Genomic DNA, 55,337 nt, shown 5'->3' on the forward strand with positions numbered 1-55,337 from the left:
GGCACCCCGAGATCCGTAGGGGCGAAGCCGGCGCACGAAAGAGACGCGCACCTGGTCGGGTGTGTGACGTGTGCGAGCCGCCCCGAGGAGGTGTCCGCTGATGAGTCAGGTGAGCGAGCTGGTCCACCCGATCCTGGGTGCGGTGTGGTCGGCGAACGGGGCTGTGGCAGGGGTGGCCGAGGTCGACCCGATGTTCATGCGTGATGAGGACCAGGTCACTGCCTTGCACGAGGTGTTGGCGTTGGAGGCCCGCACCGCGGAGTTGAAGGCCCGTCTCCTGACGGCCCTGGACCGTGCGGGCAGGGTCGATGAGGGTGCTGGGGAACGGGATCTGGGGTTCTGGCTGGCTCACCAGGCACGGGCCGGGATCCGTGATGCCCGCCGCGAGATCGGGTTCGCTCACGCCTTGGAGGCCCATCCGGTGACCGGTAGCGCGTTGCGGGCCGGGACGATCTCGGCAGCACAGGCCACGGTGGTGATGGAGGCCGTGGAGGCTTTGCCTGCTGATCTCCCGGCCGGGTTGGTGGCCGATCTGCAGGCACTGGATCGTGGTGGTGCTGATGTTGCTGCTCGTGCTGAGGCGCGGCTGGTGGCTGATGCAGCCCAGTTCGGTCCAGCACAGTTGAGGGTGCTGGGGCGCCGGATCCTGGAGGTCGTGGCGCCGGAGATCGCAGACGAGGCCGAGGCCCGCAAGCTGGAAGCCGCTGAGCGTCGTGGCCGGGCCCGGATCCGCTTGACGGTGCGGCGGGTCGGAGACGGCACGTCGATGATCAGCGGCCGCCTGCCTGACCTGGCGGCGAACCACCTGCTGCCGATGCTGGACTCGTTGGTCAACCCACGACGGACGCCGGCGTGGGCCGCCCCGGGCGAGCCCGGGGACGGGAGCGCGGGCGAGGGGGCCGAAGCCGGGGACCGGAGCATCGCCCCGAAGCCGTGGTGGGCGATGCCGGCGCCGTACAAGCTGGGGCATGCGTTCGTGGAGCTGCTCTCGCGGATCCCGACCGACCTGCTGCCCGTACACGGCTCGACGCCGGCGACTCTCTTCATCACGGCGACCCTGGAGCAGTTGCGGACCGGACTCGGTGCCGCGATCGTCCAGGGGCCGCGGGGCGAGGATCTGATCAGCGTCGCTGAGGCCCGACGCCTGGCCTGCACCAGCAACCTGATCCCCGCGGTGCTCGGCACCGGGGGCGAAGTCCTCGATCTGGGGCGCACGACGCGCTTGTTCACCGCGGCGCAGGTCAAGGCGCTGCGACTGCGTTACCGACACTGCCAGGGCCAGGGCTGCACCAGACCGGCCTCACACTGCGAGGCGCACCATCACCGCAGCTGGCTCGATGGCGGACCGACCGACCTGGCCAACGCCGTGTTGCTCTGCAACCGGTGTCACCACCGTGCCCACGACCCGCGCCTGACCTACGAGGTCATGCCCGAGGGTGCGGTCGTCTTCACCGCCCGTGGCAGTCCACCATGACCCGGAGACGGCCGACGCCCGGCCGGGAGACCCGGCCGGGCGTCGGAGGTGGAGCGGGGGAGCGGTGCGGCTCAGAGCTGCTCAATCCCGGTCGTGTCGAGCTTGGCGACCGAGTAGGCCGAGTAGGTCTGGTACGGCGAGCGGTCGGCGAAGTGCGGCACCAGCTGCTCGTCGAACTGCTCCAGGGTGAACTCGCCGGTCGGCGAGGTGAACTTCTGCTCCACCACCGGGGCGGCCATCAGCGCGACCATGTCGCCGTACACCACGAAGACCTGGCCCGAGACCTTCTGGGCGGCCGGCGAGGCCAGCCAGGAGACGAACGTGCCGACCCGCTCGGGGGCGAGGATGTCGAGACCGCCGGTCTCCTCGGCGTTGTGGTCGGCGTCGAAGACCTTCTCGGTCATCGCGGTGCGCGCCCGCGGGCAGATCACGTTGGCGGTGACACCGTACCGGGTCAGGCCCTGGTGCGCCGAGAGGGTCAGCGCGGTGATGCCCGCCTTGGCCGCGGAGTAGTTCGGCTGCCCGGCCGAGCCGAACAGGAACGCCTCGGAGGCGGTGTTGATCAGGCGCCCGTAGATCGGGCCGCCCTCGGCCTTCGACTTGGCCTTCCAGTACGTCGCTGCAGCGCGGGAGAGGACGGCGTGGCCCTTGAGGTGCACCGCGATGACCGCGTCCCACTGCTCCTCGGTCATGTTGAACAGCAGGGTGTCGCGGATGACGCCGGCGTTGTTGACCACGATGTCGAGGCTGCCGAAGGAGTCCACCGCGGCCTCGACCAGCTGGTCGCCGAGCGCCCACTGGGAGACGTCGCCCTTGACCGCCACGGCACCCACGCCCAGGGCCTTGATCTCCTCGACCACCGTGTCAGCGGCGGGCCCCATGTCGTTGACGACCACGTTGGCGCCCGCGGCGGCCAGGGAGAGAGCCTCGGCCCGTCCCAGCCCGGCGCCGGCGCCTGTCACGATCGCGGTGCGGCCTGCCAACTGCGTGCTGCTCATCTGTGCTCCCTAACGTCGGGGGTGTGGTCTGAAGCGGGCCGTTCCGACGTGGATCGGCCACACTCGGCACGGTAGATCGCGTTCTCGTTCCGTCGCTCCGCGCGGTCCGACTGGATGGGACGTGTTCCACATTCGGTCCTCGGCGCTCCTACGCTGCCCAGACCATTCCACTCCCACCTTCCAGGAGCCACCCGATGCCTGAGGCCGTGATCGTCGATGCGGTGCGTACCCCCGTCGGCCGCCGAAACGGGGCGCTGTCCAGCCTCCACCCGGCGGAACTGTTGGGCCTGACCCAGCGTGGCCTGATCGAGCGCGTCGGGGTGGACCCGGCCAGCATCGCCCAGGTCGTCGGTGGCTGTGTCACCCAGGCGGGGGAGCAGTCCAACAACGTCACCCGCAACGCCTGGCTGCGTGCCGGCCTGCCCTACACCACCGCCTGCACCTCGATCGACTGCGCCTGCGGCTCCTCGCAGCAGGCAGTCCACCTGGTCGCCGGTCTGATCGCCTCGGGCGCGATCGACGCCGGCATCGGCTGTGGCGTGGAGTCGATGAGCCGCGTCTTCCTCGGCGCAGCACTGGCTCCGGGTACGGGCTACCCGTACCTGGAGGAGTGGAACCTCGACCTGCCCGACCAGTTCACCGCCGCCGAGCGGATCGCGCAGCGCCGTGGCATCACCCGCGCCGACGCCGACGCGCTCGGCCTGGCCTCCCAGCACAAGGCCGCCGCCGCGTGGGCCGAGAACCGCTTCGAGGGCCAGATCCTGCCCGTCACCGTCGAGGGCACCGTGGTCGACCGCGACCAGGGTCTGCGTGAGACCACCGCCGAGGCGCTGGCCGGCCTCAAGCCCGTGATCGAGGGCGGCATCCACACCGCCGGCAACTCGTCCCAGATCTCCGACGGCGCCGCCGCCGTGCTGCTGATGAGCCGCGAGCGCGCCGAGGCCGAGGGTCTGCGCCCCCGCGCCCGGATCGTCGTGTCCGGGATGGTCGGCTCCGAGCCGCACTACCACCTCGACGGCCCGGTCGACGCGACCCGGCACGTGCTGGCCAAGGCCGGCATGACGATGGCCGACATCGACCTGGTCGAGATCAACGAGGCGTTCGCCTCCGTCGTGCTGTCGTGGGCCCAGGTGCACAACGCCGACATGGACAAGGTCAACGTCAACGGTGGTGCGATCGCGCTGGGCCACGCCGTCGGCTCCACCGGTGCCCGCCTGATCACCCAGGCCGTCAACGAGCTCGAGCGTCGCGACGCCTCCACCGCCCTGGTCACCATGTGCGCCGGCGGTGCCCACGCCACGGCCACCATCATCGAACGGATCTGAGCATGCCCCGACCGACCAGCACCGGAACCCTCGGCCTCGGCCAGGACCACGTCGACCTGCGTGACGCCGTCCGCACCCTGGTGGCGCGCCACATCGGCGACACCGTCGTCCGTGCCGCCGTCGACGCCACCACCGAGGCGCGCCCGCCGTTCTGGGGTGAGCTCGCCGAGCAGGGCCTGCTCGGCCTGCACCTGCCCGAGGAGCTCGGCGGCGCCGGCTTCACCCTGCTCGAGACCGCGGTGGTCACCGAGGAGCTCGGCCGCTCGATGGCCCCGGGCCCGTTCCTGCCCACCGTGATCACCTCGGCCGCGCTCGCCGCGGCCGGCCACGACGCACTCGTCGAGGGCCTCGCCGACGGCTCCCTGATCGCCGCCGTCGCCCTCGAGCCCGGCACCCTGACCGGCACCCGCTCGGCCGACGGCGCGTTGTCCGTCACCGGTACGTCGGTCCCGGCCCTGGGTGCCTGCCTCGCCGACGTCGCCCTCGTCCCGGTCCGGGTCCAGGGCGAGGCCGAGGTGGCCTGGGTGATCCTCGGTGCCGACCAGTTCGACGTGCCCGCCGAGCCCGCCCCCAGCCACGACCTGACTCGCCGGCTCGCCCCGATCACCGTCGACACCACCGTGGCCGCCGCCGACGTGCTCACCCTCGACCCGCTGCTGCCGCGCGAGATCGCCGCCACCCTGATCGCCGCCGAGGCCTCGGGCCTGGCCGACTGGGCCACCTGGACCGCCGCCGAGTATGCCCGCGTCCGCGAGCAGTTCGGTCGCCCGATCGGACAGTTCCAGGGCGTCAAGCACCGCGTCGCCTGGATGCTCGGCGTCGCCGAGCAGGCCCGGGTCTGCGCCTGGGACGCCGCCCGCGCCTGGGAGGACGGCCCCAGCGCCGAGGCCTCCTTCGCTGCCGCCGTCGCCGCCGTGCTCAGCGTCGACGCCGCGTTCCGCACCGCCAAGGACTGCATCAACACCCTCGGCGGGATCGGCTACACCTGGGAGCACGACGCCAACCTCTACCTGCGCCGGGCCCACACCCTGCGGCTCCTCCTCGGCGCCGCCTCGGTGTGGCAGCGCCGGGTCGCCGAGCTCGCGCTCGACGGCACCCGTCGCGAGCTCAGTGTCGACCTGCCCGAGTCCGCGGAGCGGATCCGTGCCGACGTACGCGCTGAGCTGGCGCCGGCCCTGGAGCTGCCCGCTGCCGAGCAGGTCACCTACCTGGCCGAGCACGGCTACACCTCGCCCCACCTGCCCGCACCGTGGGGCAAGGGGGCCGATGCGGTCACCCAGTTGGTGATCGCCGAAGAGCTCGCTGCTGCTGGGCTGACGCCGCACGACATGGTCATCGGCAACTGGGTGGTGCCGACGCTGATCGAGCATGGCGACGACGCCCAGCAGCAGCGTTTCGTCCCGCCGAGCCTGGCCGGAGGACTGGTCTGGTGCCAGCTCTTCTCCGAGCCCGGCGCCGGCTCCGACCTGGCCGGGCTCAGCACCCGCGCCGAGAAGGTCGACGGCGGCTGGAAGATCAACGGCCAGAAGGTCTGGACCTCGCTGGCCCGCGACGCCGACTACGGCATCCTGCTGGCACGCACCGACGCCGGCGTGGCCAAGCACAAGGGCCTGTCCTACTTCGTGCTCGACATGACCACGCCCGGGATCGACATCCGTCCGCTGCGCGAGCTGACCGGTGAGGCGCTGTTCAACGAGGTCTTCCTGGACAACGTGATCATCCCCGACGAGTGCCTGGTCGGGCAGCCCGGCGACGGTTGGAAGCTCGCCCGCACCACCCTGGCCAACGAGCGGGTCTCGATGACGAAGGGCTCCTCGCTCGGCCCCGGCGGCGAGACGCTGCTCGAGCTCGCTGCCGAGGACGCCGGCGGTGACGGCGGTCGGACCACCCGACTCGGTCGGGCGCTGGCCGAGGCGCACGCCGTCGGCCTCTTCGACCTGCGCAGCGCGCTGCGCAAGGTCAGCGGCGCCCAGCCCGGTGCCGAGTCCAGCGTGGCCAAGCTGCTCTCCGTGGCGCACCTGCAGGAGCTGTGGGAGACCGCCGTGGAGTGGAGCGGTACGTCGGCGGCGTACGGCGTCCCGCAGCGGCGCACGCCGATGTGGAACTTCCTCTCCACCCGTAACCTGTCCATCGCCGGCGGCACCACCGACGTCCAGCTCAACATCATCGCCGAGCGGATCCTGGGCCTGCCCCGCGACGCCGAGCCGGCCCCGTCCACCAAGGCCTGAGGAGACCCGATGCCGATCAACCTCGAGGCGGCCCTGAGTGCCCCGCCTGCGACCCGCGAGATCGCCTGGACGCAGCGCGACGCGCTGCTCTACCACCTCTCCCTGGGGGCGGGCCGACCCGTCGCGGGGAAGGAGTTCGACCCCGAGCTGCGCTGGACCTACGAGCGCGACCTGCAGGTGCTGCCGACCTTCGCCGCCGTCGCCGGTGGTGGGATCTCCGCAGGGGACCGGCCCGCCGCCGGGCTGCACCTGCCCGGGATCGAGGTCGACCTCTACAAACTGCTCCACTCCGGTCAGGAGGTCACCGTCCACCGGCCCCTGCCCGCCGCCGGCACCGCCACGGTGACGACCCGGGTCGCTCACCTGTGGGACAAGGGTAAGGCCGCGGTGATCGTGCTCGAGCACAGCGCCGTCTCGCCCGAGGGCGAGCCGCTGTGGACCAACGTGATGCAGATCTGGGCCCGCGGCGAGGGCGGCTTCGGCGGCGAGGCCGGCCCCGAGGAGACCTGGGTGCGCCCTGAGCGTGAGCCCGACCTCGTGATCGATGCCCCCACCGGGGCCGACCAGGCCCTGCTCTACCGCCTCAACGGCGACCTCAACCCGCTGCACGTGGACCCCGAGTTCGCGGCCAAGGTCGGGATGGATGCCCCGATCCTGCACGGTCTGGCCAGCTACGGCATCGTCGCCAAGGCGCTCGTCGACGGAGCCCTCGACGGCGACGCCGCGCGCCTGGAGTCGTTCGCGGTGCGCTTCGCCGGCACCCTGCTGCCGGGGGAGACGCTGCGCACCTCGGTGTGGCGCGAGGACGGCGAGCTGCGGTTCGTGGCGACCTGCCCGGAGCGGTCCGGGGCCGTCGTACTGTCGCACGGGACCGCGCAGGTGTCGGCGTGAGCGGGCGCGAGGAGCGCTCCGGCCACGCCACCCCCGCCCGGCCCTCGGCACTGTCGGCGACGCCGCGCAACGTCGGGGTCGACGCCGCCGTGGCCGCCGCCCGGCGGGTGGTCTCGGCGCTGCTGCACGCCGGTGACGGCTCGGCCGCGGAGATGTCGGAGGTCGCCGCCCAGCTCAACGAGGTCGCCGCGGCCCTGGAGAACGCGGCGCCCACCCGCGAGGAGCGCCTGGTCGACATGTGGTCGGGCGAGGGCTACACCAGGCACGACCCGGTGACGGGGCCGGAGAACGCGGTCGCGCCGCCGCTGCTGCTCGACGGGCTGGCCGACGGCTCCATCGAGGGCCGGGTCACGCTCGGGCTGCCCTATCAGGGGCCGCCCGGATGCGTGCACGGTGGCATCTCGGCGCTGCTGCTGGACCACACCCTCGGCGTGGCCAACGCCTGGGCGGGGGACTCCGGCATGACCGGCACGCTGACGCTGCGCTACCACCGGCCCACGCCGCTCTTCGTCGAGCTGACCGTCCGCGCCCGGCAGGAGAAGGTCGACGGCCGCAAGATCACCACCACCGGCGAGATCGTCGCCGACGGGGAGGTCTGCGTCTCGGCCGAGGGGCTGTTCATCAACAAGTTCGTCGAGCGGCCGCGCTGAGGTCGATCCTGCGCGAGCGCTCTGTGCGCGTACGACGAGGCGTCCCGGGTCACCCCGGGGCGCCTCGTCGGCGTTCGGGGTGGTGAAGGCGGATCTGGGTGGTGGTGAACCCGGAAGTGGGTGGTGGTGAACCCGGATCTCGGCGGGACCACTACGGTGTGACCTGTCTCACTCAGCGGGGTGGGATCGAGCGGTACGGGCCCACTCAGCGGAGGATGTTCCGGTGGACGACGTACGTCCACCCCCGAGTCGCGCAGCAGGAAGCAGGGACCACGTGCCACGCCTAGCCGAGGATCGGCCGCCCGCCACCCCCGTGTCGGCGGAGCAGAAGGACCGCTACCAGCGGATCCTGCGCGCGGCCGCGCGTCATGGTGCCGACAAGGGCCTGGAGCGGGTCCAGATGCACGACGTCGCCCGTGACGCCGGGGTGGCGATCGCGACGCTGTACCGCTACTTCCCATCCAAGACGCACCTGTTCACGGCCCTGATGCAGTCCCAGGTCAGCCGGCTCGGTGACGGCCCGCCCGTGCACCGCCCCGGCGAGGCCCCCGAGGAGGGCGTGAGCCGGCTGTTGGTCCGTGCGGGCCGTGAGCTGCTCAAGACCCCGTTGCTGGCCCACGCGATGGTCCAGTCCAACAACTCCACCCTCGCCACCGCCCCCCACAGCGGCGTCGACAGCCTCTTCCGCGAGCAGCTCATCGCCGCCAGCGGGCTCGAGGAGCCGACCGACTACGAGATCCGCCTCTTGCTGCTGCTGGAGCAGGCCTGGTACGGCCTCGTGATGGCAGCCCTCAACCAGGGGGAGTGGACCAGCCCGACGCAGTTCGCCGCCGACACCGACCTGATGTGTCGGCTGCTGCTGCGAGGCCTGGCCGAGGCTCCCTAGCCGCCGACTTCCGGGTTCGCCACGCCCGAGATCCGGGTTCGCCACGCGCGAGTTCCGGGTTGCCCACCGGCGCCCTTCTCCGCTGCCCCGACGCCGTACCGTCGAGCTCGGAAACGACGACGCACCGCCCGGCCGAGGCCAGGCGGTGCGTCAGTGCGTTGCTCTGTGGTGAACCCGGAAGTCGACGGTGGTGAACCCGGAAGTCGACGGTGGTGAACCCGGAATTCGGCTAGAGGGCGACCTCGCGACGGATCACCTTGCCGGTGGCGTTGCGTGGCAGCGGGTCGGTCGCGACCCGCCAGTGGCTGGGCACCTTGAAGTAGGCCAGCGAGCCGGCCATGTACTCGCGCAGCCGCTCCTCCAGACCCTCGCGGACCGCGTCGGAGGCGGGCACGACGACCGCGGCGACCTCCTGGCCCAGGTCGGTGTGGTCCAGGCCGATGACGACGCACTCGGCGACCTCGGGGTGCTCGGCGAGCACGCCCTCGACCTCGGCCGGGTAGACGTTCTCGCCTCCGCGGATGATCAGGTCCGAACGGCGGCTGCTCAGGCTGATCCGGCCCTGCTCGTCGCGGGTGCCGAGGTCGCCGGTGTGCAGCCAGCGGCCCTCGCGGATCGTGCTCGCGGTCGCCGTCGGGTTGCCCCAGTAGCCCAGCATGTTGAATGCGCTGCTCACGCAGATCTCGCCCTCGACGCCGTCGGGCACCGGGTTGCCGAGCGAGTCGCGGATCTCCATCTCGACGCCGATGATCGGCGCCCCGAGGGTGCCGGGCGCCTCGGCCAGGTCCATCGGGCTGGCGACCGCGACGGCGGTACAGGTCTCGGTCAGGCCGTAGCTGTCCACCATCGAGGAGGTGAACGGCAGGCCCTCGCGCAGGCGCTTCTTCAGCTGCGGCGAGGACGGCGCGGAGGCGAGCGCGAACGCGGTCAGCGACGAGGTGTCGTACGCCGACAGGTCCTCGTCCAGCAGACGGCTCGCCATCGTCGGCACCGCACCCCAGTTCGTCACCCGCTCGGTCTCGATCAGCCGCATGATCGGGTCCACGGCGAAGCCGCCGAGGTGCAGGGCGACCTTCGACCCGGTGGCCAGGCGCGGCACGACCAGGTTGTGCAGGCTCGCGATGTGGAACAGCGGCGTGGCCAGCAGGTAGGCCCGGTCACGCGGGTCGGTCGGGTCGCCGAACGCGCCCAGCAGCGCGTCGTTGAACCGGTGGTACTCGACCACCGCGAGCAGGTTGCGGTGGGAGTGGGTGGCGCCCTTGGGGCGACCCGAGGTGCCCGAGGTGTAGAGGATGACGGCGGGGTCGTCCTCGGCGACGTCGGCCGTGGGAAGCGGCGCACCGGGGTGGGCCGTCGCCAGCCGGCGTACGTCGGCCAGGGTGATGACCGGGACACCGGCCTCGCTCAACAGCGCCAGCCGGCGCTCGTCGGCGATGACGAGCCTCGGCTCGGCCAACTCCAGGCCGTGCTTGATCTCGGCCGGAGACCACCAGGCGTTGAACCCGACCGCGATCGCCCCGATGGAGGTGATCGCCCAGAAGGCGACGATCCACTCGGGCAGGTTCGCAGCGGCGATGGCGACCCGGTCGCCCTTGACGATGCCGAACTCCTCGCGCAGCGCCGTGGCGAACGAGGCGACCATGTCGGCGTGCTCGGCGAAGCTGATCTGCTCCTCGAGGGTGGCGATGTAGGTGCGGTCGCCGTGCTGCACCGAGTCGGCGAGCAGCTCGTGCAGCGCCCGGCGGCGGTTCGCGAAGAGGGTGACGGGGGCGCCGAGGACGTCCTCGCGGACGAGCTCGAACGGAGCGCCGGGGGCGGTCAGACCCTCGACGATCTGGCGTGCGGCGAGGCGAGGATCGACGGACGTGCTCATGGGGTGCTCCTGCAGGCGACGGCGGGAAATCGGACCGGTTGGCGAGCGAGTTTCGCAGGGTGTGACGGGTGCCACAGTAGACGTACCAATGAGCGGGACTGAGAGCGAATCGGACGACCGGGTGGTCTGTCCGAGCACGGGTCCCGGTGACTGGGATCAGGCTCACGAGTGACCGGGGTCACACCCATGCTCCTGCTTGCAGGTCACAGACGCCTCTCGGGCCGTCCCATCGGGAGGGGCAGGCGTCGATCCGGCCCATGCCCCACCCACTCCGCGAGAGCGGACAGTGAGAAGGAGTACCACCAGATGAGCAACCTCAGGAGCATGCGCGGTGTCGGTCTCGGCACCGTCGCCGTCGTGCTGGCGCTGACCGCCAGCGCGTGTGGCTCGAGCCGGTCCGGCAGCGACGGGACCGCGACGAGCGGCAACAGCGCCTCCACGACGGCCACGACCACCAAGTTCGGGGACCTCGACTCGCCGTGCGGGAGCGGCGACGCGAAGGGCGCCACCGCACAGGGCGTCACCGACACCTCGATCACCATCGGCTACGGCGACGACCGCGGCTTCGCTGCGGCCCCGGGCCTCAACCAGGAGATGGGCGACGCCGTCAAGGCGATGATCGACTGGTGCAACAAGCAGGGCGGCATCAACGGTCGCAAGATCGTCGGTGACCAGTACGACGCTGCGATGACCAACGCCGCGGCCGTCATGCAGAAGGCCTGCAAGAAGGACTTCATGCTCGTCGGTGAGGGCTTCGCCTACGACGAGGCTGCTGAGCAGTTCCGCGTCGGCTGCGACCTGCCGGCCGTCGCCGGCTTCACGATCGGCCCGAACTCGACCATGGGTCCCAACAAGTGGGACGCCGTGCCGCGGCCGATCGACAACTACAACGGCTCGCTGCTCGCCTCCGACATGGAGGTCTACCCGGAGGTCAAGCAGAGCCTGGGCTCGCTCGGCTCCACCTCGCCGGCGATCCAGCAGGGCGTCACGACCGCGCTGACCGTGGCCAAGGCTGTCGGCGGCACGACCACCGACTGCGGTGTCACGCTGAGCCAGGACGGCGAGGCCAACTACGTGCCGTTCGCCGAGAAGTTCAAGAAGTGCGACGCCAAGGCCGTCTGGTTCTCCTCCAGCCCCAGCCCGATCGCGTTCGGCCTCCTCGAGGCCATGCAGCGGGTCAAGGCCGACAAGAAGCTCGCCTTCGAGTCGACCTGGTACACCGAGGCCGTCGCCCAGTGGAACGCCAAGTCCAAGGCCGCTGACGGCATGATCTCGGCGATGGTCTTCCAGCCGCTGGAGAACGCCGACATCGTCCCGGCCGTCAAGGACTACGTGGACATCACCACCGCCGCCGGTGCCAAGCAGTCCCTGCTCGGCATCCAGTCGACGTCGGCCTTCCTGCTCTGGGCCACGGTCGCCAAGGACTGCGGTGCGGACCTGACCCGCGAGTGCATGGAGAAGGGTCTCTCCGCCGTGCACAAGTGGACCGGTGGCGGCCTGCACGCCCCGACCGACCCGGGCAGCAACATGCCCACCGACTGCGCGCTGGTCGTCCAGCTCACCGGTGGCGAGTACAAGCAGGTCTTCCCGACCACTCGTGGCGAGTTCAACTGCGACGAGAAGAACATCGTGAAGATCGACCCCGCCACGGTGGGCGTCAAGCTCAACGCGGACCGCATCTCGACCGCGTTCCTGAAGAAGTAAGTCCCTCGGGCCGAGGTCGGCCGGGTCTGAGCACCCGGTCGGCCTCGGCTGAGCCCGATCCCCTCCGAGGCGACTCCCTGAGGAGAACCCCGTATGACCCTCTTTCTGACCTTCACGGTGCTGGGCCTGGTGCTCGGTGCGGTGTACGCCATCGCCGCGTCCGGCCTCGTCCTGACGTACACCACCTCTGGCATCTTCAACTTCGCCCACGGCGCGCAGGCCATGATCGGCGCGTTCGTCTACTACCAGCTCCACGTGAGCTGGGGTATCCCGACGCTGATCAGCGTCATCCTCGTGCTGTTCGTGCTCGGCCCGCTGATGGGCTTCGGTCTGCACCGCTTCATCATGGGCGGCCTGCGTGACACCGCCGAGGTGACGAAGATCGTCGTCACCGTCGCCATCCTGCTCGGGTTCGTCTCCCTGTCGCAGTGGGCCTGGGACCCGTCCGAGGCCCGCATCACCGAGATGTTCTTCGGTGTCGACAGCTACCTCTCCATCGGTGGCGTCACCATCCGCTACCACGAGCTGCTCTGCCTGGTCGCCGCTGCGGCGATCGCGATCGGCCTGCGGATCCTCTTCACCCGCTCCCGGATGGGCGTCCTGATGCGGGCGACCGTCGACGACCCGGACCTGCTGCGCCTCAACGGCCACGACCCGGAGAAGGTCGCCGCCCTGTCCTGGGCGCTCGGCTCCATGCTCGCCGTCCTGGCCGGCATCCTGATCACCCCGATCGCCGGTGGTGCGCTGGAGGCCAACGCGCTCACCCTGCTCGTGATCGACGCCTTCGCCGCGGCGCTCTTCGGCCGCCTGCGTTCCATCCCGCGCACCTTCTTCGGCGCCATCGTGCTCGGCCTGGCCAGCACCTACCTGGTCGCCTACGCCCCCAGTGGCTGGACCTGGATCACCAACCTGCGCGACGCGCTGCCGATGATCATCCTGTTCATCGTGCTGATCGTGCTGCCGCACGACCGCCTGCGCGGTGCCGCGGTCCGCTCCCGGGAGCGCTACGAGGTCCCGACCGTGCGCAACGCCGCGCTGTGGGCGGCGTTCATGGTGGTCGCCACCGTGGCCTACCGCCAGCTGATCGACGACTCCAGCGTCGGCACCCTGATCCTGGGCCTCTCCTTCGCGGTGATCGCCCTGTCCCTGACCCTGCTCACCGGGTACGCCGGTGAGATGAACCTCGCCCCGATCGCGTTCGGTGCGATCGCCACCATCGTGGCCTTCCACACCGGCATCAGCGGTTCGGGCCTGGACGCCCGGATGAACCTGTTCGGCCTGATCTGCGGCGTCATCGCCGCGGCCCTGACCGGTGCCCTGGTGGCGCTGCCGGCACTGCGCCTGCGCGGCCTCTACCTGGCCCTGGCCACGCTCGCGTTCGGCTCCATCGTCTCCTCGATGGTGCTGCGCGAGACGCAGCCCCGGAACTGGTTCGGGCACACCTTCGCGATCTTCCCCAACGGCAACATGATCGTGTCGCCGCTCAAGATCGGCCCGATCGACTTCGGCAACCAGAACACCTTCCTGTACGCCGTGGCGACCGTCTTCGCCGTGGTCGGCGTCGGTGTGGTGGCGCTGCGCAACTCCGGCTACGGCCGTCGTCTGGCAGCGATGAAGGACTCGCCGGCCGCCAGCGCGATGCTCGGCCAGCGCCTGATCCTGCTCAAGCTGTCGGTCTTCATGATCTCGACCGCGATCGCGGGCCTGGGCGGCATCTTCATGTCGATGGCGCTCAGCTCGGTCACCTCCGACCACTTCGTGTACAGCCTCAGCCTCTCGCTGGTGATGCTGACCGTGGTCGGCGGCATCGGCTACGTCAGCGGCGCCCTCTTCGGCGGCCTGCTCGCCGGTGGCGGCTTCACCCTGATCGTGGGCACGTTCAACGACCTGTCGATCTCGCACCCCACCCAGGCCACCACGCTGGGCATCCTGTCCCACCTGTTCCTGGTGGCCACGGCGCTGGTCGGGATCGGGGTGGCCCGCAACCCCAGCGGCACCCTGGCCGAGATCTTCCACAACCAGCGCACCCTGGCCAAGGCCCCCGAGATCCGGTACGGCGGCATCGCCCTCACCATCGTGCTCTACGTGCTGGCCTACGTCGGCGTGATCGGCACCTGGACGTTCTCCATCGCGGTCCTGGTGCTGTGGATGGCTCTGCCGTTCATCGGCAAGGCGCTGCGTCCGGAGAAGCTGCTCTCGGAGGAGGAGAAGGCGGCCCGTGCCGCGACCCCCGCCGAGCTGGTCGGCATCGACACGCCGTACCCCGACGGCCTGGGCGAGCAGCTGGACCGCGAGCTCGGCCTGACCCTCGGCGCCGACGCCGAGCCTGCCCGGCCCACCGGTTGGGTCGGCCGGCGTCGCAAGGACACCGATTCCACCACGAAGGGAGCGACCCATGTTCCAGCCTGAGCTGCGCGGCGAACCCCTGCTGCGGACCGACGAGGTCGTGGTGCGCTTCGGCGGCAACACCGCCGTCGACCACGTCAGCATCGACATCCACGCCGGTGAGGTCACCGGACTGATCGGACCCAACGGCGCCGGCAAGACCACGCTGTACAACTGCATCACCGGGATGCAGCGGATCGACTCGGGCCGGATCGTCTTCGACGGCGAGGAGATCACCGGACACTCCTCGGGCAAGCGCGCCCGGATGGGGATGGCCCGCACGTTCCAGCGCCTGGAGCTCTTCCTCTCGCTGAGCGTGCGCGACAACATCCGGGTCGCCGGTGACATCGTCAAGGCCAACACCCGTCGCCGGTTCGACCTCGAGGCCGAGACCGACCGGGTGATGGAGCTGACCGGGCTCACCGACGTGGCGCACCTGGACGTCTCCGACATCCCGACCGGCCGCGCCCGCGTGGTCGAGGTGGCTCGTGCCCTGATGACCGCACCGCGGCTGCTGCTGCTCGACGAGCCCGCCTCGGGTCAGACCGAGCAGGAGACCGAGCGGTTCGCCGAGATGCTGCGTGGCCTGGCCGACGACGGCCTGGCCGTCTGCCTGGTCGAGCACGACCTGCCGCTGGTGATGGGGCTGTGCTCCCAGATCCACGTCCTGGACCACGGGGTCAGGATCGCCTCGGGCACGCCCGCCGAGATCCAGGCCTCCACCGCGGTCATCGAGGCCTACATCGGATCGGAGGTGGTCGCATGACCACCGCGTCCCAGACGCAGACCGACGCCCACGACGCTGGAGCCGAGGTCGAGGCCCCGGCCGTCGAGCTGGTCGGTGCGCGGGCGGCGTACGGCGCCATCGAGGTGCTCAAGGGGGTCGACCTGACCCTCCCGGCCGGCAAGGTCGTGGCACTGCTCGGCCCCAACGGCGGTGGCAAGACCACCACGATGAAGCTGATCACGGGCCTGATGCCGCTGACCTCCGGGGAGCTGCGGCTCTCGGGGCGCAACGTCACCGGGATCGGCGCCACCGAGGTCAGCAAGCTCGGGGTCTGCTCGATCCCCGAGGGCCGCGGCGTCTTCGCCAACCTGACCGTCCGGGAGAACCTCTGGGTCGCCACCGGCACCGGCACCAAGCTCGAGGCGATCGAGGAGGCGGCCTACACCCGCTTCCCCAAGCTCGGGCAGCGTCGCAACCAGCTGGCCGGCTCCATGTCGGGCGGCGAGCAGCAGATGCTGGCGCTCTCGCGGGCGCTGGGTACCGATCCGGCGGTGCTGCTGCTGGACGAGCTGTCGATGGGCCTCGCGCCCATGATCGTCTCGGAGATGTACGACATCGTGGGCCAGCTGGCCACCGAGGGCATCTCCATCCTCGTCGCGGAGCAGTTCGCCCGCGTCGTGCTTCCGATCGCCGACTCCGCCGCGCTGATGCTCGGCGGACGGGTGATCAAGGTCGGGGAACCGGCCGCCATCGAAGAAGAACTCTCCACCACCTACCTGGGAGGCTGACCATGATCACCGACGAGCGCCGCGCACAGTTCCACCAGCAAGTCGCCGACCACCGCCTCAAGGTGGACGGTGCCCGTTCCGACAAGGCTCTGCGGATCCTCGGCATCGTGCTGATGTTCGGTGGCGTGATCGGGATGTTCGTGGAGTACAACTCCTCGCTGTCCCAGTCCGACATGCGTGACATCACCTCGAGCCAGATCCTGGCGCTGGCCTTCCTCGGCCTGACCATCGTGGGTGCCGCGTTCTACCTGGCCACCGCGATCGCCCGCACGCTGCGGCTGTGGCTGCTGCGCCAGCTGGTCGAGGGCCAGGCCCAGACCGACCAGATCGCTGCGGCCCTGCGCGAGCGGGTCTGAGGAGACTGACGTGGATGCCACCGCGCTCGCAGCCGCGATCAGTGCCGGCGACCTGACTGCTCGGGACGCGGTCGAACGGTCGATCGCCACGATCGAGCAGCACAACCCGGCGCTGGGTGCGGTGGTCCACACCCGCTTCGACGAGGCTCTGGCCGAGGTCGAGGCGGGGCTGCCGGATGGCCCGCTGCACGGCGTGCCGGTCCTGATCAAGGACCTGCACGCCGACGTGGCGGGCCTTCCGTCGACCGGGGGAAGTCGGCTCTTCGCCGACCACGTCCCCGAGCACGACTCGGAGCTGGTGCGCCGCTACAAGGCCGCCGGGATGGTCGTGCTGGGCACCACCAACGTGCCCGAGTTCGGCCTCAACGCCTCCACCGAGGGGGCGCTCTACGGTCCGTGCCGCAACCCGCGGGCCCTGGACCACTCCACCGGCGGCTCCAGCGGCGGCTCGGCCGTCGCGGTCGCCACCGGGATGGTGCCGGTCGCCTCGGCCAGCGACGGCGGTGGCTCGATCCGCATCCCCGGATCGATGAACGGACTCTTCGGACTCAAACCCGGGCGTGGGCGGATCAGCCCAGCGCCGTACCCGACCCTGCTGGCGGGTCCGGTGAGCGTGCAGCACGCGTTGACCACGACGGTCCGCGACTCCGCGCTCCTCTTCGACATCACCCACGGCTCGCTGCCCGGCGACGCCTTCGGTGCCCCGACCCCGACCCGCTCCTTCGTCGAGCAGGTCGCCTCCGGTCCGGGTCGCCGACTGCGGATCGGCCTCGCGCTGGCCCCGGGCGACGGCGACGTGGCCGCTCCCGAGGTCGCCGCGGTCGTACGCCGAGCAGCCGACCTGCTCTCCGACCTCGGGCACGAGGTCGTCGAGACCACGATGGACTACCGGCTCGAGGATGCTCGTGCCGGTGGGGGAGTCCTGATGGGGGCCGGCATGGTCGCCGACGTCCAGGACCGGCTCGCCGCGCTCGGCCGCGAGCTGCGCGACGACGACGTCGAGGTCTTCACCCGCACCCTCTTCGACCACTACTCCGCGACCCTGACCGGGATGGACGTCTACCGCGCGATGTGCACCGCCCAGCGGGTCGGCTGGCAGCTGGGCCACCAGCTGCGTGGCTCGGCCGGCGAGGGCGCCGGCGGCGTCGAGGCTGGCGGACTGGACCTCTTCCTCACCCCGACCCTGGCCGAGCCGGTGCCGCCGCTGGGGCTGCTGGACACCAGCCGTCCGGAGTCGATCTGGCAGCACGCCAGCCGGTACTCGGCCTTCACCAGCGTCTTCAACTTCACCGGCCAGCCGGCCGTCACGGTGCCGTTCGGCACCGACTCCGACGGTCTGCCGATCGGGATCCAGCTCGCCGCCGACCTCGGCGGGGAGGGGCTGCTGCTCGCGGTCGCGGGCCAGATCGAGGCGGCGGCACCGTGGCCGCTGCGGGCGCCGGGCTACTGAGCGCGACGCCGGGAGCGACGTAGTTCGACGGTGGCTCTCGGTGGTCGGGATCACCGCCCCCGGGGCGCCGCGCGGGACGGCAGGATCCGATTCGTTGTGATCTGAGCCGACTGTGATGAGGAGTCCCATGGATCTGCGGGAGACCCCGGCCCACCAAGAACTGCGTGCGGAGTTGCGAAGCTACTTCGCGGGCCTGCTGAGCGACGACGAGCGTCGCGAGGTCGGCGAGGTCGGAGCCGGCGGGCCCCGCTTCCGTGAGGTCGTGAAGATGATGGGCCGCGACGGGTGGCTCGGCATCGGCTGGCCGAAGGAGTACGGCGGCCGCGGGATGTCTGCTGAGGAGCAGTTCATCTTCTACGACGAGATCCAGCGCGCCGGGGTGCCGTTCCCGCTCGTCACGATCAACACCGTGGGCCCCACGCTGATGCAGTTCGGCAGCGAGGAGCAGAAGAAGAAGTACCTGCCGGGCATGCTGACCGGCGACATCGTCTTCGCGATCGGCTACACCGAGTCCGGTGCCGGCACCGACCTGGCGTCGCTGCAGACCCGCGCGGTGGCCGACGGCGACGACTTCGTGGTCAACGGCTCGAAGATCTTCACCACCGGCGGCAACACCGCCGACTACGTCTGGCTGGCCTGCCGGACCGACCCCGAGGCGCCCAAGCACAAGGGCATCTCCATCCTGATCGTGCCGTGCGATGACCCGGGCTTCTCCTGGAGCCAGATCCGCTCGGTCGGCGGGATCCACCCCACCGCGACGTACTACCAGGACATCCGGGTGCCGGCGTCCGAGGTGGTCGGTGAGCTGAACGGTGGCTGGAGCCTGATCACCGCCCAGCTCAACCACGAGCGGGTCGCGCTGGCCGCCCTCGGCGGCCGGATGATCCAGCTCTGGGAGCAGACCCTGGAGTGGGCCAAGGGCAACGGCGTGATCGACAAGCCGTGGGTGCGTCAGGAGTTCGCCCGGACGCACGCCAAGCTCGAGGCGATGCGCCTGATGAACTGGAAGCTGGCCGCCGCGGTGGGGGACCACACCCTGCGCGGGGAGCAGGCCGGTGCCGCGAAGGCGTACGGCACCGAGACCCACATCGACCTGCAGCGCACCCTGTTCCAGATCCTGGGTGCCGCGGGCCGGATCCGGCCCAACTCCCACGCCGCCGTGCTGCACGGCCAGGTGGAGCAGCTCTCCCGCCAGGGCCTGGTCAACACGTTCGGTGGTGGGGTCAACGAGGTCCTGCGCGACATGATCGCGACGATGGGCCTGGGCATGCCCCGGAGCAAGAGGTGAGTGCGGCGATGAGCGAGCAGAACACGACGTCGTACGACGACCGCCTGGCCGCCTTCGTCGGCCGCGTGCTCAACGAGAGGACGCCGGGCGCCGACCCGGTCAACGTGCCGATGATCCGGCACTGGGTCGAGGCGATGGACCTGTCCAACCCGGTCCACCTCGACGCCGACGCGGCCCGCGAGAGCGGCCGCGACGACGTGGTCGCCCCGGCCTCGATGATCCAGGCCTGGACGATGCGCGGCTACGCCAAGACGGTGCGCCCCAGCGCCGAGGCAGGCTCGGGTGCCGGCTTCGCCGAGCTGGTCGACCTGCTCGCCGAGGGCGGTTACACCTCGGTGGTCGCCACCGACTCCGAGTTCGACTTCGTCCGCGAGGTCGTGCCCGGCGACGAGATCACCGTGGAGGAGGTCGTCGACGCGATCGGCCCGGAGAAGGAGACCGGTCTGGGCACCGGCCGCTTCGTCACCACGATCAAGACCTACCGTGACGCCGCGGGCGAGACGGTCGCCACCCAGCGCTGGCGCACACTGCGGTTCAAGCCGCGGGAGAAGGCAGCGGAGAAGGCGCCGGAGCGTGCGCTGCGCCCGCGGCCCGCCCTCAACCTGGACAACCGGTTCTGGTTCGACGCCGCCCTGGAGCACCGCCTGGTGATCCAGCGCTGCGCCTCGTGCCAGACCCTGCGTCACCCGGTCGGCCCGCAGTGCCCGCACTGCCAGTCCTTCGAGTGGGACACGATCGACGCCTCGGGTGCGGCCACGCTGTACTCGTTCACGGTGGCGCACCACCCCAAGCACCCGGCCTTCGACTACCCGCTGGTGATCGCCGTCGTGGAGCTCGCCGAGGGCACCCGCCTGATCGCCAACCTCGCCGGGATCGCTCCCGAGGAGGCCCGGATCGGCATGGACCTCCAGCTCGACTGGCTCGACGCCGACCCTGAGCTGACCCTCCCGGTCTTCCGGGCCGCCCCTGCCGCACCGCACGCCGCATCCCCTGCCGTCCAGGAGGAGAACTGATGGACTTCAACCTCGATGAGGACCTCCAGGCCCTGGGTGGCCTGGCACTCGAGATCCTCGACGACCTCGCCGACACCGACCGCGTCCGCGCGGTGGAAGCGAGCGAGAGCCGGGTGGACGACACCCTGTGGGCAGCACTGGCCCAGGCCGGTCTGCTCGCGCTGACCGTGCCCGAGGAGTACGACGGCGCCGGGCTGGGCCTGGACGCGCTCGCGGTGCTGCTGGAGGAGCAGGGCCGCCACGTGGCGGCCGTCCCGCTCTGGTCGGCCGCCGTGGCCGCCGAGGCCGTGGCCCGGTTCGGCACCGCCGAGCAGAAGGCTGCCCTGCTGCCCGGTGTCGCCTCGGGCGAGAGCCGGATCGCGCTGGCCCTGGAGGAGTACGAGGGCGCCGAGCCCGAGGCTCCGCTGACCCGTGCCGTCGCCGCGGGCGAGGGCTACACCCTGACCGGGGTCAAGGCCGTCGTGCCGACCCTGGCCGGTGCCGACCAGATCCTGGTCTCGGCCACCACCGACGCCGGTGCCGGGCTCTTCCTGGTCACCCTCACCGACGGTGCCGCTCCCGGCCTGAGCGCGACCCTGTCCGACACCACCATGTATGACCTCGCCGGTGAGCTCGTGCTCGACGCCACCCCGGCCGTCGCCGTGGGTGAGCCCGGCGGCGCCGTGCTGCCGGTGACCCTGCGGGTCGCGGCGATCGCGCTCTCGGCGCTCCAGATCGGGGTCGCCGACGGGGCGCTGGCGCTGGCAGCGTCGTACCTCACCACGCGCGAGCAGTTCGGGCGTCCGCTGGGCACGTTCCAGGCGGTGCAGCACCAGCTGGCCGACTGCTGGATCGACATCGACGCGATGCGGGTCACGCTGTGGCAGGCGATCAGCAACGACGCCGAGGACCTGCTCGGCACCGACCCGCTGCGCGCTGCCGAGCGGGCCGGCTGGGTGGCGAAGTGGTGGGCCGACAAGGCCGGCCTCGACGTCGTCCACCGCGCCCAGCACGTGCACGGCGGGATGGGCGTGGACACCGACTACCCGGTGCACCGTCACTTCCTGTGGGGCAAGCAGATCTCCTCGACCCTGGGCGGCTCCTGCGCCGCGCTGGCCGGTCTGGGTGAGCTCCTGGCCACGACGGAGGTGCGCTCGTGAGCACCACCCGCACTCCGGCTCAGGTGAGCGTGGGGGAGACCCTGCCCGAGCTCGCCATCGAGATCACGCGCACCCTGATCGTCGCCACGGCGATCGCGAGCCGTGACTACCAGGACGTCCACCACGACCCGACGCTGGCCAACGAGCGCGGCTCGAAGGACATCTTCATGAACATCCTCACCAGCAACGGCCTGGTGGAGAAGTACGTCGCCGAGTGGGCCGGTCCGGCCGCGGTGGTGAAGAAGATCAAGATCCGTCTGGGCGCCCCGAACTACCCCGGCGACACGATGACGATGACCGGCTCGGTCGCCGCCGTCGAGGGACGGCTGGTCAGCGTCGAGGTGACCGGGGCCAACAGCCTCGGTTCGCACGCCTCGGGGACCGTCGTCGTCGAGCTGCCGGAGTTGCCCACGACCGCTACGTCCGAGGAGGCCTGATGGCTACGAAGTCCCTGGCCGGATCCGCCGCGATCGTCGGCATCGGCGCCACCGAGTTCTCCAAGGCCTCGGGCCGCAGCGAGCTCCAGCTCGCTTGCGAGGCGGTCACCGCCGCGATCGCCGACGCGGGCCTCAAGCCCTCCGACGTCGACGGGATGGTGACCTTCACCGCCGAGACCAGCTCGGAGAACCACGTCGCCCGCAACGTCGGCATCGGCGAGCTGACCTTCTTCTCCCGGGTCGGCCACGGTGGTGGCGCGGCGGCCGGCACGGTGGCGCACGCCGTCGCCGCGATCGAGGCCGGCCTGGCCTCGGTGGTGGTCTGCTGGCGCGCGTTCAACGAGCGCTCGGGTGAGCGCTACGGCCTGGGCCAGTCGAACCGTGCGATGGACGAGAGCGCCGACCGGGCGGCGTACTCCTGGATGACCCCGTTCGGCCTGTCCACGCCGGCCCAGTGGGTCGCGATGAACGCGCAGCGCTACCTGCACGAGTACGGCGGCTCCACCGAGGACTTCGGTCGGATCGCGGTCATCGACCGGGCGCATGCGGCCACCAACCCGAAGGCCTACTTCTACGAGCGCCCGATCACGCTGGCCGACCACCAGGCCTCGCGCTGGATCACCGAGCCGCTGCGGCTGCTGGACTGCTGCCAGGAGACCGACGGCGGCCAGGCGCTGGTCGTGGTCTCGGCCGAGCGTGCCAAGGACCTGCCGAACAAGCCCGCCTGGATCCTGGGCGCGGCCCAGGGCGAGGGCGCGGACCAGATGATGATGACGTCGTACTACCGGCCCTCGATCACGGGGCTGCCGGAGATGGCGGTCGTCGGGCGTCAGCTGTGGGCCCAGAGCGGGCTCACCGCCGACGACATGCAGGCAGCGATCCTGTACGACCACTTCACCCCGTTCGTGCTGCCGCAGCTCGAGGAGCTCGGCTTCTGCGGTCGCGGTGAGGCCCGGCACTTCATCGCCGACGGTCACCTCGACCCGGGTGGGCGGATCCCGCTCAACACCCACGGCGGTCAGCTCGGTGAGGCCTACCTGCACGGCATGAACGGCATCGCCGAGGCGGTCCGTCTGGTGCGTGGGACGTCGGTCAACCAGCCGGCCTCGCTGACCAACGTGGTCGTCACCGCGGGCACCGGCGTGCCCACCAGTGGGCTGGTGCTCTCGGCGAACTCCTGACACCGACGGGGGCGGCGCGCCAGGATGCGGCTATGACCGTGACCGCGCCCGACCCTGACTCCCTCGCAGCCACCGTTGCCCTCGCGCAACGGTGGCTGCCGGCATTTCTGGAGGGGCGGCGCGCTGACGACGACGTCTACGCCGCGGTGGTGACCACCTGGCACAACATCGGCGAGCGCGAGGTGGAGATCCAGCGCACCCCCTCGCGCACCCGGCACAACGACTCCGGCGCCGACCTGCGGGTCGTCGATCCCCGGCTCCGGGTCTTCGACGGCGGCTGGGTCTTCCAGGGGACCACGGTGGGCACCTCGGCGGCGGGTGTGGCGGTGCGGGTGCCGGTCTGCCTCGTGGTCACCGTCGAGCAGGGCCGGATCGTGCGCTTCGAGGAGTACGCCGACTCCGCAGCGACCCGGGACCTGGCCGGGCTCCCGCAGAACGGGAACTGAGTACCACGTTCGGTCCACTGGGTGGAACGGCCGAAGCGACGGCAGCACATTTGACCGGTAAATTCCTCACTCTGTGACATAGGTCACAGGAGTGGCTGTCCGAGGGATGGGAGAAGGGCTCGCGTGCGGGCCGGCCTCGGCACCATGAAACACCGCAGGCATCGACTGGGCGACCCCCAGTCACGCCCGCGGACGACGCCGCGCATCTGAGCGGGGTCGTCCTCGACACGGAAAATCGACACGATCGAACACAAAAGGAGTCCGATTCGATGGCGCTGCGCAAGGTCCTGGTGGCAAACCGCGGAGAGATCGCGATTCGCGCGTTCCGGGCGGCTTACGAGCTGGGGGCGAAGACCGTCGCGGTCTTCCCGTATGAGGATCGCAACTCCGAGCACCGGCTCAAGGCCGACGAGGCCTATCAGATCGGGGAGGCCGGCCACCCGGTGCGCGCCTACCTGGATCCCGAGCTGATCGTCGCCACGGCGGTCAAGGCGGGTGCCGATGCGGTCTACCCGGGCTACGGCTTCCTGAGTGAGAACCCGGCCCTGGCCGAGGCCTGCGCCGCGGCCGGCATCACCTTCGTCGGGCCGAGCGCCGAGGTGCTCACCCTGACCGGCAACAAGGCCCGCGCCATCGCCGCGGCCAAGGCGGCCGGGGTGCCGACCCTGGCCTCGGTGGAGCCCTCGACCGACGTCGAGGCCCTGATCGCCGCCTGCGACGCGCTGCCCTTCCCGCTCTTCGTCAAGGCCGTGGCCGGTGGCGGCGGGCGCGGCATGCGCCGCGTCGATGCTCCGGGCGAGAACAACGACGCGCTGCGCGAGGCGATCGAGACCTGCATGCGCGAGGCCGAGGGCGCCTTCGGTGACCCGACCGTCTTCGTCGAGCAGGCGGTGGTGGACCCGCGCCACATCGAGGTCCAGATCCTCGCCGATGGTGAGGGCAACGTCATCCACCTCTACGAGCGCGACTGCTCGGTCCAGCGCCGCCACCAGAAGGTCGTCGAGATCGCTCCGGCGCCCAACCTCGACCCGGCGATCCGTGACCGGATGTGTGCCGACGCCGTCTCGTTCGCGAAGCAGATCGGCTACTCCTGCGCCGGCACCGTCGAGTTCCTGCTCGACCCCGCCGGCAACTACGTCTTCATCGAGATGAACCCCCGCATCCAGGTCGAGCTCACCGTGACCGAGGAGGTCACCGACGTCGACCTGGTCCAGGCCCAGATGCGGATCGCGGCAGGGGAGACCCTGGCCGACCTCGGTCTGTCCCAGGAGTCGATCCAGGTCCGGGGTGCGGCGCTGCAGTGCCGGATCACGACCGAGGACCCGGCCAACGGCTTCCGGCCCGACACCGGCGTGATCACCACCTACCGTTCCGCAGGTGGTGCGGGCGTCCGCCTCGACGGTGGCACGACGTACACCGGTGCCGAGGTCAGTGCCCACTTCGACTCGATGCTGACCAAGCTCACCTGCCGTGGTCGCACCTTCGACAAGGCCGTGGACCGCGCCCGCCGTGCGCTCGCGGAGTTCCGTATCCGCGGGGTCTCCACGAACATCCCGTTCCTCCAGGCGGTCCTGGACGACCCGGACTTCCGTCGCGGCGGCGCCACCACCTCGTTCATCGAGACCCACCCGCAGCTGCTCACCGCGCGGCACTCGGCCGACCGCGGCACCCGGCTGCTGACCTTCCTCGCCGACGTCACCGTGAACCAGCCGTACGGCGCCCGCCCGGCCGTGGCCGACCCGGCGCTGCGTCTGCCGGCGATCGACCTGGCCGCCGAGCCGCGTCCGGGCTCGCGGCAGCGACTGCTCGAGGTCGGGCCCGAGGCGTTCGCCGCCGAGCTGCGCGCCCAGACCCGGGTCGGGGTCACCGACACCACGTTCCGTGACGCCCACCAGTCGCTGCTGGCGACCCGGGTGCGGACCAAGGACCTGCTCGGCGTGGCCGGGCACGTGGCCCGGATGACCCCGGAGCTGCTCTCGATGGAGGTCTGGGGCGGTGCCACCTACGACGTCGCGCTGCGCTTCCTGAGCGAGGACCCGTGGGAGCGGTTGGCCAAGATCCGTGCCGCGGTGCCCAACATCGCGCTGCAGATGCTGCTGCGTGGGCGCAACACGGTCGGCTACACGCCGTACCCGACCGAGGTCACCGACGCGTTCGTCGCCGAGGCGGCCGCGACCGGGATCGACATCTTCCGGATCTTCGATGCGCTCAACGACGTCGAGCAGATGCGTCCGGCGATCCAGGCGGTCCGGGCCACCGGCACCGCGGTGGCCGAGGTGGCGCTGTGCTACACCGGCGACCTGTCGGATCCCGACGAGACGCTGTACACCCTGGACTACTACCTCGATCTGGCCCAGCAGATCGTCGACGCCGGCGCTCACATCATCGCGATCAAGGACATGGCGGGCCTGCTGCGCGCTCCGGCCGCGCGCACCCTGGTCACGGCCCTGCGTGACCGGTTCGATCTGCCGGTCCACCTGCACACCCACGACACCCCCGGTGGTCAGCTCGCCACCCTGACCGCTGCGATCGAGGCCGGGGTCGACGCCGTCGACGCCGCCTCGGGTGCGGTCGCGGGCACCACCTCGCAGCCGTCGCTGGCCTCGCTGGTGGCCGCCACCGACCACACCGCGCGCGAGACCGGCCTGGACCTCAGGGCCGTCGGCGACCTGGAGCCCTACTGGGAGTCGGTGCGTCGGGTCTACGCCCCGTTCGAGTCGGGCCTGCCGGCCCCGACCGGCCGGGTCTACACCCACGAGATCCCCGGTGGTCAGCTCTCCAACCTGCGCCAGCAGGCCAAGGCGCTGGGCGTGGGCGACCGGTTCGAGGCCGTCGAGGACATGTACGCCGCCGCCAACCGGATCCTGGGACGCGTGCCCAAGGTGACCCCGTCGAGCAAGGTGATCGGCGACCTCGCCCTGCACCTGGTGGCGGTCGGTGCCGACCCGGCCGAGTTCGAGGCCTACCCCGGTCGCTTCGACATCCCCGACTCCGTCGTCGGCTTCCTCTCCGGTGAGCTCGGCACGCCTCCGGGTGGCTGGCCCGAGCCGTTCCGGACCAAGGCCCTGGCGGGTCGCACCGCCCGGGTGCTGGAGACCGAGCTGAGCGCCGAGCAGTCCGCCGCCCTGGCGGCCGACCCGCGGATGACCCTCAACGAGCTGCTCTTCCCGGCGCCGACCCGTGAGTTCAAGGAGGCGCAGTCCACCTGGGGCAAGGTCGCGGTGCTCGACACCCTCGACTACCTCTACGGCCTGCAGCCGGGTGAGGAGCACGAGGTCACGCTGGAGGAGGGCAAGGTCCTGCTCCTCGGGGTGGTCTCCATCGGCCCCGCCGACGAGCGCGGCTTCCGCACCGTGATGTGCACGATCAACGGCCAGCTCCGGCCGATCGCGGTGCGTGACCGCTCCATCACCCCCGAGGCCCCGGCCGCGGAGAAGGCCGACCCGGCCCAGGCCGGCCACGTGGCCGCGCCGTTCGGCGGCTCGGTGACCCCGTCGGCCAAGGTCGGCGACCTGGTCTCGGCCGGTGACGTGGTGGCGACCATCGAGGCGATGAAGATGGAGGCCTCCATCACCGCGCCGATCGACGGTCGGGTCGAGCGGGTCGCGCTGGCCGGCACCTCGCCGGTCGACGGCGGCGACCTGGTGCTGGTGATCACGCCGGCCTGATCCGGCCGACTCGCCCCCGGGCGAGGACCAGACAGGTCACAGACAGGTCAGAGACAGAGACGGGGCCCGATCCGCAGTGCGGATCGGGCCCCGTTCGTGGGTCGCCGTCGTGGCGATCACACAGCGAGGCCGGCTCAGTGCCTGGCGCCCCGGGGGAAGGAATCGTCGGAGCCGGCCCAGGTCGAGGGCGGGTCGCTGCTGGGGAACGACTCGCGTCCGACCTCGTCGAGGAAGTCGTCGGCGGTGGTCATGGTCGGGTCGAGGTCGAACTCGTAGGCCGGCGGGTAGAGCAGGGTCTCGGTGCCGTCCGATCCCGCAGCCGGCGGCCTCAGGTCGGTCCAGCCGTCGGTGGAGGTGGCACGGGCCTCCTTGACCTGCTGGACGCGGTCGGAGACGAACCGGACCCCGACGCCGGTGGCGTGCTTGATCTCGGCGACGGCCTGCGTGCGCGGGCGGCTGCCGAGGTAGTAGCCGACGACGGCTCCGGCGGCGAAGGCCCAGGTGGTGGTGCGCATCTGTCTCACCTCATGCGGGTTCGGGGATCGATGGACATGTCACTGAACTGCTCCTCGTCGCTGTGCAGGCGCTCGGTGTCGACGGTCTCGTCGTGCTCGACATGCTTGCCGTGGTGGACCGCATGTGGGGCTGACGGGACCTCCCGGACGTGACGGGAGTGGTCGGTGTGACGGTTCGCGCGGTGCGCCTCGACGTACCACGCGAGGAGGAAGCACGCGGCCAGGATGACCGCGATCACGAGGATGATCATCACTGTGCTGGACATGTCTCCACTGTTCTCCAGCGCCTGCGGAGCGACAAGGCGCCGGGGGAGATGTGACCCCGATGGGTGAGTCATTTCGCCCTGTCTCTCACCCCTGAGGGTGAGGCTGCTCGCTCAGCGATCCGGGCCGGAGAAACCGTGCTGGAGGGCCCACGCCACCGCCTGGCCGCGACTGCCCGCCCCGATCTTGCGGTAGAGCTCGCGGATGTGGCTCTTGAGGGTGTTCTCGCTCAGATGGAGCCGCTCGGCGATCTCGTGGTTGGACAGCCCCTGGGCGATCAGGGCGGCCACGTCGACCTGGCGCGGCGTCAGCTGATGCCGTACGCCGAGCCGCTCGGGCTGCTCGGGCAGGGGACGCCCGAACGCGGTCCGCTCGATCGCCGTGACCATCTCGGGGGCGCGGACCGACATCGAGATCCACGCCTCGCACCCCATCGCCAGCGCCCGCGAGCGCAGGTCGGGGCGCATGTCCCGGCTCAGCACCAGCACCTTGGCCGCGGTCCGGTGCAGCAGGTGGTCCAGCTCGTCCTCGCCGGTGCCCTCGGCGTCGTGCAGGCCGAGGGTGTCGTAGACGATCACGTCGACCCCGACGGCCCGCGAGCGGGTGCCGGACAGGGCGGTCACGACCACCCGGTCGGGGTAGTCGGCGAGCATGGCGACCAGGCCCCGTGCCACCACCTCCTGGGGCGTCACGATGGCAACCCGCAGTGGCACCCCCGAACGGCTCACCCCCTCACCTTAGGGCCGCGCGGCCACCGCGTGGGGGAGGATGGGGCCATGACGTACATCCCCGCTCACGACCGCTACGACTCGATGCCCTACCGGCGGGTGGGACGCAGCGGCCTGGTGCTCCCGGCGATCAGTCTCGGGCTGTGGCACAACTTCGGCGACGACGTCGCCTTCGACCGCCAGGCCCAGATCCTCCAGACCGCCTTCGACGCGGGCATCACGCACTTCGACCTGGCCAACAACTACGGCCCGCCGGCCGGGTCGGCCGAGGAGAACTTCGGCCGCCATCTGCGCAAGAGCTTCGCCGGGCTGCGCGACGAGCTGGTGATCTCCTCCAAGGCCGGCTGGGACATGTGGCCCGGCCCGTACGGCGACATCAGCGGCTCGCGCAAGTACCTGATCTCCAGCCTCGACCAGTCCCTGGAGCGGATGGGTCTGGACTACGTCGACATCTTCTACCACCACCGTCCCGACCCGAACACGCCGCTGGAGGAGACGATGGGGGCGCTGCACTCCATCGTGGAGTCCGGCAAGGCGCTGTACGTCGGGATCTCGTCCTACTCCGCCGACCTCACCCGGAAGGCGCAGGCCCTGCTGGCCGACCTCGGCACCCCGCTGCTGATCCACCAGCCGTCGTACTCGATGCTCAACCGCTGGGTGGAGACCGACGGCCTGCTCGACACCCTGGGCGACCTGGGCACCGGCTGCATCGCGTTCTCGCCGCTGGCCCAGGGGATGCTGACCAACAAGTACCTCGGCGGCATCCCCGACGGCTCGCGCGCCAGCCAGGACAAGTCGCTGTCGACCGACCTGCTCACCCCGACCGCCCTGGAGCACATCCGGGCGCTCAACGACCTCGCCTCCGAGCGCGGCCAGTCCCTGGCCCAGATGGCGCTGGCCTGGGCGCTGCGCAACGACGCCGTCTCCTCGGTGCTGGTCGGTGCCAGCAGCGCGGCCCAGCTGAGCGACAGCCTGGGTGCGCTGACCAACCTCGCGTTCACCGACGAGGAGCTGGCCAGGATCGACACCCACGCCGTCGAGAGCGGCATCGACCTGTGGAGCGGCGCGCGCGAGTCCGGCGACGCCTGACGTGAGGCGGCCTCCGGCGTAGGGTGGGCACCCCCTGCACCGGAGGCCCCATGCCGATCACCGAGGTCGCCACCGACCGCGACGCCCTCACCCTGACCGTCGTCGCCGACTACGACGTGCCGGTGGCCCGGCTCTGGGACGGGTACGTCGACCCGCGCCAGCTCGAACGCTTCTGGGGCACCCCGGACTGGCCGGCCACGTTCCTGCGCCACGACGCCGCTGCGGGCGGACGCAGCGACTACGTGATGACCGGGAACCTCGGCCAGGTCTCCCGGGGCCTGTGGGAGTGGCTCAGCGTCGACCCCGGCGTCGGCTTCGTGGTCCGTGACGGCTTCGCGCTCGCCGACGGCAGCCCCAACCTGGACCTGCCCACCGCACGGATGGAGTTCTCCTTCGAGAGCCGCGGCTCCGGCTCCCGGCTCCGGGTCAGGAGCCACCTCGCCTCGGCCGAGGAGCTCGACAGCCTGGTCGAGCTCGGCATGATCGACGGCCTCCGTGCCGCGATGGGCCAGATCGACGGGGTGCTGGCCCTGCCGGTGCCCAGCACGCCCGAGGACGAGGTGCTGTCCCAGACCCTGACCGAGACCCAGATCCGGGTCTCACGGGTGCTGCGCTCGACCGTGGAGCAGGTCTGGGAGGCCCACCACGACTCGTCCCTGATGCGGACCTGGCTGCTCGGCCCGGAGGGCTGGACGATGCCGGTGTGCCAGATCGCCACCGACGTGGGGGAGGGCTACCAGTACGAGTGGGAGCCGATCGACCCGACCTCGGCGCAGGTCCGGTTCGGCTTCGTCGGCACCCTGGTCGAGGAGGAGGCGCCGTACCGCTCGGTCACCACCGAGGCGATGATCGGCCTGGAGGGCCCGGCCACCCTCAACGAGATGACCCTGACCGCTCTGGAGCACGGCACCCTGCTGAGCCTGGTGATCACCTACCCGTCGGAGCAGCTGCGCGACATCGTGCTCCAGACCGGGATGACGGAGGGGATGGAGGCCTCCTACCGCCGCCTCGATCAGCTCTTCTGATCGCGCACACCGAAGGTGAGCGCGATGTCCCAGGGCAGGATGCCCCAGCCCGGGACGGCGTCGGCGAGGTAGTACGGCGCCATGTCGAGCGCCCCGGCCGAGGCCGGGGCGCTGATCGAGACCACGTCCGAGCCCGGGGTGAGGTGCTCGGACCACAGGTCGCTCTGCGCCGGCGGCGGGCAGACCTCGACGGTGGAGAGCTGACGGCCCTCCTCGTCGACGTGCAGCGCGAAGAAGGCGTACGGCACGTCGGGGGCGTCGGTGCCGCCGAGCTCGACGACGAGGAACTCGAAGGTCTCGGCGACGTGGCGCAGCGCCTGGTTGATCGCGCGGACGAACTCCTGCGGCGCCTCGGCCCGCGGGGAGACCGAGCCGCTGACGGGGCTCAGCCGGACCCGGGAGCCGCTGGGCAGCACCAGGGCCGGGCTCGCCGGGTCGCTCTCGTCGAGCTCGGCGACCTCACGGAACCGTCCCGGGCCCCGCTCGACCCGGGTCAGCATCCCGGTGCCCTGCACCGCGGCGAGGATGCCGTCGTTGTCCATGTGCCACAGCCGGGTGCCCTCGGCGGACCAGGTCCGCAGCAGGCCTCCGACGGCGAGGCCGAGCTGGACGGTGGTGGTCGCGGCGGGAGTGGTGGCAGCCATGAGGTGACGGTATCGCGGCAGGGGTGAGGGCACCGAGCGGGCGCTCAGGCCGTGACCGCGTCCTCGACGCTCGGCTCGACGCCGACCAGCTCGTCACGCAGCACGCACAGCGCGTCGATCTCGGCGCAGAACCGGTGCGTGGACTCACCGACCCGGACGTCGTCGAAGTAGTGGTGGCGCATCGCGGCCCGGGCGATCCGGTGCTCGTCGTGGGCCAGCCGGTCGGCGAGCAGGTCGGGCAGCGAGCCGATCGAGTCCACGTCGATCACGTCGGCGGCCCGGCTCACCGGCACCTCCCGGCGCAGGGTGTCGGCGTCGTGGTGCCGGTCGGTGATCAGGATCGGCTTGTCGGTGCGCAGGTAGAGCCAGTCCAGACCGACCGAGGAGACGTCGGTGATCATCGCGTCGCAGCGACCCATCAGCGCCAGGATGTCGCCCTCGACGACGGCGGTGTGGCCGGCGGCGGGGTCGGCCTGGGCGGCCTCGGCGATCAGGTCGAGCAGCAGCCGGTGGCCCTCGGCGATCCGCGGGGTCAGCGAGGTGGCCACCTTGGGGTGCGGCTTGTAGACCAGCCGGACGTCGGGCTGGGCCAGCACCGCCCGCACGATCTGCTCACCGAAGGCGTCGACCGAGCTGTAGTCGTTGTAGTCGGCGTCGCCCTCCCAGGTCGGCGCGTAGAGCACCGTGGTGCGCTCGGACTCGGCGATCTGCGGCTCGGGCTGGAGGTCGAGCTGCGGGCGCCCGATCCGGACCAGCTTGGTGCTGTCGAAGGCGATCAGGCCGCGCTCGATCCGCTGCGCGGCCGCCTCGCCGGCGACGAAGACCCGGTCGTAGGCCTTCGCGTTGTTGGAGACCATCGACTGCTTGTCGGACTCGCCGTGGTTGATGTGGACGTGCAGCATCCGGCTGTCGATCAGGGACTGGAAGTTGCGCATCGAGTTGTTGCAGTAGACCGCGACCTTCGCGTCGAGCTCGGGCAGGAGCTCGTGCATCTGGTCGAACTCGGGGGCGCACAGCACCGGAAGCCCGGTCAGCTCACGGGTCAGGTCGGCGGTCTCGGGGTCGCGGGTCAGGATGCCCACGGGGTGGGTCTCGTCGAGGATCTCGAGCACCGGAAGCCACTGCTTCAACTGATAGAGACGGGTCGGATCGTCGCCGAAATAGGCGAGGACGTCGACCTCGGGACGGCCCGGAACGGAAGCGATGTCGGAAGGGAAGGGGGCCTCAAGCACTGAGGGATCGTAGGTGGCCAATGTTTCGGCCAGGCACCCGGGTCGGCGCCGTTACCAATCAGTAATCTGGAGCCATGACAGAGGCGACCCACGGGACCCCGAACGAGGCCATCGACGAGGCCACCAGGTTCTGGGAGGACAAGTACGGCGAGAAGGCCCAGATCTGGTCCGGGAAGGTCAATCAGGCGGTCTCGGTGACCCTGGACGGGATCGCTCCGGGGACCGCGCTGGACCTGGGCTGCGGCGAGGGCGGGGACTCGGTCTGGCTCGCCCGCCACGGCTGGACGGTGACCGGCGTCGACCTCTCCGCGACGGCGATCGCCCGCGCCCGTGCCGAGGCCGAGCGCCTGGGGTTCGCCATCGACTTCCGCACCGTCGACCTGGCCCAGTGGCAGCCGGAGACGGCGTACGACCTGGTCAGCGCCGCCTTCCTGCACTCGCCGGTGGCCTTCGGTCGCACCGCCGCCCTGCAGCGTGCCGCCGCTGCTGTCGCCCCCGGCGGGCACCTGCTGGTGGTGGGCCATGCCGCACCGCCGCCGTGGTCGACGTTCCACCAGCACGACCACACCCACGAGGCCGATCCTGACCAGGAGCTGATCGGTGCCGCCGAGCAGGTACGTCGCCTCGACCTCGATCCGACGCAGTGGGAGATCCTCGTCGCCGAGGACCGCGCTCGGGGCGTGCACGACGCCGAGGGGAACCCGGCGGTGCTCGAGGACGCCGTGGTGCTCGCCCGACGACGGTGAACCCGCCGCGGGGTGGGATGATGCAGCCGGACCGACACTGGACCGTAACTGACTGGGTGCCTCAACCCAAGGAGAGAACATGCGATTGACCCGAGCCATCGCTGCCGTCGCCACCACCGTGGCCGTGGTGGCCCTGTCCGCTTGTGGGAGCGGCAGCGACACCAGCACCAAGGCCTCCGGCCAGGAGTCCACGACGTCGAGCGCTCTGAAGACGATGGTGAGCGGCAAGCTCACCATCGCCACCGGCGAGCCGGCGTACTCCCCGTGGGTGGAGGACAACAAGCCGGAGTCGGGCAAGGGCTTCGAGTCCGCCGTGGCCTACGCGGTGGCCGCCAAGCTCGGGTTCTCCGCCGACCAGGTGGTGTGGAAGCGGACCACCTTCGACGCCGCGATCGCGCCGGGCCCGAAGGACTTCGACCTCAACCTGCAGCAGTTCACCATCTCCGACAAGCGTCGCAACGCCGTGGACTTCTCCACGCCGTACTACACGACGCCGACCGCGATCGTCTCGATCAAGGGCAACAAGGGCGCCGACGCCACCACCCTGGCCGGCCTCAAGGACTCCCTGCTCGGCGGCGCCGTGGGCACCACCTCGCTGGACACCGCGCAGGCCGAGATCGACCCGAAGCAGAAGATCCAGAACTTCAACAGCGTCCAGGACAGCGTCGCCGCGCTCAAGGCCGGCCAGGTCGACGCGCTCGCCGTCGACCTGCCGACCGCGCTCTACCTGGCGGCGGCCGAGCTCGACAACGGCGTCGTCGTGGGTCAGCTCTCCGGCACCGACGGGGGCGACCAGTTCGGCATCGTGCTGGCCAAGGGCTCTGACCTCACCGCCGCGGTGAGCAAGGTCGTCGACGCCCTCCAGGCTGACGGCACGCTCACCGAGCTGGCCAAGAAGTGGCTCACCGACTCGGCTGGCGCCCCGGTCCTGAAGTGACCTCACCCGTCACCACGACGGTCTCGACCGTCGAGCTCGAGCGGCGCCGCTACCGGACCCGGCAGCGGCGCCGCTCGGTGCTGATCAGCCTGCTCAGCACCCTCGTCTTCGCCGCGGTCGCCGCCGTCGCGATCATCAACAGCCCCGGCTGGCACGAGGTCCGGCACTCGTTCTTCGACGTCAAGTACGGCTGGGACGTGCTGCCCGACGTGCTGCGCGGGCTGTGGCTCAACATCCGGGTCCTGGTCGTGGCCGTGATCGCCGTGGGCATCGTCGGCTCGGTGGTCGCGATCGCCCGCACCACCCGCGGTGCCGTGCTCGCCCCGGTGCGCTTCCTGGCGGCGGCCTACACCGACCTCTTCCGCGGCATCCCGCTCCTGATCGTGCTCTACCTGGTCGGCTTCGGCGTCCCCGGCCTCGGCCTGACCGGCCGGGTGCCGTCGTACGTCTGGGGGACGATCGCGCTGGTGATCACCTACGGCGCGTACGTCGCCGAGGTGCTCCGTGCCGGGATCGAGGCGGTGCACCCTTCCCAGCGGCTCGCCGCCCGCTCGCTCGGGCTGAGCTACGGCCAGACCCTGCGGATGATCGTGATGCCGCAGGCGATCCGCAAGGTGACCCCGGCCCTGATGAACGACCTGGTCGCGATGCAGAAGGACGTCGGCCTGATCTCCGTGCTCGGCGCCGTCGACGCCGTCCGCGCCGCCCAGATCGAGGTCGCCTCCACCTACAACTTCACCCCGTACGTCGTCGCCGGCCTGCTCTTCGTCGCGATGTCGTGGCCGCTGATCCGGCTCACCGACGCCCTGACGGCCCGGGCCCGCCGACGTGAGCAGATCGGAGGTGCGGTGTGAGCACCGCCCCGTCCACCCCGACCAAGGGCGCCGGCACCGCCGGGCCCGCGCTGCGGATCAGCGGCCTGGCCAAGTCCTTCGGCGAGACCGCCGTCCTGCAGGGGATCGACCTGGAGCTGGCCCGGCACGAGGTCGTGGTGCTGATCGGCGCCTCGGGCTCGGGCAAGTCCACGCTGCTCAAGACGATCAACCTGCTGGAGCCGATCGACGACGGCCAGATCTTCCTGGACGGCGACGACATCACCGACCCGCGCCAGGACGTCGACGCCGTCCGTGCCCGGATCGGGGTGGTGTTCCAGCACTACAACCTCTTCCCGCACCTGTCGGTGCTCGACAACGTCACGCTGGCGGCCCGCAAGGTCGCCAAGGTGCCCAAGGCGACGGCGGAGGCGACCGGCAGGGCGCTGCTGGAGCGGATCGGCCTGGCCGACCACGCCGGCTCCTACCCCGACCGGCTCTCGGGCGGCCAGCAGCAGCGGGTCGCGATCGTGCGTGCGATCGCCACCGACCCCGAGCTGCTCCTCCTCGACGAGATCACCTCGGCACTGGACCCGGTCCTGGTCGGCGACGTGCTCGACCTGGTCCGCCAGCTCAAGGACGGCGGCTCGACCATCCTGATGGCGACCCACGAGATGGGCTTCGCCCGGCGCGTGGCCGACCGGGTGGTCTTCCTCGCCGGTGGCCGGATCGTCGAGTCTGGGACCCCAGAGCAGATCTTCGACCATCCGCGCGAGCAGGCGACCCGGGACTTCCTCGCTCGACTGTCACATTGAGTCGCGGTTCGGGCCTCCGCACGCCACAATCGGCGTAGACTTTGGTCCTGGGACCGGCTCGGAGGTGGGGATCACGCATTCAATGGGGGGCCTTCATGGCGCGAGGGGTCGACGACTCGACCGCTGACCGGTCGGGCGGTGACGCCGTCGGCGACCCGCAGGACTCCCGACACCAGGCCCGCCAGCTGCGCTTCCTGGCCGACATGCGTGGCACCGACGGGTTCCGCAACCGGCTGATCGGGACCGTCGCGCACGAGCTGCGCAACCCGCTGACCTCGATCCTCGGTCACCTCGACCTGCTCCGTGAGGGCGAGATGTCCCAGGCCGAGACCGCCCGGGTGATCGACCTGGTGATGCGCAGCGCCGAGCGGATGGAGGGCGTCGTCGACGACCTGCTGGTGCTGGCCCGTGCCGGTGAGCTGCTCAGCCTCGGCAACCGCGACCGGGTGGTGCTCGCCGACGTGATCGAGGAGTGCCGCCAGCTGCTCACCCCGATCGCCACCGAGGCCGACGTCGAGGTCCGCTTCGACCAGTCCGCCTCGCCGATCACGGTCAGGGGTGACCAGGGCCAGCTGCTGCGGATGGTGCAGAACCTGATCAGCAACGCGATCAAGTACAGCCCCACCGGCTCCGTCGTCGACGTCGAGCTGCACAGTGGGGAGAGCCTTGCCGAGATCGTCGTACGCGACGAGGGGGTGGGGATCTCCGAGGCCGACCAGGAGCAGCTCTTCACCGAGTTCTTCCGCTCCCACGACCCGGCCGTGCAGGCCCGTCCGGGCACCGGCCTGGGGCTGTCCATCGTGGAGCGGATCGCGCACGCCCACGGCGGCGCCGTCGGGATCCAGTCCAAGCTCGGCCGCGGCACCACCGTCACCGTCTCCCTGCCGCTGCTGACCTGAGCGCACCCGGGCGGCGCAACGACTCAGACGGAGCACGCGCCGGCCGACTAGACCAGTGTGGGTGCCACACCGGTCCGTACGACGTTGGCGCTCTCGCTGCTGGCGGGGGTGCTGCTGTGGGCACCGCACCCGGCGGTCGCAGCGGCCGGGTCCTCCGACACCACGGTGCCCTCGACCACGCTGAGCGTCGGCGTGAGCGGCACCCGTACGGTGGCCGCCAACACCCCGGTGACCGCCTCGGGCCGGGTCCAGGCCCCGGCCGGCGGACTGCTCGCCCAGGTCGGCGGGATCGTGCTCTCGCTGCTCCAGGCGGTGCTCCAGCCCCTCACCGGCGTCGGTGGGGCCAAGGTCGCCCTGGAGCTCCAGACGCCGACGGGATGGTCGACCTACAGCAGTGCCACGGCCAACGCCGCGGGCAGCTATGCGGTGAGCGTGCCGACGTCGGCGTACGGCACCCACACCTGGCGGATCTCCACGGCCGCCACGGCGACCAGCGCGGCCGCCGCGACGGCCCCGTTCAGGGTGGCGGTGCCCACGCCCTACCGTCCGCGCGGCTCGGCACGCTCCTACCGGCTGCTGCCCGACGGCCACGCCCGCTGGAACCCCTGCACGCCGGTGCCGTACTACGTGAACACCGCCGGGATGCCCCGTGGCGCGATGACCACGGTCCGGCAGGCGCTGGCGCAGGTCCAGGCCGCCACCGGCCTCACCTTCCGCTACGCCGGGCGTTCGCGCGGGGTGCCGTTCGCGACGGGGACGAACGTGGCGGGGATGCCGTCGTACGGCTTCACCATCGCCTGGGCGAGTCCGAAGAAGGTCCGTCAGCTGCGCGGCTCCACGGTGGCGATCTCGGGCTCGTGGAGCCAGATCGCCCAGCTCAGCCCGACCCGGTATGCGCAGCAGTACGTCGCCGGGGGACTGGTGATCGACAGGACCGAGAGGCTGCGCACCGGGATGGGGCGCGGTCGCACCCTCGGCTTCGTGCTGATGCACGAGATGGGGCACGTGGTCGGTCTCGACCACACCCGGGACACGTCCCAGGTGATGTCGGCCTACCTCACCTCGCGCTCGCAGACGCAGTACGGCGCCGGCGACCTGGCCGGGTTCGCCGCGGTCGGGTTCGGCGGCGGCTGCCTCTGAGCGGCCCTCTCGGCCTGCTCAGTCGCGCCGCGCCGCCGCACCCGGCTCCAGGTCAGCGGAAGACGACGGTCTTGTGGCCGTTGAGCAGGATCCGGGTCTGGGAGTGCCACCGGATCGCCCGGGAGAGCACCTGCGCCTCCACGTCCTTGCCGGCGGCCACGATCGCCGAGGCCGAGGCGCGGTGGTCCACCCGCATGATGTCCTGCTCGATGATCGGGCCCTCGTCCAGGTCGGCGGTGACGTAGTGCGCCGTCGCCCCGACCAGCTTCACGCCGCGCTCCCAGGCCTGGTGGTAGGGCTTGGCGCCCTTGAAGCTCGGCAGGAACGAGTGGTGGATGTTGATCGCCTTGCCCTCGAGCTGGCGGCACAGGTCGTCGGAGAGGATCTGCATGTAGCGGGCCAGCACGACCAGGTCGATCTTGAGCTCGGTGACCAGGCTCATCAGCTTCGCCTCGGCCTCGGCCTTGGTCTCCTTCGTCACCGGGATGTGGTGGAAGGGGATGCCGTAGTGGTCGGCGAACGGCTTGAGGTCGAGGTGGTTGGAGACGATGGCGGGGATCTCGATCTGCAGGTTGCCGGTGCTCCAGCGGAAGAGCAGATCGTTGAGGCAGTGCCCCTCCTTGCTCACCAGGAGCAGCGTGCGGTACGCCGTGGTGGCGTCCCACAGCGCCCAGGCCATCTCGTAGCGCTCGGCGATCGGGGCGAAGCCGGCGCGCAGGACGGCCTCGGTAACGGCGTCGTCGAGGGTGGAGAAGTGCACCCGCTGGAAGAAGCGGCCCGAGTCGGGGTCGTTGAACTGCTCGCTCTCCAAGATGTTGCCGGACTTCTCCAGAACGAAGCCGGCCACAGCGTGGATCAGGCCGGGGGCGTCGGGGCAGTCGATGGTGAGAACGAACTCGGGGCGGGTCACGGGGCAGAAGTCTAGAGGTGCCTGCGAGGATGGCGGACGTGACGTACATCGAGGTTGCCCCGCTCGCCACGATTCCGGCAGGGGAGGGGATCCGGCTGGTGCCCGAGGGCGAGGTCCCGATCGCTGTCTTCCACACCGAGGACGGTGAGGTGCTGGCCATCGACGACACCTGCACCCACCAGGAGGCACCGCTGTCCCAGGGGTGGCTGGAGGGCTGCCTGGTGGAGTGCCCGATCCACTCCGCGACCTTCGACCTGCGCACCGGTGAGGCCACCCTGCCGGCGACCAAGCCGGTGCGGACCCACGCCGTGGAGATCCGCGACGGCGTGATCTTCGTGGAGCTCTCCACGGCCGCGCCGAACCTGCCGGCCTGATTCGCTAGCCTTCTCGCCGTGATCGACTACGACGGTCGGATCTTCCGGCCGGTCACCACGTCTGCGAACGCGGAGGTCTCCGAGGAGACGCTCTTCCGCTACCGGCAGCGGCGCAGCGTGGTGACCTCGGCGTACCAGGGTGGACGGATCCTCACCGGCCACCTGATCGGGCTGGCCGACGACGCCGGGCGGCTCGAGTTCCGCTACCACCAGCTCACCGTTGACGGCGAGCTGCAGAGCGGTCAGTGCACCTCGGTCCCCGAGGTGCTCGAGGACGGCCGGATCCGGCTGCACGAGACCTGGCAGTGGTCCTCAGGCGAGGCCGGCACCTCGGTGATCGAAGAGGTGCCGGGGCCGCGTCAGGCTCGGTGAGCCCTCCGGGTCAGACCTGGGAGATCTTCTCGATCAGGGCGGTCGTGGAGATCGCGGGCGTGCGCGGCAGGTAGACCACCTCGCAGATGTCACTCATCTCGTCGAAGCGGCCGGCCCAGTCGTCGCCCATCACCAGGACGTCGGCGGCGTACTTCTCCAGGTAGTGGCGCTTGAGCTCGAGGCTCTCCTCGACGAAGACCTCGTCGACGCCCTTGATCGCGCCGACGATCGCGATCCGCTCGGACTCGGAGAAGACCGGGGCCCGGCCCTTCTTGGAGATGTTGAGCGCGTCGGCCGACACGCCGACGACGAGACGGTCTCCCAGCTCGGCGGCGCGCTCCAGGATGCGCAGGTGCCCGACGTGGAAGACGTCGTAGGTTCCGAAGGTGACGACAGTGCGCAACATGGCCCGCATCCTCTCACCTTGCCAAGGACCCGGCAGAATCGCACTGTGCAGCCAGCCCAGCCCGTGCGGCCGACCACCCGTCATCGCTCCGAGACCGCCGGCGCGGTGAGAGGGATCTCCGTGCCCAGCGAGGGGGACCGGGAGCGACGCCGCGCCCTGCGCCGGATGCGGTCGCTGGCGACCGGGCTGCTGGTGCTCGCCGCGGTGGTCTTCGTGCTGACCAACGGACGCGACGGCTTCTGGGGCTACGTGAACACCGGGGCCGAGGCCTCGATGGTCGGTGCGATCGCCGACTGGTTCGCCGTCACCGCCCTGTTCCGGCACCCGCTCGGGCTGCCGATCCCGCACACCGCCCTGATCCCGCGGCGCAAGGACGAGCTCGGCCACGGGCTGGAGACGTTCGTGGGGGAGAACTTCCTCCAGGCCGACATCATCCGCGAGCGGATCGAGAGCGCGACGCCGTCGCTGCGGTTGGCCCGCTGGCTCAACCAGCCGGCCAACGCCCGCCGGGTGGTCGACGAGGTCTCCACGGTCGCCGCCGCCGGGCTGGCCCGGGTCCGTGACGAGCATGTCGAGGCGCTGCTGGGCGAGGCGGTCTTCCCCCGGCTGGCCGCCGAGCCGTTCGCCCCGATCCTCGGCGGGCTGCTGGCCGACGCCGTCGACGACGACCTGCAGCGCGGCCTGGTCGACCTAGCGCTCGAGGAGCTGCACGGGTGGCTGCTGGAGAACCCCGACACGGTCACCGACGTGCTGGAGGAGCGGGCACCGTGGTGGTCGCCGCAGGCGCTCAACCACGGCGTGGCCAGCCGCCTGCACCGCGAGATGGTGATCTGGGTCGCCGACATCCGTGACGACCCGCAGCACCGCGCACGCCAGGCCTTCGACTCCTGGCTGGCCCAGCTGGCGACCAGCCTGCAGAGCGACCCCGAGACCCAGGAGCGCGCCGAGCGGCTCAAGGAGCGCTGGCTCGCCCACCCGCAGGTGCTGGCCTCGAGCATCTCGGTGTGGAACGCGCTGCGCAACGCCCTCACCGGCGCCCTGCGCGACCCCGACAGCGAGGTCCGCGACCGGCTGGCCGCCGAGCTCTCCGGCTTCGCCCGCACCCTGGTCGCCGACCAGGCGCTGCAGGAGCGGCTCGACTCACTGGCCAGCGACGCGGCGGTCTTCATCGTGGAGCGCTACGGCTCGGAGGCGATCGCGATCATCACCCACACGATCGAGAGCTGGGACGGCCAGGAGGCAGCCGAGAAGATCGAGCTGCACGTCGGTCGCGACCTGCAGTTCATCAGGATCAACGGCACCATCGTGGGTGGCCTGGTCGGTGTGGGCATCCACGCTGTGAGCGTTCTCATCGGCGCATGATCCAATAGCGCCCATGCCGTTGTTCAACCGCCGCAAGAAGCAGATCGAGGCAGAGCCCGAGGCTCCCGCCGCCGACCCCGTTCCGATCAACGGCGACGTGATCCGGCTGGGGCAGTTCCTCAAGCTGGCGAACCTGGTCGACAACGGCGGCCGGGCCAAGGAGGTCATCGCCGCGGGCGAGGTGCTGGTCAACGGCGAGGTCGAGACCCGCCGTGGTCGCCAGCTCGGCATCGGCGACGTGGTGCAGTTGGGCAGTCAGCTCGCGACCCCGGTCGACGGGGAGACGTTCGAGGACAACCTGCCCTGGTAGGGCGTGGGGGCCCTGGGTGGGCGCCCTGGGTGGGGTGACTGCTGGTCAACGCTCCCCGACTGTGGTCGGGCGAGCGTTGGACCAGCAGTCAACCCGGTGAGGCGGACTGCTCAGCTGACGCCGAGCAGGTCGACCACGAAGATCAGGGTCTCGTTGGGCTTGATCACGCCCAGGTCGCGGCTGCCGTACCCCAGGTGCGGCGGGATGACGAGCTGGCGGCGGCCGCCGATCTTCATCCCCTGGACGCCGTCGTCCCAGCCCTTGATGACCTGGCCGGTGCCCAGGCGGAACTGGAGCGGCGTGCCCCGGTTGTAGGACGCGTCGAACTCCTCGCCGCTGCTCAGCGCGACGCCGACGTAGTGCACGGAGACGGTCTTGCCGGCGACGGCCTCCTCGCCGTCACCCTCGACCAGGTCGGTGATCACCAGGTCGGTGGGCGGGGTGGGGTCGACGAACTCGATCTCAGGCTTCTGGCTCATGGGACAACCCTACGGGTTGGGTCCGAGGGCCCGGTGCGGCGGACTCGCTGCGGGCGGCTCAGCGGCCGTGCAGGGGCGTGACTGTGCCGGGGCCGGTGGTCGGCTCGTCGGGGTCGTCGGTGGCCGAGGAGGAGCCGAGGAAGGAGAGCGCCGCCTCGTGCAGGTGGGTGTTGGTCGCCACGGCGTTGCCGCCCCACGGGCCCGGCGTACCGTCCAGGGAGGTGAAGGTGCCGCCGGCCTCGGTCACGATCGGCACCAGGGCTGCCATGTCGTAGAGGGCCAGCTCCGGCTCCGCGGCGATGTCGACAGCACCCTCGGCCAGCAGCATGTAGGACCAGAAGTCACCGAAACCGCGGGTGCGCCACACCCGGCGCATCAGGGCCAGCATCCCGTCGAGGTTGCCGCGCTCCTCCCAGCCGTTCAGGGAGGAGTAGGCGAAGGAGGCGTCGTCGAGTCGGCGGACGTCGGAGACGTGCAGCTGCGAGGCCTTCATCAGGGACTTGCCGCTCCACGAGCCCTGGCCCGTGCTCGCCCACCAGCGCTTGCCCAGCTGGGGGGCCGAGACGACGCTCATCACGACCTCGTCCTCGACGGCCAGCGAGATCAGGGTCGCCCAGACCGGGACGCCGCGGACGTAGTTCTTGGTGCCGTCGATCGGATCGATGATCCAACGCCGCGAGCTGGTGCCGGTGGTGCCGGTCTCCTCGCCGGTGATGGCGTCACGGGAGCGGGCCTTGGCCAGGGTGCGACGGATGGACTCCTCGACGGCGCGGTCGGCGTCGCTGACCGGGGTCAGGTCCGGCTTCGTCATCACATGCAGGTCCAGAGCCTTGAACCGGTCACTGCTGATCGAGTCGGCGTCGTCGGCGAGCAGGTGTGCCAGCCGCAGGTCGTCCGTGTAGTCCACCACGGTGCTCAGCCTAGTAGTCGGTGACCGAGCGTGCGGCCAGCAGGCGGCGGAAGGAGTCGACCCGCTCCGGATCGGCCTCACCACGCTCGACCGCCTCGTCGAGCCCGCACTCGGGCTCGTCGACGCCGTGGGTGCAGCCCCGAGGGCAGTCCTCGGTCATCTCGTCGAGGTCGGGGAAGGCCTCGATCAGGTGCTCGGGCTCGACGTGGGCCAGGCCGAAGGAGCGGATGCCGGGGGTGTCGATGATCCAGCCGTCGCCACCGGGCAGCGCCAGCATCAGCGCCGAGGTCGAGGTGTGCCGACCGCGACCGGTGACCGCGTTGACCTTGCCGGTCTCCCGCTCGGCGTCGGGGACCAGCGCGTTGACCAGGGTGGACTTGCCCACCCCGGAGTGGCCGAGCAGCACCGAGGTGCGGCCGGCCAACTTCTCGCGCAGGTCCGAGATGTCGGTCTCGCCGTCGCTGCGGGGATGCACGTTGCTGGTCACCACCCACGGCACGCCGAGGCTGCGGTACGTCGAGAGCAGCGTCTCGGGGTCGGCGAGATCGGCCTTGGTCAGGCACAGCAGCGGCGACATGCCGGCGTCGTACGCCGCCACCAGGGCGCGATCGATGAGACCGTGCCGTGGCTCCGGATCGGCCAGCGCCGTCACCACCACGAGCTGATCGGCGTTGGCGACGATCACCCGCTCGATCGGGTCGTCGTCGTCGGCGGTGCGACGCAGGATCGTGCTGCGCTCGCGGACCTCGACGATCCGGGCCAGCGCCCCGTCGACCCCCGAGGTGTCGCCCACCACCCGGACGTGGTCGCCGACCACGACCCCCTTGCGGCCCAGCGGCCGGGCCTTGACCGCCCAGATCTCGCGGCCCTCGACCATCACGGTGAAGCGGCCGCGGTCGACGGTCAGAACGAGGCCGTCCAGGGCGTCGTCGTAGGTCGGGCGATCCTTGGTGCGCGGCCGGGTCCGCCGACGAGGACGGTCGTAGTGCTCGATGTCCTCGGTGGAGTACCGGGCGTTGTTGCGCGCCATCGGATCGCCTCGCCTCAGTCCTCGAACAGGCTCGCCCAGAAGGGAGCGAAGTCGGTGAAGGTCTTGGAGGTGGTCTCGACGTTCTCCACCTCGACGCCGTCGACGAGGGCGCCGATCAGGACGCCGGCATGGGCCATCCGGTGGTCGGCGTAGGTGTGGAAGACGCCGCCGTGCAGCGGGGCCGGGGTGATCTCCAGGCCATCGGGCAGCTCGGTGACCTGGGCGCCCAGGGCGTTGAGCTCGGTGGCCAGGGCGGCGAGCCGGTCGGTCTCGTGGCCGCGGATGTGCGCGATGCCGGTCAGCCGGCTGGGGGTGGTCGCCAGGGCGCACAGCGCCGCGATCGCCGGGGTGAGCTCGCCGACGGCGTGCAGGTCGGCGACCAGGCCCTGGAGGGTGCCGCGCTCGGGGCCGGTGACGGTGAGGCCCTCGGCGCCGAAGGTGACGGTGCAGCCCATCCGGGCCAGCAGGTCGCGCAGCTCGTCGCCGGGCTGGGTGGTGGCCGCGGGCCAGTGCCGCACCGTGACGGTGCCACCGGTCAGGGCGGCCAGGCCGAGGAACGGCGCGGCGTTGGACAGGTCGGGCTCGATCCGGGTGTCGACCGCGGCGATCGGGCCGGGCTCGACCACCCAGCGCTCCTCCTCGACGTGCACCGTGACGCCGCGCTCGCGCAGCATCTCCAGGGTCATGTCGATGTGCGGCTGGGACGGGATCGGCGGGCCGACGTGGCGCAGGTCGACGCCGTGGTCGTAGCGGGCACCGGCCAGCAGCAGCGCGGAGACGAACTGCGAGGACGTGCTGGCGTCGATGGTGGCGGTGCCGCCGTGCACCGCACCGGAGCCTCGCAGCGTGAACGGCAGTGCCTCGCCGTCGACGGCGACGCCGAGCTGGCGCAGTGCCGACAGGATCTCCCCGACCGGGCGCTGGCGCATGTGCTCGTCCCCGTCGAAGGCGACCGCGCCGGTGCCGAGCGCGGCGATCGGCGGCACGAAGCGCATCACGGTGCCGGCCAGGCCGACGTCGATGCCGGCGTCGCGGTCGAAGGGCGCGGGGGTGACCGCCCAGTCCTCGGCGCTGGTGTCGACGGTGGCGCCGAGCGCCGTGAGGGCGGCGGCCATCAGCAGCGAGTCACGCGAGCGCAGCGCGCCCTGGACCAGCGACGGGCCGTCGGCGATCGCGGCGAGGATCAGGGCACGGTTGGTCAGTGACTTCGATCCGGGCAGCGTCACGGTGGCGTTGATCGGTCGGTGCGCATGCGGTGCGGGCCAGGGAGTCACCGCCCAAGGGTAGCGAGCGGGGGTCACGTCAGGACGGGCGGTGGAAGGACACGACCGGGCCGTCGAAGTCGAGCGGGGTGGCGGTGACGTCCAGCGACCAGGTCCCGACGGGGTTGAAGTCGAGGTGGTAGAAGTCGCTGCCGGAGGTCACCGTGCACTCCACGATGAACGTCGGGCTGGTCGCCAGGGTGGTGCACGAGGCGCCGCCCTCGGAGCTGTTCTGGGCCGGCGTCCCGCCGCCGGTGAGCTCGATCCGGACCCGCACGCTGTGGTCGCTGGGCAGGCCGACGATCTTGAAGTGGTGCTTCTCCACCGAGTCCGTGGACGCGGGGTGGGTCGAGTCGATCGAGACGGTGGCGCTCGGGCGGGTGGCCGTCACCGGGACGGTGACCTGCGCGCTGCTGACCCCGTCGCTGACGGTGTAGCCGATGGTGTGGGTGCTGTTCACCCCGAACGGTGCGTCCCAGGTCAGGGTCCGCCCGGTCTGCGTCGCCCCGCTGACGTCGCTGATCGTCAGCGGGTCGCCGTCGGCGTCGGTGGCGGGCACGGTGATCGAGGCGGTGCCGGTGTCGGTGATGGCGATCGGGGTGGAGTCGCCGCCGGCCGGGTGCGCGTTGGTCAGGGTCACGGTGACCGTGGCCGTCGTGCTGGTGTGGCCGTCGCCGGCGGTGTAGTGGAACGTGTCGGTGCCGACGTACGCCGACGACGGGGTGTACGTGATGACGCCGTTGCTCAGCGTCGCCGTGCCGTGGGCACCGTCGGTGACGCTCAGGCTGAGCGCGTCGCCGTCGGGGTCGCTGGCCTGCGGGGTGAGGGTGACCGGGGTGCTCCAGTGCGTGCTGACCTGCTGGTCGCTCGCCACCGGGGCGGTGTTCGGGTTGAGGCCCACCACGACCGTGACCCGTGCGGTCGCGGTGCCGCCGTGGCCGTCGCTGACGGTGTAGGTGAAGGTGTCGGTGCGGTCACTGACCTGGCCGACGCTCCACACGGGTCGGGTGTAGCGGACCTGGCCGCCGACCAGGGCGACGCTGCCGCCGCCCCCGGTGGCGGCGCTCACGCCGACGATCCGCAGCGTGTCGCCGTTGGCGTCGGAGTCGTTGCCGAGCAGGTTCAGGGTCACCGCAGCGGCGGTGGCGTAGACCGCGTGCAGCTCGATGTGGTCGTCGACGGCGACGGGCGCCCGGTTGGGGGTGGTCACCTTCACCGTGCCCGAGGCACGCGAGCCCTGGCCGTCGCCGAGCACGTACGCGATCGTCTCGGTGCCGCGCCACGACGGGTCGGGGGTGTAGGTGATCGTCGAGGTGGAGGTGCGCAGCGCGATCCGGGCGCTGACCCGGGTCGCGGTCGAGCCGATCCGGACCTGCCCGTGCGGCGTGGAGCCGGTGATCTTCGCCGAGCGCACGACCAGGGTGGTGCCGGCCGGGTGCTCGACACCGGCGCCGAGGTCGATCGACACCGAGGCCGAGCCCGAGGGCACCTGGACCGCTGCCAGCGGTGTCACCGTGACGGCCGCCGTCGGGGCCGCCGGGGTGGCGGGCGTCGTGCTCGGGCTGGTCGGCGTCACGACCGCGGCCGGCGTGACCGGCGGGCGGACCACGGCGGGCAGCGTCGGCGCGCTCGAGGGCGGCGCGGTGGTCGAGGACGGCGGGGTCTGCGGCGCCGTCACCGGCGGCGTGGTCGGGGCGGGCGCGGTCAGGGCGCTGTCGGGCGTGGTCGAGGGCCCCGAGGTGGCGTGCAGGCCGAGCGCGACGGCGATCACCGCCGCGGCAGCGACGCCGGCACCACCGGTAGTCCTGCCCAACGGGTGGTGCAGCACCCAGTCCTTGGCGCGCCCGAAGGCGAGCACCACGCCGCCCTTGGCCGCAGCGGCCGCCCCGAGGTGGGCCGCGGCCAGGTAGCCGGCGCCCGCGGTGCCGAGCAGGAGCGGTGCCAGCACGGCACCAAGGTTGGAGTTGACCTCGGTCAGCTCCAGGTAGATCGCGGTGCACTCCCGGCAGCCTTGGAGGTGACCCTCGATCTTGGCCGCGTCGCGGCGCGAGGAGCCGCCGCGGATGTAGGCGCCCAGGTTGGAGCGGGTCACCGCGCAGGCGTCCTCGATCGCCTCGGCGGCGTGCATCGACACGAACGCCTCGCGCAGGCCCTCGCGGGCGCGGTAGGCCAGGGCGGAGACGGAGTTGGCGCTCATCCCGAGCAGCGGGGCGACGTCGGCGGGCTTCTGGCCCTCGACCTCGGTGTGCCACAGCACCTGCTGCCAGCGCTCGGGCAGCGAGGCGAAGGCCTTCGCGGCGGTGGCGTTCTCGAAGCCCGCGACGGCGGTGTCGTGGAACGGCACACCCGGGTCGTACGGCGACATGTCGTCGGTCGTCTGGAGCTTGGACCCACTCCGGATCCGGTCGACGTGCAGTCGGCGGATCGCGGTCAGCAGATAGGCGCGGAAGGCCAGGTCGGGGCCGCCGCCGTTCTGCAGCACGGCGAGCACCTTCGCGAACGCGTCGGAGACCAGGTCGTCGGCGTCCAGGCCGGGGACGAGCTGGCGGGCCAGCCGACGGGCGGCCTCGACGTGGCGCTCGAACAGGTGGCCGTAGGCCTCCAGGTCGCCGCCGCGTACGGCGGAGATCAGCTCGGCGTCGGAGGTGCCCTCGACCTCGAGGGGGTCCTCGTCGGAGCGACGTGCGTCAGGTACGTGCGTCACGCGCTTCATCGATGCCCCTCCCTCCGTCCTGTGCGATCTGCCTCGAGGTGCCACATGTCAGGGACGAACTGACGTTGGTCCCATGACGGGATCCTCGCAAATTTCTTCGGGCAATGGCGTCATAGGACCCATTCGGGCCCGTCTCCTCGGTGTAGGACGCCGGCGACGGTCTGTTCTACGCGACAGATTCGCAGGCATCACGGTGGCGACGTACCTCCTCACCGAGATGCCGACGGTGCAGCGGCGACAAGGCAGGGGCGGCATGGCACGGTTCGGCAGACGCACACTCACGACGCACGGCGCAGGCGGCTCGACCGGGGGGTCGGTCACAGGGTCGTCGAGCGAGTGGCTGGGTGTGCTGCCGACCGGGTTCGATGCCGTGGGAGAGGGCCTTGCCGCTGCCGACAGCGAGCGTGTCGCAGTGGCGTGTTGGGTGGTCGGTCGTGACCTCGCGGACCGTGGGACGTCCCTGGGGGAGAGCATTGAGGGGCTCCGATCGACCACCCGACTCGTCGTCGACCGCGATCCGACCTTCGCCGAGACGCAGGCCCTCGCGGTCTCCTGGAGCGAGGCGACCCTGGTCTACCTGCACGGCCTGTCGTGCTCGGATCCGCTGACCGGACTCTCCTCGATGGCGCACCTGCGTGAGTGCCTGGCTGGTCTGTACCGGGACCCCGGGACCACCGCCGCCGAGCACGCCCTGGTGGTGATCGACGCCGGTCGGTTCGAGGATCTCGACCAGCTCGGCGAGGCTCGCCGGCTCACGATGGTGGGGGAGGCGGCCCGGGTCGTCTTCGCCGGCTCGGAGGCGATCGGCAGGGTCGGCCTGGCCCGCGTCGTCGTCCTGGCCGACCGTGACGGTGCCCTCGGGCGCCGGGTGACGCTGCTGCGTCGGATGCTGCCCGACCCGACCATGCGGGTCTGGATCGAGGGGCTGCCGGGCTCGGACTCCTCGGCGGCGCTGCTCCTCGACGAGCTCGCCCGCGGTGCCTGAGCCTGCGCGTCGTCCTGTCGACCTGTCCTAGGGTGAGTGTCATGTGTGGGCGTTACGCCTCGAGCAAGTCCGCGGCCGATCTGGCTCTCGAGTTCGAGGCCTCCGAGATCGGCGTGGCAGCGGGCCTGCCGCCGAGCTACAACGTCGCGCCCACCGACGAGGTCTACATCGTCGCCCAGCGTCCGGCACGCGAGGAGCGTCCGGCCCAGCGCCAGCTGCGCACCGCGCGCTGGGGGCTGGTGCCGTCCTGGGCCAAGGAGCGCAGCATCGGCGCGCGGATGATCAACGCCCGGCTCGAGACGGTCGCGGACAAGCCGGCCTTCCGCAAGGCGTTCGCCACGCGGCGCTGCCTGGTCCCGGCCGACGGGTACTTCGAGTGGTACCGGAGCGAGTCCGGCACCAAGCAGCCCTTCTTCATCCATCCGCGCGACGGCCGGTCGCTGGCGATGGCGGGGCTGTACGAGTTCTGGCGCGACCCCGCCGCCGCTCCCGACACGCCACTGATGTGGTCGTGCACGATCATCACCACCTCGGCGACCGACGACCTGGGCCGGCTGCACGACCGGATGCCGCTCGTGGTCGAGCCCGAGGACTGGGAGGACTGGCTCGGTCCCGAGCCCGCCCACCCCGAGGCGCTGGTCCCGGCCGCCGACCAGCACAGTGGCCTGGAGGCCTGGCCGGTCTCCACGGCCGTGGGCAACGTCCGCAACAACACACCGGAGCTGATCGTGCCGCTGCCCGCGACGGGGGAGGGCGCATGAGCGGTCAGGTGATCGAGACGCCGTGCGGCCCGGGTCGCCTCGTCCAGCGCCGCGCCACCCACCCGATCGCGACGCTGCTGCTCAGCCACGGCGCCGGTGGTGGGATCGACGCGATCGACCTGCAGGCGCTGGCGCGCACCCTGCCCGGACGCGGGATCAGCGTGCTGCTGTTCGAGCAGCCGTGGAAGGTCGCCGGCAAGCCGGTCGCCTCGGCACCGAAGACCCTCGACATCGGGCTGCGCGCCGTCGCCGACCACCTCCGCTTCCGCACCCCGCTGATCGTCGGTGGCCGCTCGGCCGGGGCGCGCTCGGCGTGCCGCCAGGCCAAGGAGCTCGGCGCGATCGGCTGCCTGGCACTCGCCTTCCCGCTGCACCCGCCGGGCAAGCCGGAGAAGTCGCGGCTCGACGAGCTGGCCGGCACCCGGCTGCCCACGCTGGTGGTGCAGGGCACCAAGGACCCCTTCGGCAAGCCCGCCGAGTTCCCCGAGCTGCCCCGCACCGAGCTGGTCGAGGTGGCCGACGCCGACCATGGCTTCAAGCTCCCCGCACGCCTGCGCGACCAGGAGTCGACGGTGCTGGCGGGCATCGTCGACGCCGTCGAGGAATGGACCAGACGTCTGGTTGGTTAACCAGACATGACGATCCTGCTCGAGCGTGCCCCCGTTGGGGACATGGACGCCGTAGGCTGGTCGGTGATGTCCCAGACACAGACCACCCCCGAGTCCCCCGAGGAGCGCGCACAGCGCTTCGAGCGGGATGCGCTGCCGTTCCTCGATCAGCTCTACTCCGCCGCGATGCGGATGACGCGCAATCCCGCCGACGCCGAGGACCTGGTCCAGGAGACGTTCGCCAAGGCGTTCTCCTCCTTCCACCAGTTCCGTGAGGGCACCAACCTCAAGGCCTGGCTCTACCGGATCCTGACGAACACGTTCATCAACTCGTATCGCAAGAAGCAGCGCGAGCCGCAGAAGTCGATGTCGGAGGACGTCGAGGACTGGCAGCTCGCCCGGGCGGAGTCGCACAGCTCGACAGGCCTGAAGTCGGCCGAGATGGAGGCGCTGGAGCACCTCCCCGACTCGCAGGTCAAGGATGCGCTTCAGAAGCTTCCGGAGGAGTTCCGGCTTGCGGTCTACCTCGCCGATGTAGAGGGATTCGCCTACAAGGAGATCGCCGAGATCATGGAGACGCCAATCGGCACCGTGATGTCACGCCTTCACCGGGGTCGCCGCCAGCTGCGCGACCTGCTGGGCGACTATGTCAAGGAGTCTGTGGCATGAACGAGCACGTTCACCCGTCGTCGGCCGACTGCGTCGACTTCCTGGAGCGGATCGTCTACTTCATCGACAACGAGCTCGATCAGGCGGACTGTGCGGCGGTGCGTGAGCACCTCGACACCTGCAACCCCTGCCTGGAGCGCTACGACCTCCAGCGCACGGTGAAGCAGGTGGTGGCGCGCTCGTGCCACGAGACCGCTCCGGGCGAGCTGCGGGCCAAGGTCCTGCTGCGCCTCGAAGAGGTCCGGATCGAGATCCAGTGAGTCGCGATTCCGGGTCCCGCTGTCGTTGATGGGCGCTGATTGGCGCTGAGCGGGTCGGGTTTGAGAGACTGTCCCACGGCCCGATGGGGCCGCTGCACCATCAGGCCAGACTTCGAGGAGGACGACATGGGTAAGACCGGTCGCAAGCGTCGCGCACGTCGCAAGAAGGGCGCTAACCACGGCAAGCGTCCCAACAGCTGATTCGTCAGCCGTTGATGACCGACCCCGCTTCGGCGGGGTCGTTGTCATTTCCCGGCCATGACGGCGGGGGAGGACCCCAGACTGGCTCAGACCGGCTGAGGCCGGCGCCGACCGGCCCAGGCCGGCCCAGACACCGGCTCAGGCGGGCGAGGAGCTCAGGCAGGCGGCGCGCTGAGCGTCGGCCGGATCTCCCGCAGTACGTCGACCAGCAGCAGCACCAGGTCGGCCCGAGCGGCCATCGCGGTGCGGGCCAGCGCCGCATGCGTGTAGAGCGCCCGCAGGAAGCCCTCGGCGCACCGCTCCCGGCCGGTGTCGGCCAGCGCGGCACGTCCCAGCCGGACCACCCACGGCTCCAGGTCCTCGACCCCGAGCTGGTCGCGGCGCAGCACCGCCAGCGCGGCACCGACCAGGGCGTCGAGGTCGGCCAGGCAGATCCGCTCGGCGGCCAGCACCCGGTCGGCCACCACGTCGAGCAGGACCAGCTCCTCGGCACCGCCCAGGTGCGGCGAGGCGGCGATCTGAGCCACCGCCGCGGCGCCGGCCTCCAGGCTGCGCCGATCGGGGTCGGTGACGAACCAGGTGAGCAGCTGGTCGGCCCAGCGCAGCACTGTCGCGTCGGGCAGCAGGGCGTGGCTCTCGGCGCGCTCCAGGCACGCCACCAGGACGCGGGCTGAGGCCGCACGGCGCAGGACCGGGGCTGCCTCGGTGACAGCCGCGGTGGCGCCCTCGGCGGCGAGCTCGCTGAGCGCCGTGGGGGCCACGTCGGGGCCGAGGGTCAGGCCCGCGGCCATCCCGTCGCCCAGAGCGCCCAGGAGGTCGTCGTACACGCCCTGACGGAGCCAGGAGAGCAGCGTCGCCACGCCGGTGGCCTCGCGCACCTCGGGATCGGCGTCGCCGAGCATCCGGGTGAGCTCGACGGTGAGGTCGGACAGGGGGCGGTCCGACGGAACGCCTCCGCCGGTCCGAACGCCGTCCCAGTACGACCTCGATCTGGTCACCGGACCATCTTCCCAGACCTGCTCGCCGACCCCGAAACCGTCCCTCCTAGGGTGGGTCCATGCCGACCCTGAACGAGCTCGTGATGTCGCACACCGAGCTCGAGGACGCCGACGTCGACTGGCTGCACCTGCTGATGGCCGACTGGCAGATCGTCGCCGACCTGAGCTTCGCCGACCTGGTGCTGTGGCTGCCCGACCGCGAGGGCCAGGGGTTCTGGGCCGGCGGCCAGATCCGCCCGACCACCGGGCCGACGTCGTACGTCGACGACGTGCTCGGCACCTTCATGCCGATCGGCCGACGCCCGCTGCTGGATGCCGCCTGGCGCGAGGGCCGGCTGGTCCGCGAGGGCGACCCGGAGTGGCGCGACGACGTGCCGGTGCGGATCGAGTCCATCCCGGTACGTCGTGGTGATCGGGTGATCGCGGTGATCGCGCGCAACACCAACCTGCGCGGCGTACGGACGCCGTCGCACCTGGAGCTGACCTACCTGCGCACGGCCGCCGACCTGACCCAGATGATCGCCGGGGGCTACTTCCCCTCCGACACCCAGCGCAGTGACGACGCCGACACCCCGCGAGTGGGCGACGGGTTCATCAGGGTCGACGCCGCCGGGCTGGTGGAGTACTCCAGCCCGAACGCCCAGTCGGCCTTCCGGCGCCTGGGCCTCAACGGTGACCTGACCGGGAAGTCGCTGGCCGACGTCACCCGGCAGCTGGTGCCTGCGCGGCGCCGCCTCGACGAGGAGAGCCTCAGCGCCGTCCTCGGGGGTCGCTCGTTCCGCGACGCGGAGATTTCGGGGGAGTCGGTCTCCCTGATCGCCCGGTCGCTGCCGCTGCGCCCCGACGGGGTCCACATCGGTGCCGCGGTGCTGGTCCGCGACGTCTCCGAGCTGCGCCGACGTGACCGCGAGCTGGTCACCAAGGACGCCACCATCCGCGAGATCCACCACCGGGTGAAGAACAACCTCCAGACGGTGGCGGCGCTGCTGCGGCTCCAGGCGCGCCGGATCGACCTGCCCGAGGCGAAGGCCGCCCTGGAGGAGGCGGTGCGCCGGGTGGGGTCGATCGCGATCGTGCACGAGACGCTGTCCCAGGCGGTCGAGGAGACCGTCGAGTTCGACGAGATCGCCGACCGGATCAGCAGTGCGCTGGGGGAGGTCGGAGGGATCGGTGCCGCCACGGTGCGGGTGCAGCGCGAGGGCACGTTCGGTGGACTCAGCTCCGACGTCGCGACGCCGTTGTCGATGGTGCTGACCGAGCTGCTCCAGAACGCCGTCGAGCACGGCTACCCCGGTCCGACCCAGGCGGTGCGGGGTCAGATCGCTCTGCGGGTGCACCGTACGCCGACGACGCTCACGGTCCAGCTGGACGATGACGGTGTCGGGCTGCCGGCCGACTTCGACCTGGCAACCTCGACGAATCTCGGTCTGTCGATCGTCAAGACCCTGGTCGAGTCCGAGCTCGCCGGGACGATCATGCTGGGGGCGAACCCCCAGGGACAGGGAGCGCGTGCCGAGATCAGCGTCCCTGTGGAGTGAAGCTCAGGCGGTGCGGACGCGAGCGCGAGCGTTGCGACGCTTGAGAGCGCGGCGCTCGTCCTCGCTCAGACCGCCCCAGACGCCGTGATCCTGACCGGCCTCGAGAGCCCACTGCAAGCACTGCTCGCGGACCTCGCAACGCCGACACACGGCCTTGGCCTCCTCGATCTGAAGGATCGCGGGGCCGGTGTTCCCGATCGGGAAGAACAGCTCCGGGTCCTCGTCGAGGCACGCCGAAAGGTGACGCCAATCCATGGGTGGGGAATCCCTCTACTTTCGAGAATGTGGGGCACGATCGTCGGGTCTCAACGACGTGCTGCGCATGCGGGCGCGAATGTGAACGCCTTCACGAGCGCCAGACAAGGCTTTCAGGTCTGGGCTCGCGATACAAGAGTGATTTGTGGTGTGTTTCCTCACTGTTTCCGGCACCGTGGAGCGAAAGTAGCCTCGCGCTCCGTGAGCCGTACGCTGTGCGGGTGAACATTGAAGCTGTGCCCCGTCCGTTGAAGGTCACGATCGCCGTCGTCGTGGCCCAGGCCGCGGCATTGGTGATCCTGGCCATCTTGCAACTGATCAACCTGCACGACAACCGTCTGGCGATGGGTTTCACCACAGCAGCGTTCTTCGTCATCTTCGCGGTGGCCATCCTGGCCTGCGCTCGGGGCCTGGCCACGCTGAGCTCCTGGGCGCGCAGCCCGATCGTGCTGGCCGAGCTGATCAACCTCGGTCTGGCGTGGAGCTTCCGCGACATGCCCGCGGTCGGGATCGCGCTCTTCCTCGCCTCGGTGGTCTCCCTGGTCGGCATCTTCGCCCCGGCCAGTTTGCACGCCCTCTCCCCGGTCGACTGAGACCGAGCCGCACCCTGACCAGCGGTCGACCGGCCGACCGGCCCGCGCGCCGGAGGTCTCAGCTGGCGGTCTCGGGATCGTCGAGACTGGCCCGCAACTGCTCCAGCGTCCTGTTCAACAGGCGAGACACATGCATCTGGGAGACGCCGATCTCGTTGGCGATCTGGCTCTGGGTGAGATTGCGGAAGAACCGCAGCAGCAGGATCCGGCGCTCCCGGTCGGGCAGGTCGGCCAGCAGTGGACGCAGTGACTCCCGTACATCGATCAGGGCCAGCCCCTCGTCGTCGCTGCCCAGATGCGCCAGTACGTCGGGTCCGTCCTCCTCGGCGACCGCGTCCAGGCTGACCGTCGCCCAGGCGTTGCCCGACTCCAGGCCCTCGACGATCTCCTCGACGGTGCAGCCGATGCTCGCGGCCAGCTCGCTCGCGGTCGGGGAGCGGCCCAGCTGCTGGGTCAGCTCGCCGCTCTCCTGGGTGATCCGCAGCCGGAGCTCCTGGAGCCGGCGCGGCACCCGGATCGCCCAGCCCTTGTCGCGCAGGTGACGCTTGAGCTCGCCGACCACGGTCGGGGTGGCGTAGGTGGAGAACT

The 55,337-nt window shown here is 71.0% G+C and carries 55 protein-coding genes (1 of these 55 running past the window's edge); 38 read left to right on the forward strand and 17 right to left on the reverse strand.

Features of this window, described 5'->3' with window-relative positions:
* Nucleotides 1-100 precede the first annotated feature (100 nt).
* A complete protein-coding gene (locus tag Q1V88_RS07980) occupies nt 101-1,474 on the forward strand; it encodes an HNH endonuclease signature motif containing protein (RefSeq protein ID WP_300680251.1) in 1,374 nt (457 codons plus the stop codon).
* Nucleotides 1,475-1,545: 71 nt separating this feature from the next.
* On the opposite strand, the gene Q1V88_RS07985 is transcribed toward Q1V88_RS07980, so the two are convergent.
* Complete coding sequence (locus tag Q1V88_RS07985; protein WP_300680253.1) at nt 1,546-2,472, reverse strand: 3-oxoacyl-ACP reductase; 927 nt, start codon at nt 2,470-2,472, stop codon at nt 1,546-1,548.
* Nucleotides 2,473-2,666: 194 nt separating this feature from the next.
* On the opposite strand from Q1V88_RS07985, the gene Q1V88_RS07990 reads away from it, so the two are divergent.
* The 5 genes from Q1V88_RS07990 (at nt 2,667) to Q1V88_RS08010 (ending at nt 8,452) form a co-directional block, all read left to right on the forward strand.
* On the forward strand, nt 2,667-3,797 hold the full coding sequence (locus tag Q1V88_RS07990; RefSeq protein WP_300680255.1) for a steroid 3-ketoacyl-CoA thiolase: 1,131 nt from the start codon (nt 2,667-2,669) through the stop codon (nt 3,795-3,797).
* Between the two features lie 2 nt (nt 3,798-3,799).
* The gene (locus tag Q1V88_RS07995) at nt 3,800-6,025 is read left to right on the forward strand and encodes an acyl-CoA dehydrogenase (RefSeq protein WP_300680257.1); all 2,226 of its coding nucleotides are present in this window, start codon (nt 3,800-3,802) and stop codon (nt 6,023-6,025) included.
* Between the two features lie 9 nt (nt 6,026-6,034).
* Complete coding sequence (locus Q1V88_RS08000) at nt 6,035-6,916, forward strand: MaoC/PaaZ C-terminal domain-containing protein (RefSeq protein WP_300680259.1); 882 nt, start codon at nt 6,035-6,037, stop codon at nt 6,914-6,916.
* Complete coding sequence (locus tag Q1V88_RS08005) at nt 6,913-7,566, forward strand: PaaI family thioesterase (protein ID WP_300680261.1); 654 nt, start codon at nt 6,913-6,915, stop codon at nt 7,564-7,566. The genes Q1V88_RS08000 and Q1V88_RS08005 overlap by 4 nt, the downstream gene beginning before the upstream one ends.
* Before the next feature lie 274 nt (nt 7,567-7,840).
* Nucleotides 7,841-8,452 carry a TetR family transcriptional regulator gene (locus Q1V88_RS08010; RefSeq protein WP_300680263.1) on the forward strand — a complete coding sequence of 204 codons (612 nt, stop codon included), beginning with the start codon at nt 7,841-7,843 and terminating at the stop codon, nt 8,450-8,452.
* A gap of 229 nt (nt 8,453-8,681) precedes the next feature.
* Here the strand turns inward: Q1V88_RS08010 and Q1V88_RS08015 are convergent, their stop codons facing one another.
* Nucleotides 8,682-10,325 (reverse strand): class I adenylate-forming enzyme family protein, encoded by a 1,644-nt coding sequence (locus Q1V88_RS08015; RefSeq protein ID WP_300680264.1) that lies wholly within the window; start codon nt 10,323-10,325, stop codon nt 8,682-8,684.
* 306 nt (nt 10,326-10,631) lie between these two features.
* Between Q1V88_RS08015 and Q1V88_RS08020 the strand changes: the two genes are divergently transcribed.
* From Q1V88_RS08020 to Q1V88_RS08080, 13 genes are all read left to right on the forward strand, one after another.
* The gene (locus Q1V88_RS08020) at nt 10,632-12,029 is read left to right on the forward strand and encodes an ABC transporter substrate-binding protein (RefSeq protein WP_300680266.1); all 1,398 of its coding nucleotides are present in this window, start codon (nt 10,632-10,634) and stop codon (nt 12,027-12,029) included.
* Between the two features lie 93 nt (nt 12,030-12,122).
* Nucleotides 12,123-14,438, forward strand: coding sequence for an ABC transporter permease (locus Q1V88_RS08025; protein ID WP_300680268.1), 2,316 nt, complete (start codon nt 12,123-12,125; stop codon nt 14,436-14,438).
* The gene (locus Q1V88_RS08030; protein ID WP_300680270.1) at nt 14,425-15,180 is read left to right on the forward strand and encodes an ABC transporter ATP-binding protein; all 756 of its coding nucleotides are present in this window, start codon (nt 14,425-14,427) and stop codon (nt 15,178-15,180) included. Before Q1V88_RS08025 ends, Q1V88_RS08030 begins: the two co-directional genes overlap by 14 nt.
* The gene (locus Q1V88_RS08035; RefSeq protein ID WP_300680272.1) at nt 15,177-15,929 is read left to right on the forward strand and encodes an ABC transporter ATP-binding protein; all 753 of its coding nucleotides are present in this window, start codon (nt 15,177-15,179) and stop codon (nt 15,927-15,929) included. Before Q1V88_RS08030 ends, Q1V88_RS08035 begins: the two co-directional genes overlap by 4 nt.
* Before the next feature lie 2 nt (nt 15,930-15,931).
* Complete coding sequence (locus Q1V88_RS08040; protein WP_300680273.1) at nt 15,932-16,285, forward strand: hypothetical protein; 354 nt, start codon at nt 15,932-15,934, stop codon at nt 16,283-16,285.
* 10 nt (nt 16,286-16,295) lie between these two features.
* Nucleotides 16,296-17,735: an amidase gene (locus Q1V88_RS08045; RefSeq protein WP_300680275.1), complete on the forward strand. Its 1,440-nt coding sequence runs from the start codon at nt 16,296-16,298 to the stop codon at nt 17,733-17,735.
* A 127-nt stretch (nt 17,736-17,862) separates the two neighbouring features.
* On the forward strand, nt 17,863-19,023 hold the full coding sequence (locus tag Q1V88_RS08050; RefSeq protein ID WP_300680277.1) for an acyl-CoA dehydrogenase family protein: 1,161 nt from the start codon (nt 17,863-17,865) through the stop codon (nt 19,021-19,023).
* An 8-nt stretch (nt 19,024-19,031) separates the two neighbouring features.
* Nucleotides 19,032-20,036, forward strand: coding sequence for a MaoC family dehydratase N-terminal domain-containing protein (locus Q1V88_RS08055; protein ID WP_300680279.1), 1,005 nt, complete (start codon nt 19,032-19,034; stop codon nt 20,034-20,036).
* Nucleotides 20,036-21,175 carry an acyl-CoA dehydrogenase family protein gene (locus tag Q1V88_RS08060; protein ID WP_300680280.1) on the forward strand — a complete coding sequence of 380 codons (1,140 nt, stop codon included), beginning with the start codon at nt 20,036-20,038 and terminating at the stop codon, nt 21,173-21,175. The genes Q1V88_RS08055 and Q1V88_RS08060 overlap by 1 nt, the downstream gene beginning before the upstream one ends.
* Nucleotides 21,172-21,612 (forward strand): MaoC family dehydratase, encoded by a 441-nt coding sequence (locus Q1V88_RS08065; RefSeq protein ID WP_300680281.1) that lies wholly within the window; start codon nt 21,172-21,174, stop codon nt 21,610-21,612. The genes Q1V88_RS08060 and Q1V88_RS08065 overlap by 4 nt, the downstream gene beginning before the upstream one ends.
* Nucleotides 21,612-22,793 (forward strand): lipid-transfer protein, encoded by a 1,182-nt coding sequence (locus Q1V88_RS08070; RefSeq protein WP_300680282.1) that lies wholly within the window; start codon nt 21,612-21,614, stop codon nt 22,791-22,793. Before Q1V88_RS08065 ends, Q1V88_RS08070 begins: the two co-directional genes overlap by 1 nt.
* A gap of 32 nt (nt 22,794-22,825) precedes the next feature.
* On the forward strand, nt 22,826-23,239 hold the full coding sequence (locus Q1V88_RS08075) for a hypothetical protein (RefSeq protein WP_300680284.1): 414 nt from the start codon (nt 22,826-22,828) through the stop codon (nt 23,237-23,239).
* Nucleotides 23,240-23,508: 269 nt separating this feature from the next.
* Nucleotides 23,509-26,907 (forward strand): pyruvate carboxylase, encoded by a 3,399-nt coding sequence (locus Q1V88_RS08080; RefSeq protein ID WP_300680286.1) that lies wholly within the window; start codon nt 23,509-23,511, stop codon nt 26,905-26,907.
* A 134-nt stretch (nt 26,908-27,041) separates the two neighbouring features.
* Here the strand turns inward: Q1V88_RS08080 and Q1V88_RS08085 are convergent, their stop codons facing one another.
* From Q1V88_RS08085 to Q1V88_RS08095, 3 genes are all read right to left on the reverse strand, one after another.
* Nucleotides 27,042-27,422: a hypothetical protein gene (locus tag Q1V88_RS08085; RefSeq protein WP_300680288.1), complete on the reverse strand. Its 381-nt coding sequence runs from the start codon at nt 27,420-27,422 to the stop codon at nt 27,042-27,044.
* Between the two features lie 5 nt (nt 27,423-27,427).
* Complete coding sequence (locus tag Q1V88_RS08090) at nt 27,428-27,688, reverse strand: hypothetical protein (protein ID WP_300680289.1); 261 nt, start codon at nt 27,686-27,688, stop codon at nt 27,428-27,430.
* Between the two features lie 111 nt (nt 27,689-27,799).
* The gene (locus tag Q1V88_RS08095; protein WP_300680291.1) at nt 27,800-28,414 is read right to left on the reverse strand and encodes a response regulator transcription factor; all 615 of its coding nucleotides are present in this window, start codon (nt 28,412-28,414) and stop codon (nt 27,800-27,802) included.
* Between the two features lie 48 nt (nt 28,415-28,462).
* Between Q1V88_RS08095 and mgrA the strand changes: the two genes are divergently transcribed.
* Nucleotides 28,463-29,503 (forward strand): L-glyceraldehyde 3-phosphate reductase, encoded by a 1,041-nt coding sequence (mgrA, locus tag Q1V88_RS08100; protein WP_300680293.1) that lies wholly within the window; start codon nt 28,463-28,465, stop codon nt 29,501-29,503.
* A gap of 50 nt (nt 29,504-29,553) precedes the next feature.
* Nucleotides 29,554-30,528, forward strand: coding sequence for an SRPBCC family protein (locus Q1V88_RS08105; protein ID WP_300680295.1), 975 nt, complete (start codon nt 29,554-29,556; stop codon nt 30,526-30,528).
* Here the strand turns inward: Q1V88_RS08105 and Q1V88_RS08110 are convergent.
* Both Q1V88_RS08110 and Q1V88_RS08115 read right to left on the reverse strand, forming a co-directional pair.
* Nucleotides 30,516-31,172 (reverse strand): hypothetical protein, encoded by a 657-nt coding sequence (locus Q1V88_RS08110; protein WP_300680297.1) that lies wholly within the window; start codon nt 31,170-31,172, stop codon nt 30,516-30,518. The genes Q1V88_RS08105 and Q1V88_RS08110 overlap by 13 nt on opposite strands.
* A gap of 44 nt (nt 31,173-31,216) precedes the next feature.
* Nucleotides 31,217-32,404 carry a CDP-glycerol glycerophosphotransferase family protein gene (locus Q1V88_RS08115; RefSeq protein WP_300680298.1) on the reverse strand — a complete coding sequence of 396 codons (1,188 nt, stop codon included), beginning with the start codon at nt 32,402-32,404 and terminating at the stop codon, nt 31,217-31,219.
* Between the two features lie 74 nt (nt 32,405-32,478).
* On the opposite strand from Q1V88_RS08115, the gene Q1V88_RS08120 reads away from it, so the two are divergent.
* The 6 genes from Q1V88_RS08120 (at nt 32,479) to Q1V88_RS08145 (ending at nt 37,753) form a co-directional block, all read left to right on the forward strand.
* Entirely contained in the window at nt 32,479-33,150 is a 672-nt protein-coding gene (locus Q1V88_RS08120; protein WP_300680300.1) for a class I SAM-dependent methyltransferase, read from the forward strand.
* A gap of 79 nt (nt 33,151-33,229) precedes the next feature.
* Nucleotides 33,230-34,087 carry an ABC transporter substrate-binding protein gene (locus Q1V88_RS08125; protein WP_300680302.1) on the forward strand — a complete coding sequence of 286 codons (858 nt, stop codon included), beginning with the start codon at nt 33,230-33,232 and terminating at the stop codon, nt 34,085-34,087.
* Nucleotides 34,084-34,941: an amino acid ABC transporter permease gene (locus Q1V88_RS08130; RefSeq protein WP_300680303.1), complete on the forward strand. Its 858-nt coding sequence runs from the start codon at nt 34,084-34,086 to the stop codon at nt 34,939-34,941. Before Q1V88_RS08125 ends, Q1V88_RS08130 begins: the two co-directional genes overlap by 4 nt.
* Nucleotides 34,938-35,714 (forward strand): amino acid ABC transporter ATP-binding protein, encoded by a 777-nt coding sequence (locus Q1V88_RS08135; protein ID WP_300680305.1) that lies wholly within the window; start codon nt 34,938-34,940, stop codon nt 35,712-35,714. The genes Q1V88_RS08130 and Q1V88_RS08135 overlap by 4 nt, the downstream gene beginning before the upstream one ends.
* A gap of 95 nt (nt 35,715-35,809) precedes the next feature.
* A complete protein-coding gene (locus Q1V88_RS08140) occupies nt 35,810-36,613 on the forward strand; it encodes a HAMP domain-containing sensor histidine kinase (RefSeq protein WP_300680307.1) in 804 nt (267 codons plus the stop codon).
* 57 nt (nt 36,614-36,670) lie between these two features.
* Nucleotides 36,671-37,753, forward strand: coding sequence for a matrixin family metalloprotease (locus Q1V88_RS08145; protein WP_300680309.1), 1,083 nt, complete (start codon nt 36,671-36,673; stop codon nt 37,751-37,753).
* 52 nt (nt 37,754-37,805) lie between these two features.
* Here Q1V88_RS08145 and purU read toward each other — a convergent pair whose 3' ends face one another.
* On the reverse strand, nt 37,806-38,663 hold the full coding sequence (gene purU, locus Q1V88_RS08150; protein ID WP_300680311.1) for a formyltetrahydrofolate deformylase: 858 nt from the start codon (nt 38,661-38,663) through the stop codon (nt 37,806-37,808).
* Between the two features lie 38 nt (nt 38,664-38,701).
* Between purU and Q1V88_RS08155 the strand changes: the two genes are divergently transcribed.
* Both Q1V88_RS08155 and Q1V88_RS08160 read left to right on the forward strand, forming a co-directional pair.
* Complete coding sequence (locus tag Q1V88_RS08155) at nt 38,702-39,037, forward strand: bifunctional 3-phenylpropionate/cinnamic acid dioxygenase ferredoxin subunit (RefSeq protein WP_300680312.1); 336 nt, start codon at nt 38,702-38,704, stop codon at nt 39,035-39,037.
* 18 nt (nt 39,038-39,055) lie between these two features.
* Nucleotides 39,056-39,409: a hypothetical protein gene (locus Q1V88_RS08160; RefSeq protein WP_300680313.1), complete on the forward strand. Its 354-nt coding sequence runs from the start codon at nt 39,056-39,058 to the stop codon at nt 39,407-39,409.
* Between the two features lie 10 nt (nt 39,410-39,419).
* Here the strand turns inward: Q1V88_RS08160 and Q1V88_RS08165 are convergent, their stop codons facing one another.
* Nucleotides 39,420-39,815, reverse strand: coding sequence for an adenylyltransferase/cytidyltransferase family protein (locus tag Q1V88_RS08165; protein ID WP_300680315.1), 396 nt, complete (start codon nt 39,813-39,815; stop codon nt 39,420-39,422).
* Nucleotides 39,816-39,860: 45 nt separating this feature from the next.
* Between Q1V88_RS08165 and Q1V88_RS08170 the strand changes: the two genes are divergently transcribed.
* Both Q1V88_RS08170 and Q1V88_RS08175 read left to right on the forward strand, forming a co-directional pair.
* A complete protein-coding gene (locus Q1V88_RS08170; protein WP_300680317.1) occupies nt 39,861-41,177 on the forward strand; it encodes a DUF445 domain-containing protein in 1,317 nt (438 codons plus the stop codon).
* 85 nt (nt 41,178-41,262) lie between these two features.
* A complete protein-coding gene (locus Q1V88_RS08175) occupies nt 41,263-41,487 on the forward strand; it encodes an RNA-binding S4 domain-containing protein (RefSeq protein ID WP_300680364.1) in 225 nt (74 codons plus the stop codon).
* 110 nt (nt 41,488-41,597) lie between these two features.
* Here the strand turns inward: Q1V88_RS08175 and Q1V88_RS08180 are convergent, their stop codons facing one another.
* From Q1V88_RS08180 to Q1V88_RS08200, 5 genes are read right to left on the reverse strand one after another with little or no spacing between them, the layout of a single operon-like run.
* Complete coding sequence (locus Q1V88_RS08180) at nt 41,598-41,966, reverse strand: FKBP-type peptidyl-prolyl cis-trans isomerase (RefSeq protein ID WP_300680319.1); 369 nt, start codon at nt 41,964-41,966, stop codon at nt 41,598-41,600.
* 58 nt (nt 41,967-42,024) lie between these two features.
* Nucleotides 42,025-42,876: a histidinol-phosphatase gene (gene hisN / locus Q1V88_RS08185; protein ID WP_300680321.1), complete on the reverse strand. Its 852-nt coding sequence runs from the start codon at nt 42,874-42,876 to the stop codon at nt 42,025-42,027.
* A gap of 10 nt (nt 42,877-42,886) precedes the next feature.
* Complete coding sequence (rsgA, locus tag Q1V88_RS08190; protein ID WP_300680323.1) at nt 42,887-43,906, reverse strand: ribosome small subunit-dependent GTPase A; 1,020 nt, start codon at nt 43,904-43,906, stop codon at nt 42,887-42,889.
* Nucleotides 43,907-43,920: 14 nt separating this feature from the next.
* Nucleotides 43,921-45,180, reverse strand: a complete 1,260-nt coding sequence (aroA, locus tag Q1V88_RS08195; RefSeq protein WP_300680324.1) for a 3-phosphoshikimate 1-carboxyvinyltransferase — start codon at nt 45,178-45,180, stop codon at nt 43,921-43,923.
* A gap of 28 nt (nt 45,181-45,208) precedes the next feature.
* Nucleotides 45,209-47,872 carry a sigma-70 family RNA polymerase sigma factor gene (locus Q1V88_RS08200; protein ID WP_300680327.1) on the reverse strand — a complete coding sequence of 888 codons (2,664 nt, stop codon included), beginning with the start codon at nt 47,870-47,872 and terminating at the stop codon, nt 45,209-45,211.
* Between the two features lie 433 nt (nt 47,873-48,305).
* On the opposite strand from Q1V88_RS08200, the gene Q1V88_RS08205 reads away from it, so the two are divergent.
* The 5 genes from Q1V88_RS08205 to rsrA all read left to right on the forward strand — a co-directional run bounded on the left by Q1V88_RS08205 (nt 48,306) and on the right by rsrA (nt 51,164).
* Entirely contained in the window at nt 48,306-48,866 is a 561-nt protein-coding gene (locus Q1V88_RS08205) for a hypothetical protein (protein ID WP_300680329.1), read from the forward strand.
* A gap of 41 nt (nt 48,867-48,907) precedes the next feature.
* The gene (locus Q1V88_RS08210; RefSeq protein WP_300680331.1) at nt 48,908-49,627 is read left to right on the forward strand and encodes an SOS response-associated peptidase; all 720 of its coding nucleotides are present in this window, start codon (nt 48,908-48,910) and stop codon (nt 49,625-49,627) included.
* Nucleotides 49,624-50,256, forward strand: coding sequence for an alpha/beta family hydrolase (locus Q1V88_RS08215; RefSeq protein ID WP_300680333.1), 633 nt, complete (start codon nt 49,624-49,626; stop codon nt 50,254-50,256). Before Q1V88_RS08210 ends, Q1V88_RS08215 begins: the two co-directional genes overlap by 4 nt.
* A 66-nt stretch (nt 50,257-50,322) precedes the next feature.
* Nucleotides 50,323-50,904, forward strand: coding sequence for a sigma-70 family RNA polymerase sigma factor (locus tag Q1V88_RS08220; RefSeq protein WP_366914068.1), 582 nt, complete (start codon nt 50,323-50,325; stop codon nt 50,902-50,904).
* Complete coding sequence (gene rsrA / locus Q1V88_RS08225) at nt 50,901-51,164, forward strand: mycothiol system anti-sigma-R factor (protein WP_300680334.1); 264 nt, start codon at nt 50,901-50,903, stop codon at nt 51,162-51,164. Before Q1V88_RS08220 ends, rsrA begins: the two co-directional genes overlap by 4 nt.
* Before the next feature lie 356 nt (nt 51,165-51,520).
* On the opposite strand, the gene Q1V88_RS08230 is transcribed toward rsrA, so the two are convergent.
* Complete coding sequence (locus Q1V88_RS08230) at nt 51,521-52,363, reverse strand: DUF2785 domain-containing protein (protein ID WP_300680336.1); 843 nt, start codon at nt 52,361-52,363, stop codon at nt 51,521-51,523.
* A gap of 59 nt (nt 52,364-52,422) precedes the next feature.
* Between Q1V88_RS08230 and Q1V88_RS08235 the strand changes: the two genes are divergently transcribed.
* Nucleotides 52,423-53,901 carry a sensor histidine kinase gene (locus Q1V88_RS08235; protein WP_300680338.1) on the forward strand — a complete coding sequence of 493 codons (1,479 nt, stop codon included), beginning with the start codon at nt 52,423-52,425 and terminating at the stop codon, nt 53,899-53,901.
* 3 nt (nt 53,902-53,904) lie between these two features.
* Here Q1V88_RS08235 and Q1V88_RS08240 read toward each other — a convergent pair whose 3' ends face one another.
* A complete protein-coding gene (locus Q1V88_RS08240) occupies nt 53,905-54,156 on the reverse strand; it encodes a WhiB family transcriptional regulator (RefSeq protein WP_300680340.1) in 252 nt (83 codons plus the stop codon).
* A gap of 221 nt (nt 54,157-54,377) precedes the next feature.
* Here Q1V88_RS08240 and Q1V88_RS08245 point away from each other — a divergent pair, with 221 nt between their 5' ends.
* Complete coding sequence (locus Q1V88_RS08245) at nt 54,378-54,749, forward strand: hypothetical protein (protein WP_300680341.1); 372 nt, start codon at nt 54,378-54,380, stop codon at nt 54,747-54,749.
* A 58-nt stretch (nt 54,750-54,807) separates the two neighbouring features.
* Here Q1V88_RS08245 and Q1V88_RS08250 read toward each other — a convergent pair whose 3' ends face one another.
* Nucleotides 54,808-55,337, reverse strand: the 3' portion of a protein-coding gene (locus Q1V88_RS08250; protein ID WP_300680343.1) for a SigB/SigF/SigG family RNA polymerase sigma factor. It continues 253 nt past the right edge of the window; only the last 530 of its 783 coding nucleotides appear in the window; the start codon falls outside the window, past its right edge; it ends in the stop codon at nt 54,808-54,810.

Source organism: Nocardioides sp. (assembly GCF_030150155.1).
Classification (GTDB): Bacteria; Actinomycetota; Actinomycetes; order Propionibacteriales; family Nocardioidaceae; genus Nocardioides.

What these genes read in the sequence shown, in the direction of transcription:
- Q1V88_RS07980 (WP_300680251.1), top strand. Translation starts at nt 101, where the DNA reads ATGAGTCAGGTGAGCGAGCTGGTCCACCCGATCCTGGGTGCGGTGTGG.
- Q1V88_RS07985 (WP_300680253.1), bottom strand. Translation starts at nt 2,472, where the DNA reads ATGAGCAGCACGCAGTTGGCAGGCCGCACCGCGATCGTGACAGGCGCC.
- Q1V88_RS07990 (WP_300680255.1), top strand. Translation starts at nt 2,667, where the DNA reads ATGCCTGAGGCCGTGATCGTCGATGCGGTGCGTACCCCCGTCGGCCGC.
- Q1V88_RS07995 (WP_300680257.1), top strand. Translation starts at nt 3,800, where the DNA reads ATGCCCCGACCGACCAGCACCGGAACCCTCGGCCTCGGCCAGGACCAC.
- Q1V88_RS08000 (WP_300680259.1), top strand. Translation starts at nt 6,035, where the DNA reads ATGCCGATCAACCTCGAGGCGGCCCTGAGTGCCCCGCCTGCGACCCGC.
- Q1V88_RS08015 (WP_300680264.1), bottom strand. Translation starts at nt 10,325, where the DNA reads ATGAGCACGTCCGTCGATCCTCGCCTCGCCGCACGCCAGATCGTCGAG.
- Q1V88_RS08020 (WP_300680266.1), top strand. Translation starts at nt 10,632, where the DNA reads ATGAGCAACCTCAGGAGCATGCGCGGTGTCGGTCTCGGCACCGTCGCC.
- Q1V88_RS08025 (WP_300680268.1), top strand. Translation starts at nt 12,123, where the DNA reads ATGACCCTCTTTCTGACCTTCACGGTGCTGGGCCTGGTGCTCGGTGCG.
- Q1V88_RS08030 (WP_300680270.1), top strand. Translation starts at nt 14,425, where the DNA reads ATGTTCCAGCCTGAGCTGCGCGGCGAACCCCTGCTGCGGACCGACGAG.
- Q1V88_RS08035 (WP_300680272.1), top strand. Translation starts at nt 15,177, where the DNA reads ATGACCACCGCGTCCCAGACGCAGACCGACGCCCACGACGCTGGAGCC.
- Q1V88_RS08040 (WP_300680273.1), top strand. Translation starts at nt 15,932, where the DNA reads ATGATCACCGACGAGCGCCGCGCACAGTTCCACCAGCAAGTCGCCGAC.
- Q1V88_RS08050 (WP_300680277.1), top strand. Translation starts at nt 17,863, where the DNA reads ATGGATCTGCGGGAGACCCCGGCCCACCAAGAACTGCGTGCGGAGTTG.
- Q1V88_RS08055 (WP_300680279.1), top strand. Translation starts at nt 19,032, where the DNA reads ATGAGCGAGCAGAACACGACGTCGTACGACGACCGCCTGGCCGCCTTC.
- Q1V88_RS08060 (WP_300680280.1), top strand. Translation starts at nt 20,036, where the DNA reads ATGGACTTCAACCTCGATGAGGACCTCCAGGCCCTGGGTGGCCTGGCA.
- Q1V88_RS08070 (WP_300680282.1), top strand. Translation starts at nt 21,612, where the DNA reads ATGGCTACGAAGTCCCTGGCCGGATCCGCCGCGATCGTCGGCATCGGC.
- Q1V88_RS08075 (WP_300680284.1), top strand. Translation starts at nt 22,826, where the DNA reads ATGACCGTGACCGCGCCCGACCCTGACTCCCTCGCAGCCACCGTTGCC.
- Q1V88_RS08080 (WP_300680286.1), top strand. Translation starts at nt 23,509, where the DNA reads ATGGCGCTGCGCAAGGTCCTGGTGGCAAACCGCGGAGAGATCGCGATT.
- Q1V88_RS08085 (WP_300680288.1), bottom strand. Translation starts at nt 27,422, where the DNA reads ATGCGCACCACCACCTGGGCCTTCGCCGCCGGAGCCGTCGTCGGCTAC.
- Q1V88_RS08090 (WP_300680289.1), bottom strand. Translation starts at nt 27,688, where the DNA reads ATGTCCAGCACAGTGATGATCATCCTCGTGATCGCGGTCATCCTGGCC.
- mgrA (WP_300680293.1), top strand. Translation starts at nt 28,463, where the DNA reads ATGACGTACATCCCCGCTCACGACCGCTACGACTCGATGCCCTACCGG.
- Q1V88_RS08105 (WP_300680295.1), top strand. Translation starts at nt 29,554, where the DNA reads ATGCCGATCACCGAGGTCGCCACCGACCGCGACGCCCTCACCCTGACC.
- Q1V88_RS08110 (WP_300680297.1), bottom strand. Translation starts at nt 31,172, where the DNA reads ATGGCTGCCACCACTCCCGCCGCGACCACCACCGTCCAGCTCGGCCTC.
- Q1V88_RS08120 (WP_300680300.1), top strand. Translation starts at nt 32,479, where the DNA reads ATGACAGAGGCGACCCACGGGACCCCGAACGAGGCCATCGACGAGGCC.
- Q1V88_RS08125 (WP_300680302.1), top strand. Translation starts at nt 33,230, where the DNA reads ATGCGATTGACCCGAGCCATCGCTGCCGTCGCCACCACCGTGGCCGTG.
- Q1V88_RS08140 (WP_300680307.1), top strand. Translation starts at nt 35,810, where the DNA reads ATGGCGCGAGGGGTCGACGACTCGACCGCTGACCGGTCGGGCGGTGAC.
- Q1V88_RS08165 (WP_300680315.1), bottom strand. Translation starts at nt 39,815, where the DNA reads ATGTTGCGCACTGTCGTCACCTTCGGAACCTACGACGTCTTCCACGTC.
- Q1V88_RS08180 (WP_300680319.1), bottom strand. Translation starts at nt 41,966, where the DNA reads ATGAGCCAGAAGCCTGAGATCGAGTTCGTCGACCCCACCCCGCCCACC.
- rsgA (WP_300680323.1), bottom strand. Translation starts at nt 43,906, where the DNA reads ATGGCGCGCAACAACGCCCGGTACTCCACCGAGGACATCGAGCACTAC.
- Q1V88_RS08210 (WP_300680331.1), top strand. Translation starts at nt 48,908, where the DNA reads ATGTGTGGGCGTTACGCCTCGAGCAAGTCCGCGGCCGATCTGGCTCTC.
- Q1V88_RS08215 (WP_300680333.1), top strand. Translation starts at nt 49,624, where the DNA reads ATGAGCGGTCAGGTGATCGAGACGCCGTGCGGCCCGGGTCGCCTCGTC.
- Q1V88_RS08220 (WP_366914068.1), top strand. Translation starts at nt 50,323, where the DNA reads ATGTCCCAGACACAGACCACCCCCGAGTCCCCCGAGGAGCGCGCACAG.
- rsrA (WP_300680334.1), top strand. Translation starts at nt 50,901, where the DNA reads ATGAACGAGCACGTTCACCCGTCGTCGGCCGACTGCGTCGACTTCCTG.
- Q1V88_RS08235 (WP_300680338.1), top strand. Translation starts at nt 52,423, where the DNA reads ATGCCGACCCTGAACGAGCTCGTGATGTCGCACACCGAGCTCGAGGAC.
- Q1V88_RS08240 (WP_300680340.1), bottom strand. Translation starts at nt 54,156, where the DNA reads ATGGATTGGCGTCACCTTTCGGCGTGCCTCGACGAGGACCCGGAGCTG.